This is a genomic window from Natrialba hulunbeirensis JCM 10989 (assembly GCF_000337575.1).
GTDB lineage: Archaea > Halobacteriota > Halobacteria > Halobacteriales > Natrialbaceae > Natrialba > Natrialba hulunbeirensis.
On the sequence record NZ_AOIM01000009.1, the window covers coordinates 1 to 57,013 of the forward strand.

General features: G+C 60.6%; 56 protein-coding genes, 1 tRNA gene and 4 pseudogenes (1 of these 61 cut by a window edge). 43 read left to right on the top strand and 18 right to left on the bottom strand.

Annotated features, from left to right (window positions below):
- The 12 genes and pseudogenes from C483_RS01260 to secY form a co-directional block, all read left to right on the top strand.
- Positions 1-312 (top strand): annotated as a pseudogene (locus C483_RS01260) (30S ribosomal protein S4e); the annotation flags it as partial.
- Positions 309-848, top strand: a complete 540-nt coding sequence (locus C483_RS01265; RefSeq protein ID WP_006651534.1) for a 50S ribosomal protein L5 — start codon at positions 309-311, stop codon at positions 846-848. The pseudogene C483_RS01260 and the gene C483_RS01265, both read left to right, overlap by 4 nt.
- On the top strand, positions 841-1,053 hold the full coding sequence (locus C483_RS01270; protein WP_004213682.1) for a 30S ribosomal protein S14: 213 nt from the start codon (positions 841-843) through the stop codon (positions 1,051-1,053). Before C483_RS01265 ends, C483_RS01270 begins: the two co-directional genes overlap by 8 nt.
- A gap of 1 nt (position 1,054) precedes the next feature.
- On the top strand, positions 1,055-1,447 hold the full coding sequence (locus C483_RS01275; protein WP_006651535.1) for a 30S ribosomal protein S8: 393 nt from the start codon (positions 1,055-1,057) through the stop codon (positions 1,445-1,447).
- A gap of 2 nt (positions 1,448-1,449) precedes the next feature.
- Positions 1,450-1,983, top strand: a complete 534-nt coding sequence (locus tag C483_RS01280; protein ID WP_006651536.1) for a 50S ribosomal protein L6 — start codon at positions 1,450-1,452, stop codon at positions 1,981-1,983.
- A gap of 3 nt (positions 1,984-1,986) precedes the next feature.
- Positions 1,987-2,709 carry a 50S ribosomal protein L32e gene (locus C483_RS01285; protein WP_006651537.1) on the top strand — a complete coding sequence of 241 codons (723 nt, stop codon included), beginning with the start codon at positions 1,987-1,989 and terminating at the stop codon, positions 2,707-2,709.
- Positions 2,702-3,151: a 50S ribosomal protein L19e gene (locus tag C483_RS01290; RefSeq protein ID WP_006651538.1), complete on the top strand. Its 450-nt coding sequence runs from the start codon at positions 2,702-2,704 to the stop codon at positions 3,149-3,151. Before C483_RS01285 ends, C483_RS01290 begins: the two co-directional genes overlap by 8 nt.
- Positions 3,151-3,699 (top strand): 50S ribosomal protein L18, encoded by a 549-nt coding sequence (locus tag C483_RS01295; RefSeq protein WP_006651539.1) that lies wholly within the window; start codon positions 3,151-3,153, stop codon positions 3,697-3,699. Before C483_RS01290 ends, C483_RS01295 begins: the two co-directional genes overlap by 1 nt.
- A complete protein-coding gene (locus tag C483_RS01300; protein ID WP_006651540.1) occupies positions 3,696-4,358 on the top strand; it encodes a 30S ribosomal protein S5 in 663 nt (220 codons plus the stop codon). The genes C483_RS01295 and C483_RS01300 overlap by 4 nt, the downstream gene beginning before the upstream one ends.
- Positions 4,355-4,822, top strand: coding sequence for a 50S ribosomal protein L30 (locus tag C483_RS01305; protein ID WP_006651541.1), 468 nt, complete (start codon positions 4,355-4,357; stop codon positions 4,820-4,822). The genes C483_RS01300 and C483_RS01305 overlap by 4 nt, the downstream gene beginning before the upstream one ends.
- A gap of 2 nt (positions 4,823-4,824) precedes the next feature.
- The gene (locus C483_RS01310; protein ID WP_006651542.1) at positions 4,825-5,334 is read left to right on the top strand and encodes an uL15m family ribosomal protein; all 510 of its coding nucleotides are present in this window, start codon (positions 4,825-4,827) and stop codon (positions 5,332-5,334) included.
- 3 nt (positions 5,335-5,337) lie between these two features.
- Positions 5,338-6,828 carry a preprotein translocase subunit SecY gene (gene secY / locus C483_RS01315; protein WP_006651543.1) on the top strand — a complete coding sequence of 497 codons (1,491 nt, stop codon included), beginning with the start codon at positions 5,338-5,340 and terminating at the stop codon, positions 6,826-6,828.
- 490 nt (positions 6,829-7,318) lie between these two features.
- Here secY and C483_RS01320 read toward each other — a convergent pair whose 3' ends face one another.
- The 4 genes from C483_RS01320 to coxB form a co-directional block, all read right to left on the bottom strand.
- The gene (locus tag C483_RS01320) at positions 7,319-9,454 is read right to left on the bottom strand and encodes a hypothetical protein (RefSeq protein ID WP_006651544.1); all 2,136 of its coding nucleotides are present in this window, start codon (positions 9,452-9,454) and stop codon (positions 7,319-7,321) included.
- Between the two features lie 299 nt (positions 9,455-9,753).
- Positions 9,754-10,014 carry a cytochrome C oxidase subunit IV family protein gene (locus tag C483_RS01325; protein ID WP_006651545.1) on the bottom strand — a complete coding sequence of 87 codons (261 nt, stop codon included), beginning with the start codon at positions 10,012-10,014 and terminating at the stop codon, positions 9,754-9,756.
- Between the two features lie 194 nt (positions 10,015-10,208).
- Positions 10,209-12,692, bottom strand: a complete 2,484-nt coding sequence (locus tag C483_RS01330) for a cbb3-type cytochrome c oxidase subunit I (RefSeq protein WP_006651546.1) — start codon at positions 12,690-12,692, stop codon at positions 10,209-10,211.
- Positions 12,692-13,732, bottom strand: a complete 1,041-nt coding sequence (gene coxB / locus C483_RS01335; protein ID WP_006651547.1) for a cytochrome c oxidase subunit II — start codon at positions 13,730-13,732, stop codon at positions 12,692-12,694. Before coxB ends, C483_RS01330 begins: the two co-directional genes overlap by 1 nt.
- A gap of 571 nt (positions 13,733-14,303) precedes the next feature.
- On the opposite strand from coxB, the gene C483_RS01340 reads away from it, so the two are divergent.
- Entirely contained in the window at positions 14,304-14,594 is a 291-nt protein-coding gene (locus C483_RS01340) for an amphi-Trp domain-containing protein (protein WP_006651548.1), read from the top strand.
- Positions 14,595-14,650: 56 nt separating this feature from the next.
- Here the strand turns inward: C483_RS01340 and C483_RS01345 are convergent, their stop codons facing one another.
- Positions 14,651-15,184 carry a hypothetical protein gene (locus tag C483_RS01345; protein ID WP_006651549.1) on the bottom strand — a complete coding sequence of 178 codons (534 nt, stop codon included), beginning with the start codon at positions 15,182-15,184 and terminating at the stop codon, positions 14,651-14,653.
- 59 nt (positions 15,185-15,243) lie between these two features.
- On the opposite strand from C483_RS01345, the gene C483_RS01350 reads away from it, so the two are divergent.
- Positions 15,244-15,879: an adenylate kinase gene (locus tag C483_RS01350; RefSeq protein ID WP_006651550.1), complete on the top strand. Its 636-nt coding sequence runs from the start codon at positions 15,244-15,246 to the stop codon at positions 15,877-15,879.
- A gap of 12 nt (positions 15,880-15,891) precedes the next feature.
- On the opposite strand, the gene C483_RS01355 is transcribed toward C483_RS01350, so the two are convergent.
- On the bottom strand, positions 15,892-17,376 hold the full coding sequence (locus C483_RS01355; RefSeq protein WP_049912366.1) for a DUF7289 family protein: 1,485 nt from the start codon (positions 17,374-17,376) through the stop codon (positions 15,892-15,894).
- 222 nt (positions 17,377-17,598) lie between these two features.
- On the bottom strand, positions 17,599-19,062 hold the full coding sequence (locus tag C483_RS01360) for a DUF7289 family protein (protein WP_006651552.1): 1,464 nt from the start codon (positions 19,060-19,062) through the stop codon (positions 17,599-17,601).
- A 287-nt stretch (positions 19,063-19,349) separates the two neighbouring features.
- On the opposite strand from C483_RS01360, the gene C483_RS01365 reads away from it, so the two are divergent.
- The 5 genes from C483_RS01365 to C483_RS20690 all read left to right on the top strand — a co-directional run bounded on the left by C483_RS01365 (position 19,350) and on the right by C483_RS20690 (position 22,655).
- Entirely contained in the window at positions 19,350-20,306 is a 957-nt protein-coding gene (locus C483_RS01365) for a DUF106 domain-containing protein (protein WP_006651553.1), read from the top strand.
- 225 nt (positions 20,307-20,531) lie between these two features.
- Positions 20,532-21,107, top strand: a complete 576-nt coding sequence (cmk, locus tag C483_RS01370) for a (d)CMP kinase (RefSeq protein WP_006651554.1) — start codon at positions 20,532-20,534, stop codon at positions 21,105-21,107.
- A gap of 1 nt (position 21,108) precedes the next feature.
- The gene (locus tag C483_RS01375) at positions 21,109-22,089 is read left to right on the top strand and encodes an RNA-guided pseudouridylation complex pseudouridine synthase subunit Cbf5 (protein ID WP_006651555.1); all 981 of its coding nucleotides are present in this window, start codon (positions 21,109-21,111) and stop codon (positions 22,087-22,089) included.
- A 147-nt stretch (positions 22,090-22,236) separates the two neighbouring features.
- Positions 22,237-22,307: transfer RNA gene (locus tag C483_RS01380), tRNA-Pro, on the top strand.
- A gap of 108 nt (positions 22,308-22,415) precedes the next feature.
- Complete coding sequence (locus C483_RS20690; protein ID WP_006651556.1) at positions 22,416-22,655, top strand: DUF7563 family protein; 240 nt, start codon at positions 22,416-22,418, stop codon at positions 22,653-22,655.
- A 275-nt stretch (positions 22,656-22,930) separates the two neighbouring features.
- Here C483_RS20690 and C483_RS19275 read toward each other — a convergent pair whose 3' ends face one another.
- Complete coding sequence (locus tag C483_RS19275; protein ID WP_083860376.1) at positions 22,931-23,194, bottom strand: hypothetical protein; 264 nt, start codon at positions 23,192-23,194, stop codon at positions 22,931-22,933.
- Between the two features lie 118 nt (positions 23,195-23,312).
- Between C483_RS19275 and C483_RS01395 the strand changes: the two are divergent.
- The 3 genes and pseudogenes from C483_RS01395 to C483_RS01405 all read left to right on the top strand — a co-directional run.
- Positions 23,313-23,711, top strand: a pseudogene (locus C483_RS01395) (hypothetical protein); the annotation flags it as partial.
- Entirely contained in the window at positions 23,708-24,694 is a 987-nt protein-coding gene (locus C483_RS01400) for a hypothetical protein (protein WP_049912367.1), read from the top strand. The pseudogene C483_RS01395 and the gene C483_RS01400, both read left to right, overlap by 4 nt.
- Before the next feature lie 173 nt (positions 24,695-24,867).
- Positions 24,868-25,131, top strand: coding sequence for a HalOD1 output domain-containing protein (locus tag C483_RS01405; protein WP_006651560.1), 264 nt, complete (start codon positions 24,868-24,870; stop codon positions 25,129-25,131).
- Between the two features lie 18 nt (positions 25,132-25,149).
- Here the strand turns inward: C483_RS01405 and C483_RS20310 are convergent, their stop codons facing one another.
- Positions 25,150-25,308, bottom strand: coding sequence for a hypothetical protein (locus tag C483_RS20310; protein WP_169331413.1), 159 nt, complete (start codon positions 25,306-25,308; stop codon positions 25,150-25,152).
- A 99-nt stretch (positions 25,309-25,407) separates the two neighbouring features.
- Between C483_RS20310 and C483_RS01410 the strand changes: the two genes are divergently transcribed.
- Both C483_RS01410 and C483_RS01415 read left to right on the top strand, forming a co-directional pair.
- Complete coding sequence (locus C483_RS01410; RefSeq protein ID WP_006651562.1) at positions 25,408-26,235, top strand: Nmad3 family putative nucleotide modification protein; 828 nt, start codon at positions 25,408-25,410, stop codon at positions 26,233-26,235.
- Positions 26,236-26,331: 96 nt separating this feature from the next.
- Complete coding sequence (locus C483_RS01415) at positions 26,332-26,898, top strand: acyltransferase (RefSeq protein ID WP_006651563.1); 567 nt, start codon at positions 26,332-26,334, stop codon at positions 26,896-26,898.
- A gap of 296 nt (positions 26,899-27,194) precedes the next feature.
- Here the strand turns inward: C483_RS01415 and C483_RS01420 are convergent, their stop codons facing one another.
- Positions 27,195-28,364: an NAD(P)/FAD-dependent oxidoreductase gene (locus tag C483_RS01420; protein WP_006651564.1), complete on the bottom strand. Its 1,170-nt coding sequence runs from the start codon at positions 28,362-28,364 to the stop codon at positions 27,195-27,197.
- 178 nt (positions 28,365-28,542) lie between these two features.
- Here C483_RS01420 and C483_RS01425 point away from each other — a divergent pair, with 178 nt between their 5' ends.
- The 3 genes from C483_RS01425 (at position 28,543) to C483_RS01435 (ending at position 31,147) form a co-directional block, all read left to right on the top strand.
- On the top strand, positions 28,543-29,223 hold the full coding sequence (locus tag C483_RS01425) for a metal-dependent transcriptional regulator (RefSeq protein WP_006651565.1): 681 nt from the start codon (positions 28,543-28,545) through the stop codon (positions 29,221-29,223).
- A 214-nt stretch (positions 29,224-29,437) separates the two neighbouring features.
- Positions 29,438-30,403: a ZIP family metal transporter gene (locus tag C483_RS01430; protein WP_006651566.1), complete on the top strand. Its 966-nt coding sequence runs from the start codon at positions 29,438-29,440 to the stop codon at positions 30,401-30,403.
- Between the two features lie 210 nt (positions 30,404-30,613).
- The gene (locus tag C483_RS01435) at positions 30,614-31,147 is read left to right on the top strand and encodes an Rrf2 family transcriptional regulator (protein ID WP_006651567.1); all 534 of its coding nucleotides are present in this window, start codon (positions 30,614-30,616) and stop codon (positions 31,145-31,147) included.
- A gap of 342 nt (positions 31,148-31,489) precedes the next feature.
- Here C483_RS01435 and gyrA read toward each other — a convergent pair whose 3' ends face one another.
- Positions 31,490-34,024, bottom strand: a complete 2,535-nt coding sequence (gyrA, locus tag C483_RS01440) for a DNA gyrase subunit A (RefSeq protein WP_006651568.1) — start codon at positions 34,022-34,024, stop codon at positions 31,490-31,492.
- 18 nt (positions 34,025-34,042) lie between these two features.
- Entirely contained in the window at positions 34,043-35,974 is a 1,932-nt protein-coding gene (gene gyrB, locus C483_RS01445; protein WP_006651569.1) for a DNA topoisomerase (ATP-hydrolyzing) subunit B, read from the bottom strand.
- A 268-nt stretch (positions 35,975-36,242) separates the two neighbouring features.
- On the opposite strand from gyrB, the gene C483_RS01450 reads away from it, so the two are divergent.
- The gene (locus C483_RS01450; RefSeq protein ID WP_006651570.1) at positions 36,243-36,773 is read left to right on the top strand and encodes an SPW repeat domain-containing protein; all 531 of its coding nucleotides are present in this window, start codon (positions 36,243-36,245) and stop codon (positions 36,771-36,773) included.
- A gap of 169 nt (positions 36,774-36,942) precedes the next feature.
- On the opposite strand, the gene C483_RS01455 is transcribed toward C483_RS01450, so the two are convergent.
- The gene (locus tag C483_RS01455) at positions 36,943-37,905 is read right to left on the bottom strand and encodes a transcription initiation factor IIB (RefSeq protein ID WP_004213785.1); all 963 of its coding nucleotides are present in this window, start codon (positions 37,903-37,905) and stop codon (positions 36,943-36,945) included.
- Between the two features lie 162 nt (positions 37,906-38,067).
- Between C483_RS01455 and rnhA the strand changes: the two genes are divergently transcribed.
- Together rnhA and C483_RS01465 are read left to right on the top strand one after the other, a co-directional pair.
- Positions 38,068-38,661 carry a ribonuclease HI gene (rnhA, locus tag C483_RS01460; protein WP_006651571.1) on the top strand — a complete coding sequence of 198 codons (594 nt, stop codon included), beginning with the start codon at positions 38,068-38,070 and terminating at the stop codon, positions 38,659-38,661.
- Between the two features lie 131 nt (positions 38,662-38,792).
- Positions 38,793-39,376, top strand: a pseudogene (locus C483_RS01465) (DUF7108 family protein).
- A gap of 183 nt (positions 39,377-39,559) precedes the next feature.
- On the opposite strand, the gene C483_RS01470 reads toward C483_RS01465, so the two are convergent.
- A complete protein-coding gene (locus C483_RS01470) occupies positions 39,560-39,919 on the bottom strand; it encodes a PadR family transcriptional regulator (RefSeq protein ID WP_006651572.1) in 360 nt (119 codons plus the stop codon).
- Between the two features lie 203 nt (positions 39,920-40,122).
- Between C483_RS01470 and C483_RS01475 the strand changes: the two genes are divergently transcribed.
- From C483_RS01475 to C483_RS01495, 5 genes are all read left to right on the top strand, one after another.
- Positions 40,123-40,656 (top strand): inorganic diphosphatase, encoded by a 534-nt coding sequence (locus C483_RS01475; RefSeq protein WP_006651573.1) that lies wholly within the window; start codon positions 40,123-40,125, stop codon positions 40,654-40,656.
- A gap of 198 nt (positions 40,657-40,854) precedes the next feature.
- A complete protein-coding gene (locus tag C483_RS01480; protein WP_006651574.1) occupies positions 40,855-41,040 on the top strand; it encodes a hypothetical protein in 186 nt (61 codons plus the stop codon).
- Positions 41,041-41,207: 167 nt separating this feature from the next.
- Positions 41,208-42,551 (top strand): alkaline phosphatase family protein, encoded by a 1,344-nt coding sequence (locus C483_RS01485; protein WP_006651575.1) that lies wholly within the window; start codon positions 41,208-41,210, stop codon positions 42,549-42,551.
- A 112-nt stretch (positions 42,552-42,663) separates the two neighbouring features.
- Entirely contained in the window at positions 42,664-43,077 is a 414-nt protein-coding gene (locus tag C483_RS01490; protein WP_006651576.1) for a DUF371 domain-containing protein, read from the top strand.
- A 117-nt stretch (positions 43,078-43,194) separates the two neighbouring features.
- Positions 43,195-43,374, top strand: coding sequence for a hypothetical protein (locus C483_RS01495; protein ID WP_006651577.1), 180 nt, complete (start codon positions 43,195-43,197; stop codon positions 43,372-43,374).
- 82 nt (positions 43,375-43,456) lie between these two features.
- Here C483_RS01495 and C483_RS21210 read toward each other — a convergent pair whose 3' ends face one another.
- Positions 43,457-43,798, bottom strand: a complete 342-nt coding sequence (locus tag C483_RS21210; RefSeq protein WP_006651578.1) for a hypothetical protein — start codon at positions 43,796-43,798, stop codon at positions 43,457-43,459.
- A 283-nt stretch (positions 43,799-44,081) separates the two neighbouring features.
- Between C483_RS21210 and C483_RS01505 the strand changes: the two genes are divergently transcribed.
- From C483_RS01505 to C483_RS01530, 6 genes are all read left to right on the top strand, one after another.
- The gene (locus C483_RS01505; RefSeq protein WP_006651579.1) at positions 44,082-44,918 is read left to right on the top strand and encodes an endonuclease III domain-containing protein; all 837 of its coding nucleotides are present in this window, start codon (positions 44,082-44,084) and stop codon (positions 44,916-44,918) included.
- A gap of 174 nt (positions 44,919-45,092) precedes the next feature.
- Positions 45,093-45,599 (top strand): methyltransferase family protein, encoded by a 507-nt coding sequence (locus C483_RS01510; RefSeq protein WP_006651580.1) that lies wholly within the window; start codon positions 45,093-45,095, stop codon positions 45,597-45,599.
- 240 nt (positions 45,600-45,839) lie between these two features.
- On the top strand, positions 45,840-46,982 hold the full coding sequence (locus tag C483_RS01515; RefSeq protein ID WP_006651581.1) for an ABC transporter substrate-binding protein: 1,143 nt from the start codon (positions 45,840-45,842) through the stop codon (positions 46,980-46,982).
- An 82-nt stretch (positions 46,983-47,064) separates the two neighbouring features.
- Entirely contained in the window at positions 47,065-48,210 is a 1,146-nt protein-coding gene (locus C483_RS01520) for an ABC transporter ATP-binding protein (RefSeq protein ID WP_006651582.1), read from the top strand.
- Positions 48,211-48,212: 2 nt separating this feature from the next.
- Positions 48,213-49,148, top strand: a complete 936-nt coding sequence (locus tag C483_RS01525; protein ID WP_006651583.1) for an ABC transporter permease — start codon at positions 48,213-48,215, stop codon at positions 49,146-49,148.
- Positions 49,141-49,947, top strand: a complete 807-nt coding sequence (locus C483_RS01530; protein WP_006651584.1) for an ABC transporter permease — start codon at positions 49,141-49,143, stop codon at positions 49,945-49,947. The genes C483_RS01525 and C483_RS01530 overlap by 8 nt, the downstream gene beginning before the upstream one ends.
- Before the next feature lie 160 nt (positions 49,948-50,107).
- On the opposite strand, the gene C483_RS01535 is transcribed toward C483_RS01530, so the two are convergent.
- From C483_RS01535 to C483_RS01545, 3 genes and pseudogenes are all read right to left on the bottom strand, one after another.
- Entirely contained in the window at positions 50,108-52,522 is a 2,415-nt protein-coding gene (locus C483_RS01535; RefSeq protein WP_006651585.1) for a PAS domain-containing sensor histidine kinase, read from the bottom strand.
- Between the two features lie 104 nt (positions 52,523-52,626).
- Positions 52,627-53,613, bottom strand: coding sequence for an EamA family transporter (locus C483_RS01540; RefSeq protein ID WP_006651586.1), 987 nt, complete (start codon positions 53,611-53,613; stop codon positions 52,627-52,629).
- A 305-nt stretch (positions 53,614-53,918) separates the two neighbouring features.
- Positions 53,919-55,947 (bottom strand): annotated as a pseudogene (locus C483_RS01545) (MBL fold metallo-hydrolase RNA specificity domain-containing protein).
- A 396-nt stretch (positions 55,948-56,343) separates the two neighbouring features.
- Between C483_RS01545 and C483_RS01550 the strand changes: the two are divergent.
- Positions 56,344-56,847: a hypothetical protein gene (locus C483_RS01550; protein WP_006651587.1), complete on the top strand. Its 504-nt coding sequence runs from the start codon at positions 56,344-56,346 to the stop codon at positions 56,845-56,847.
- Between the two features lie 111 nt (positions 56,848-56,958).
- Positions 56,959-57,013, top strand: the 5' end (the start) of a protein-coding gene (locus C483_RS01555; RefSeq protein ID WP_006651588.1) for a DUF7351 domain-containing protein. It continues 836 nt past the right edge of the window; 55 of the gene's 891 nt are visible here — the first part of the coding sequence; its start codon is at positions 56,959-56,961; its stop codon lies beyond the right edge, outside the window.

Below are 57,013 nucleotides of genomic sequence, written 5' to 3' on the forward strand. Positions count from 1 at the left end.
GGCGACACTCAGCTGACGCTGCACGACGGAACGAACGTCCTCATCGACGAGGACGACTACAACGCCAAGGACTCGATCGTCGTCGACAACGACGACAAGTCGATCGTCGCTCACTTCCCGTACGAAGAGGGCGCGCTCGTGACGGCCATCCGTGGTAACCACGGTGGCAAGATCGGCGAGATCGTCGAGATCGAGGTCGCTCAAAGCAGCGGATCGAACATCGTCACCGTGGAAACGGACGACGGTGCCTTCGAGACCGTCGAGGAGTACGTCGTCGTCATCGACGAGAACTTCACGGGTGATGACGAATGAGCGAAGCCGACAGCGGATTCCACGAGATGCGCGAACCGCGCGTCGAGAAGGTCGTCGTCCACATGGGCGTCGGTCAGGGTGGTCGCGAACTCGGCAAGGCAGAAGACATCATCGAAGAAGTCACCGAACAGCAGAGTGTCCGCACGCAGGCAAAGCGGACCGAGCCTGACTTCGGTATCCGCCAGGGCGACCCGATCGGGACGAAGGTCACCCTTCGCGGAACGGACGCATACGACTTCCTCGAGAAGGCACTGCCGCTCGCGACGCTGTCCGCGACGCAGTTCGACGACACGGGCAACTTTAGCTTCGGCGTCGAGGAACACACCGAGTTCCCGAGCCAGGAGTACGACCCGAACGTCGGGATTTACGGCATGGACGTCACCGTCAACCTGGTCCGCCCAGGCTACCGCGTCGCCAAGCGCGACAAGGCAAGCCGTTCGATCCCGTCGAGTCATCGACTCACCCCCGAGGACGCAATCGCGTTCATCGAGGCGAACTTCGACGCAGACGTCTCCACGGAGGACGACGATGAGTGAAAGCGAACAGGGACCGGAAACGGAATCGGAAGCGACTGACGCAGGTGACCGCACCGGAGAGCACGCCGCAAAGCGCACCGGACAGGAAGCGGCCTGTCAGCGCTGTGGCCGTAAACAGGGGCTCGTCGGCAAGTACGACATCAACCTCTGTCGCCAGTGCTTCCGCGAGATTGCCCGCGACATGGGATTCAAGAAGTATCGATAATATGACTGGAAACGATCCACTCAGCAACGCGCTCTCGGGACTCGACAACGCCGAGAGCGTGGGGCATCTCAGCCACGAGGTAACACCCGCCTCGAACGAGATCGGCAGCGTACTCGAGGTCTTCTACGACCGCGGGTACATCGACGGCTTCGAGTACGTCGACGACGGTAAAGCCGGTCAGTTCGAGGTCGAACTGAAAGGAGCGATCAACGAGTGTGGCCCCGTCAAGCCCCGCTACAGCGCCGGTGCTGAAGACTTCGAGAAGTGGGAGAAGCGATTCCTCCCGGCTCGAGACTTCGGCGCGCTGGTCGTCACGACGAGTGACGGCATCATGAGCCACTACGAGGCTCGTGAGAAGGGGATTGGTGGCCAGGTGATCGCATACGTCTACTAACCATGCGAGTTGAACTGGACATCCCCGACAACGTAACCGTCGAGATCGACCACCTCGACGTGACCGTCGACGGACCGGAAGGCAGCGTCACCCGCCGCCTCTGGTACCCCGACGTGACCGTCGATGTGGAGGACGACACCGTGGTCATCGAAAGCGACGCCGAGGACGCGAAGACGAACGCGACCGTCGGCACCTTCGAGAGCCACATTTCGAACGCCTTCCACGGCGTGACCTCCGGCTGGGAGTACAAGATGGAAGTCTTCTACTCTCACTTCCCGATGCAGGTCCGCGCCGAAGGCGACGAAGTCGTCATCGAGAACTTCCTCGGCGAAAAGGCAGCGCGACGTACGACTATCCACGGTGACACCAACGTCTCCGTCGACGACGAACGCCTCGTCCTCTCCGGTCCGAACAAGGAGGACGTCGGCCAGACGGCGGCAGACATCGAGCAATTGACGAAAGTCAAGGGCAAGGACACCCGCGTCTTCCAGGACGGGGTCTACATCACCGAAAAACCCGCCGCAGGAGGTGCCTGATAGATGGCAGACGAAGACGACAGCCCACAGGAACTCGAGGACATCAGCGGCGTCGGTGCCAGCAAGGCAGACGCCCTTCGTGAGGCCGGCTTCGAGTCCATCGAGGACGTCAAGGAAGCCGACCAGGACGAACTGGCAGAAGCCGACGGCGTCGGCAACGCGCTCGCAGCGCGTATCAAGGCTGACGTCGGCGATCTCGAGGTCTCCGAGGAGACCGAGGCCGAGATCGAAGACGAAGGCGTCGACGAAGCTGACGAAGAAGTCGACGACGACGTCGAAACCGAACTGCAGGCCCGCGGCCTGACCGAGAAGACGCCGGAGCTTTCCGACGAGGAAGCACGGCTCCTTCAGCGCCGCAAGAGCGAAGGCAAGCCGCAGTTCAACCGACAGGACTACCACAAGAAAAAGCGCACGCCGGAATCCTGGCGACGCCCACGCGGTCAGCTCTCGAAGCAACGCAAGGGCGTCAAGGGCAAGGGCCCCAAGGTCCAGGCCGGCTACCGCACCCCAGAACCCGTTCGGGGCAAGCACCCGAGCGGCTTCGAGGAAGTCTACGTCGAGAACGTCGACGACCTCGAAGGAGTCGACGGCGACACGGAAGCAGCCCGTATCTCCTCGTCCGTTGGCGCACGCAAGCGCGAGCGCATCGAGGAAGTCGCCGAAGACCAGGGCGTTCGCGTCCTGAACCCAACGTACGAAGAGGTCGAGGTGGAATCCGATGACTGATCTGTCCGCACAGAAACGACTCGCAGCCGACGTCTTAGACGTCGGTCAGAATCGTGTCTGGTTCGACCCTGACTCCCAGGCTGACATCGCCGAAGCGATCACCCGCGACGAGATCCGCGAACTCGTCCAGGACGGTCGCATTCAGGCGAAAGACGCCACGGGCAACTCCCGCGGTCGCGCACGCGAGCGTAACGCAAAGCGTGCCTACGGCCACAAGAAGGGGCCCGGCAAGCGCCGCGGTAAGAAGGGCGCACGCCAGAACGAGAAAGACGACTGGCAGAACAAGATCCGCGCACAGCGACGGAAGCTGCGCGAACTCCGCGACAAGGGCGAACTGACGCCCACGCAGTACCGCGAGCTCTACAAGAAGGCTGGCGGTGGGGAGTTCCGTAGCGTCCGGTACCTGTTGAACTACATCGACGAAAACTACGGTGACCAATAATGGCGACAGGACCACGATACAAAGTGCCGATGCGGCGTCGCCGTGAGGTCCGGACGGACTACCACCAGAGGTTGCGCCTGCTGAAATCGGGTAAGCCCCGCCTCGTTGCCCGCAAGAGCAACAAGCACACTACGGCGCAGCTGATCGTTCCCGGACCTCAGGGGGACGAGACGCTCGCAAGCGCACACTCGAGTGATCTCGAGGAGTACGGCTGGGACGCACCCACGAGTAACATTTCCGCGGCGTACCTGACCGGCCTGCTGGCCGGCCAGCGCGCCGTCGAGAACGGTGTCGAGGAGGCAGTCCTCGACATCGGCCTCAACACGGCGACGCCCGGTAACAAGGTGTTCGCAGTGCAGGAAGGTGCAATCGACGCCGGTCTCGAGATCCCGCACAACGACAGCGTGCTCGCAGACTGGTCGCGTACCCGCGGCGAACACATCGCCGAGTACGCAGAACAGCTCGATGAGCCGCTGTACAGCGGCGACTTCGACGCAACAGAACTGCCAGAACACTTCGACGAGGTACGAGAGGCGATTCTCGAATGAGCAACTACAACGACAGCGGATGGGAACCCGTTACCCGTCTCGGTCGGATGGTTCAGGAGGGCGAAATCGACACGATGGAGGACGCCCTCAACTCCGGACTCCCGCTCAAGGAGCCCGAACTCGTCGACCAGCTCCTCCCCGGACTGGACGACGAAGTGCTGGACATCAACATGGTCCAGCGCATGACCGACTCCGGACGACGCGTGAAGTTCCGCTGCGTCGTCGCCGTCGGCAACCGCGATGGCTACGTCGGCTACGCGGAAGGCCGAGACGACCAGGTCGGGTCTGCCATCCAGAAGGCAATCGGTATCGCGAAGCTGAACATCATCAAGGTCCCGCGTGGCTCCGGTTCGTGGGAGGACCGTTCGGACCGTCCACACTCGCTGACCCGCCAGACGACCGGCAAGGCCGGCTCCGTCGAGGTCGAGGTCATCCCAGCCCCCGAAGGGCTCGGACTCGCTGCGAGTGACACGGTTCACGCCGTCCTCGATCTCGCCGGCATCGAAAACGCCTGGACCAAGAGTCACGGCAACACCCGCACGACGGTGAACCTCGCGAAGGCGACGTTCAACGCACTCGAGAACGCCTCGCAGTCGCGCCAGCCACAGATGCGCGGTGCCAGCGGTGACAGCGACGAAGCCGAGGTGGCTGACCAATGAAGGCTGTCGTTCAGGTCCGCGGTGAGGTAAACCGCAACCAGGATATCCAGGACACCCTGGAGATGCTCAACATCCACGAGAACAACCACTGCGCGCTCGTTCCCGAGACCGACGCCTACGTCGGCATGGTCAACAAGGTCAACGACTTCGTTGCCCACGGGGAGCCTGACGCCGAGATACTCGAGACGCTGCTCGCCAAGCGAGCGGAGCCACTCGAGGGGCGCCAGTCTGACGTGGACGAGGAGTGGCTCGCCGAGAACACCGACTACGACGAGTTCGGTGCGCTCGCCGAGGCGCTCCTTGAGGAGGAAACGACCCTTCGCGAGCAGGGACTGTCGCCGACGCTGCGACTGCACCCACCGCGTGGCGGTCACGACGGGATCAAGAAGCCGACCGCGGAGGGCGGTCAACTCGGAAAGCATACAACCGAGGAAATTAACGTCCTGTTAGAATCGATGCGATAACAATGACGAGCAAAAAACGACGCCAGCGTGGATCGCGCACCCACAGCGGTGGCTCCCACAAGAATCGACGTGGAGCAGGCCATCGTGGTGGACGCGGACGCGCCGGGCGAAGCAAACACGAGTTCCACAACTACGAACCGAAGGGCAAACACGGCTTCAAGCGACCGCAGGGGATCCGCGAGAACGTCGCGGAGATCGACATCCAGAAGCTGGATGAAGATGCGATCCTCTATGTCGCCGAGGATGAAGCCGAAGAGACTGACGACGGCTACCGACTCGACGCACGCGATATCGTCGAGGATGGCCACGAGGTCGATGTCGTCAAGGTGCTTGGCTCCGGACAGGTCCGGAACGCACTCGAAGTGACGGCTGACGCATTCTCCGATGCAGCCCGCGAGAAGATCGAGGCTGCCGGTGGCGAAGCCGTCCTTTCCGAGCGTGCACAGGAAGCGGCCGAAGCAGAGGCGCAAGCCGACGCCGACGCTGAAGGCGACGAACAGGACGAGGAGTAACATATGGGATGGAAGGAAGCCGCTGAACCGGTCTTAACACGGATGCCCGCAGTGCGCCGTCCAGAGGGGCACGTCCCCTTCAAGCGCAAGCTGGCGTGGACGGCCGGCATCCTGATGTTGTACTTCTTCCTGACGAACATCCAGCTGCTCGGCATCGAAGCCGGGCAGGCAGACGACCTCTTCGGGGAGTTCCGTGCCGTCCTCGCGGGCGAGCACATGTCCCTGTTGCAGGTCGGTATCGGACCGATCGTCACGGCAAGCATCGTCTTGCAGTTGCTCGGTGGTGCAAACCTGTTGGGTCTCGATACGGACGACCCACGTGATCAGGTCCTCTACCAGGGACTGCAGAAACTGCTCGTCATCGTGATGACGGCGTTAACTGCGCTTCCGATGGTGTTCGCCGGCGGCTTCCTGCCAGCTCAGCAGTCGCTCACGCTCGGCGGATTCACCTTCGATAGCACCCAGATCCAGCTGCTGATGTTCACCCAGATCTTCATCGGCGGCGTCCTCATCCTCTACATGGACGAGGTCGTCAGCAAGTGGGGCGTCGGCAGCGGGATCGGCCTGTTCATCATCGCCGGCGTGAGCCAGCGCCTCGTAACCGGGTTCATCCAGCCCACTGAAGGTGGGTTCTTCTACAACTGGTACCTGATCCTCACGGGTCAGATGGAGGTCGGTTCGCTGGTCTCCGGTGACGGGTTGTACACCCTGTTGATGAGTGACGGCGGACAGATCATCGCGCTACTGACGACGCTGCTGATATTCGCGATCGTCGTCTACGCGGAGTCCGTGCGGGTGGAGATCCCACTCAGCCACGCCCGTGTGAAGGGTGCTCGTGGTCGCTTCCCAGTGAAGCTCATCTACGCGAGCGTCCTGCCGATGATCCTCGTTCGGGCGCTGCAGGCCAACATCCAGTTCATGGGCCAGATCCTCAACAGCCAGACCGGTGACTCGACCGTCATCTCGCTCTTTGGTCGAGAGCTGCCGTGGCTCGGAACCTACTCTGACGGCCAGCCCGTCGGTGGATTCTTCTACTACACGGCACCGATCTACGATACCACCGACTGGATGTGGTGGACTGGTGAAGTCGCCCAGGAAGCCTGGATGGTGATGATCCGCATCGGCGTCGACCTGACGTTCATGGTCATCGGCGGTGCCATCTTCGCCATCTTCTGGGTCGAAACCACCAACATGGGCCCCGAAGCGACCGCCCAGCAGATCCAGAACTCTGGCATGCAGATCCCCGGCTTCCGACAGAACGTCGGCGTCATCGAGAAGGTCATGGAGCGGTACATTCCGCAGGTGACCGTCATCGGTGGCGCACTCGTCGGCCTGCTCGCCGTCTGGGCGAACATGCTCGGGACGATCGGTGCAGTTACCGGGACCGGCCTGCTGCTGGCCGTCTCCATTACCTACAAGCTCTACGAGGAGATTGCCGAAGAGCAGATGATGGAGATGCACCCGATGATGCGCGAGATGTTCGGTAAAGAGTAGACTGTTCCCACGCAGTCTCTTGCGGTTCTTCGATTTCTCGTCTGACGCTGTTTTGCGGTCTATGGTCAGTTCACCTTCGCGCCATCTCGTCCCGTGAGACACGTCTCAGTAGATTCCGGCCAGTAGGTGTAGTCTCTTCCTCGTCTGTCGGGTGCCGTCCTCTTGTCCTGTGTCTCTCGGCTCTCATTGCTCACCACTCTACGCTTGTCCCTCATTACTCCCCACTCCGCTCTCGTCTCTCACCACTACCACTCACTACTCCGCTCTCGACTCGCAGCTCTCGCCTGCTGTGGCTGTGCCTTCTCGAACCCACACCCTGCTAGCTGTTCGTGTTGTTCTCCGCAAGCCACGACATAACGGTCCGCTCAGCAATCGCACCGTACTCGAGTCGCTACTGACTCGTGTTCGATTCAGAGCAGGAGCAGTGGACGACAGTAGGAGACCGAACGTCACACCGGGCCAGACAAAAGCACATTCGATGATTTCGAACTCATCCTCCCTCACTCTTGGTGCCCCGTTCGACGACGATTTCCTCGCCGTCCCAGCCCCCAACGCCGTGGAGCGTCGTCTTGTCGTCGACGACCGGAAGCGACTCGAGTTCCCGCCCGGGCGCATCCCGGTCCACCGTTTCGGAGAGACCGAGGTCGGCGACGTGAACGTATGTCCGCTCGGGCTGGTCTTCGACCGCCGTTCCGCCCGGAACGAGCTCGGCCGGTCCGACCTGATCGACCAGGGTTCCCAGATCCTCGACGGTTGCGCCACTGGTAATGCGGACAGTATCGTCACCCAGTTCAACGCTCGTTCGCGTGAGGTCGAGATTCCACTCCTCGAGAATGTCGACGAACTCCGACCCGGTCTGACCGCCGAGCGGGTCCGGACCGAGCGACTCCGTGATGAAGCCGAGGGTTCGGTCGGCAACCGTCGACTGCGGGAGTTCGAACTCGCCGTGTAGGTCGAGTTCCCCATCGACATCCGTGGCAGCGAGCGAGAACGAAACCGCTGCAGGGTCTTCGAACCCGCGGTCCGTGCGTTCCTCGACGTAGTCGCTCCAGTTATCGGTCGTCCCCGTCACTGTCGCGTCGACTGTCGCCTGCGGGACGGCTGCCGTCTGCTCGTGATCGCTGTCTCCTTCCTCGTCGACATCGACTACATCGATCGACGCGTTCCACTCGGTTGTCGTCCGGAGATTCGCTGCGGTCTGTGCAGCTAGCGTCTCCGCTACGCGTTCGTCGGACGTCAGGTTCGCTGCTGGCGTGTCGTCCGTCGTGTTGGCAGCCGTCCCGTTCTCGTCTCCAGAGACAGTCACACCCGCCAGTGCCCGCGCCGTTTCCTGATAGTTCCCGATCGCGACCTCCCAATCGATCACCGTTCGCGTCTCCGTCTCCGTGTGCGTCGTCGTCCGCGACACCGTGACCGTCTCGAGGTCGAGCGCCGTCACCCCGCTCGCGATTTCGGACGCCTCCTGTGTGGACACCTGGGAGTGCTCAGCCAGTTCGGTCGCCAACATCGCCTCGATTCCGTCGTCGATCCCCGTGTACGTCACGGTGTACTCGAGTTCGAGACGAGCCGTTTCGGTCCCATCTTCGCCCCCTCCGTTCTCCACGACCGCGTACTCGTGGTGGTGGAGTTCTACGTCGCTTTCGCCGTCGAACGCTGCAGCGATGGTGTCGTACTCTGCTTCGAGTGCGTTCGAGAGTGCTGTCTGGTCTGAGAGGACGGCGTCGTCTCCCGCGTCGCCAGTCGTGTTCACGTACTCGAGTTGACTGACGGAGAGCCGGTAGCCGTCGGAGAGTCCGTCGTCAGTGAGCGTGAGCTCGGTGGTCGCAGCGGGCGTCGTGTTTCCGACCGCTTCTGGATCCGAGACTGGTTCCTCCGACGCTCGCTCGTGAACGACAGCCCACTTCCCACTCGTGGTCACGGTTTCGGGCGTCATTTCCATCGTTCCGCTCGTCTCCGCGGATGTCGGCGGCTCCGAAACGGACTGCACCGGCGTTCCCTGTTGTGCTCGCGTCGTCTCCGTTGCCTCCGCACCCATTGGTCCCGGCATCTCGGTGAGCGGCATCGTACTCGAGAGCGAGGCGTCGAACTCGTTTGCGTCCGGTGAGTATTCGCCGTCGACGTCGATCGCCAACTCGGTCTCGCCGGTGGGCTGGGCGAACAATTGGTCGAGACTCTGCTCGAGGTCGAACGATCCCAGTGCGGTCGTTTCCGTCGGCTCGTCATCACCGGCAGAACTGTCGGAGTCGCCTGCTGCGAGTTCGCTTGCGGACCCGCCTGACAGCCCCAGCAAGAGCTCCGTGAGCTGTTGTGTGACGTCCGCACCGAGCTGGGTCGATCCGTCCGCCGAATCGGATTCGTAGACAAGTACGCCGCTGTCGTCAGCCAGGAGGTAGAGTTCGTCCGCGTGCCCCATCTCGTCTGCAGCCGCTTCTGGGGTGTCGTAGGTCGTCATGTGCGGTGGGGTGTCGGCGGTGAGCAGCGACTCCGCCGGAGCCTCGCCGTAGGTGTAGGTAAATCCGAGACTCAGGACGGCGATTCCAGCGAGGACGGCAATGCCGACGGCGATGAGGAGCTCTCGCCGGCTGGTCGAGCCGCGGTCGTCGTGCTGGAACCGCCGCTGTGTCATATGATGCAGTTGCGACCCGGTCGTTATAAAAACACGATATTACGTGTGATCGTCCACGAGCGTGGACTATCGCTCTTTCTGTTACGGATGGTGCAGAACGTGTGAGTACGCTGGCGCTGTCGTACGGTCAGGAGAGCGCCATTGTCACTGGATAAACGAAACGAATGGAGAGGAGGGGAACGAATACGTAACGAACGGATAGCTGAGGGATGAGCGGTGAGAGACAGAGCGCGAGAAAGAGGGTGAGAAATACGAGCAAAAACGAACCGGTCGTCGGCCGATACCCGCTGGGAGACCGATTACTGAATGGAGTATCCCGCTGCGATGGTGAGCAGGAACACCATGAACACGGCGGTCGCCATCATGTACGTGATGGACCGCGGCTCTTCGATCAGGTGCTGGTAGTAGGCAGCGATCAGTCCAATCTTGGCTACTGCGAGCAGTATCGTCCCGCCGATTGCGATCGAGTACGCGAAGTCGAACTCGAAGAAGACGAACTTCCCCGTACCCAGTACCAACAGCAGGACGTAAATGATGGTGTACGTTCGAAGGTCAGCCATTAGCGTAGAATTGTGAGCGTCGGTTACTTATACCTTCCTCATGCGCCCCGTCACACCGGTGTGGTGGCGATTATGTTCGTCTACGTGTTCGTGCTGGATCGTCGCTGTCGCTCATCGCGTATCAGTCATCCAAACTGGCGGCACGTTACTATCAAACCGAAACGCAAAATCGGAACCTGTGTAGCGAATCGGCGCTACATCAGGTAGAACAGTGGGAACAGCAGGACCCACACGATGTCGACGAAGTGCCAGTAGAGTCCGAAGAACTCCACCGGACGATGGTCCTCGAGGTATGCATCGACGCTGATGATCCGGTAGATCATGAACACGGCGATGAACAGCCCGAGAATCACGTGGAGTGCGTGCAGGCCGGTCGTGACGTAGTAGATCGAGTACTCGAGGCCGTACCACCAGTACTCGCCGTCAGCGAACTTCATGCTGTACTCGTAGGCCTTCACACCCATGAACGTCAGTCCAAGCAGGAGCGTCGCCGTCATGGCGCCGAGCAGCCCCTTCTTGTTCTTCCGTTCGGCCATCACGAGTGCGAGGATGACCGTGAAACTCGAGGTGAGCAACACGTAGGTGTTGAGCAGGCCGGGCCAGGAGGCAAACGGCACAGTCGTCCACTCGTGCCAGCCCATGTGGATGCGCATGAAGATATACGCACCAATGATGGCACCGAAGACGACGACGTCAGATGCCAGGAACACCCAGACACCGAACTTGGTGTTGCCGACACCGCCGAACGGCCAGCGCTCTGCAATCTTCATCTCCGGCACTTCGAAGCGCTCCATGCCGAATTTGTACAGCGTCACGCCCATGATACCGATCCCGACCAGTGTCAGGATTGGATACATGATATTCGGCTCAGCTGCGATGCCGGTCAGCCCTTCTGGCGGGTTCGGCGTTCCCTCAGCGAAGTCGATGATGTACGGCGTCAGCCCCGATAGACCGAGGAAGAACACGAACGTCCCAACACCGATACCGAACGGCCAGATGCTGGCGTGGTCGGCGTGTTCCTCTTCGTGCTCGATTGCGGCCTCGGCTTGGTTACCCTGTCCGTGTGCGACCCCGCCGTCCGTCGCGGCCGGCGAGTCCTCGACGAACTCGAGTCGGCCGCTGGCGTAGCTTGGTCGGCCGTCCCAATTCTCGAGCGGCGGTGGGGATGGAATCGCCCACTCGGCCGTTCGGGAGAACTCCCACGGGTTGTCGGGAGCGTCGGGGCCGGAGATCCAACTCTTTGCGAGTGTCAGGATCATGATCAGGAACGACGCGCCGAGGATGAACGCCCCGACGGTCGCAACCTGGTGGTAGATCTGGGCACCCTCGGCGAAGTGGAAGACACGGCGTGGCGTCTCCCAGGCGAGGAACATCGGGAAGTACAGCATGTTGAACCCGATGAAGTAGACCGCGAAGTTGAGTTTGCCCAGGGTCTCCGAGTACATCTTTCCGGAGATCTTCGGCCACCAGTAGTAGATCCCACCGACGAGTGCGGTGACCCCTGAAACCATCACGTAGTGGAAGTGGGCGACGACCCAGTAGGTGCCACGGAACTCGTAGTCCAGCACGACGGCACCGAGGAAGACCCCGGTAATACCGCCGAGGATGAACAGCACGAGCGCGCCGAGGCTGAACAGGAACGGGGTCGTAAAGCGCACACGTCCCTTGACCATCGTGTAGATCAGCGCGAAGACCATCAGGTCGAACGGCAGCGAGATCCCGATGGTCGTCGCCATCATCAGCGTCTTGATCTCGAGGTTGATGGTCGTCAGGAACATGTGGTGCATCCAGACGAGGAACGACTGGACGGCCACGAGGACCATCGCGATGATGACCCACTTGCGGCCGACGAGGCGTCGTCCGGTGAACGTCTGGAACGTCTCGAACATGATCCCCAGCGCGGGGAAGAAGACGATGTACACCTCTGGGTGACCGAAGAACCAGAACAGGTGCGCCCACAGCAGGCTCGAGCCCTGGTCGGTCGCGAAGTACTGCGTCAGTAAGACGCGGTCACTCACCAGCAACAGCAGCGCAGCGAGCAGTGCTGCGAAGGCGAACAGCATCATCCAGACGGTCAGGAGCCACGACCAGGTGAACAGCGGCATGTTCCAGAGGCCGAGGCCTTCCGCACGCGAGCGGTGAATCGTTACGAGGAAGTTCACCGTCCCGATCGTGATCGAAATCACGAACAGCATCAGCCCGAGGATGACGGCGTTGCCACCCGTCGTCGCTTCCATCGCGGGTGTGTACGTCGGCACGTTCAGTGGCGCGTACATCGTCCACCCGCCAGCGAAGGTGCCCTGCTGGAAGAACGAGATGATCAGCAGTACGCCCGAGAACAGGTAGAACCAGTAGCTCAGGGCGTTCATCCGCGGGAACGCGAGGTCCTTCGCACCGATCTGCAGCGGTACGAGGTAGTTTGCGAATCCGGAGGCGATCGGTGAGAGGAACCAGAACACCATCAACAGCCCGTGTGTCGTGACTGCCTGGTTGAACTCGTTCCCGCTCAGGATACCGACTCCGCCCGGCTCCCAGAGCTGGATCCGGAAGATCAGCGCCATCGCGCCGCCGAGCAGGAGGAAGAAGATGGCGGTAGCGATGTAGAGGATCCCGACGTCCTTGTGGTTCGTCGTGACGAGCCAGCGCTTGACCGTCGTCATTGGTGGGAGATCAGCCATTATTCGTCACCTCCCTCTTCGGTCTCGTCATCGGTTTCCTCGCCGTCACCGTCGTTCGTTTCGTCCGCTTCGTCGTCAGCTTCCTCTTCCTCATCCTCATCATCAGTTTCGTCGTCTTCAGCTCCCAACTCGACCGTGTAGGTCTCGTCAGTTGGGCCGGTGAAGTCGACAGTCTCCTCGATCGTCTCGAACTCGTCGTCAGTCGAGGTGATGGTCAGCTCGTACGGTCCACCCTGTTCGATCTCGCCGATCGTGATGGAGCCGTTCTCGAACTCATCGTCAGCGTACGTGAAGCTGAGGTCCTCCTCGAACTGATCGTTCTCCTCGTGGACGAGCTCGAGTTCGAAGCCGTCAGTGACGCGTTCTTCAGCTTCGTCCTCGAGTGTAATCTCCATGGTGAGCTGTTCGTCGACCCACTGTTCGAACTCCTCTTCGGAGCGAACATCGACGTCGGCAGTCATGCCGGAGTGGCCGAAGCCACACAGCTCGAAGCACTCGATCAGGTAGTCGCCGTCTTCTTCGGCGACGAACCAGGTTTCGTCAGTTTCGCCCGGGATCGCGTCAGCCTTTACTCGAAGGTCTGAGATCCCGAACGAGTGCCAGACGTCCCGTGATGTCACCTCTGTCCAGATCGGTGTATCAGCAGGGATGACGAGCTCACCGCCGGTCTCGATACCGTTCTCGTATTCGAAGTCCCAGCCGAAGGCCCAGCCTTCGACCTCGACCTCGAGTGTCTCTTCGTCAGGGGTGTCCGGTCCGTCCTCGACGACGAGGAGCATCCCGTAGGACCACACAACCAGCGAAATGACGATGATGGCACTCAGTCCGAACGAGAGGAATAGCTTCTTACCGCCCTGTCCGCCTGTCGGAAGTTCTCCGAGCGTCGGCAGATCCTCGTCGGCCTTCGAGTCGCCGTTATCACGGTACTTGTACGCGTTGTACAAGGTATACGCGATCACGACGACACCGACGAGCGTACCGAGGCCGAGAAACACGAGGAAAATCTCCTCGAAGATATCGACCCGGGTCTGCACCTGCATCGGAGTCGTGTATGCGTTGAAGATCGTATTCACCTCTATTGGAGCCGCCTATATGTCGGACGGTGGTTTCCGGGACCACTTATCTATTTGGAAACGGGCCGACGCGTTCAGAGTTGCCGAATGCTGTCTGTCGATGGCTCGCGTCAGCATAGTCTGCCCGTCGACATGGTCCTCGGGTTGCCTGTTGGAGTCTGTCCTCTTTGTTCTATCGTTGCCGGGGCACGATTTTCGTTAGAATCCTGGAGTATTTCCCCGTCACGAGGCGATCAATGCGAACAGGTTCGGCACAGCTGATTCACGTTGTGGCTGTGTACACATCGGGCTCCGTCTCTCGCGCCCAGTTACGCTCGCGCGCGGATACCTACTGAAATCAGAGAGTCGAGCGTGAAAGGGTATTTACATAGACACACACACTCTCATACACCCATACACACACGCAAAGCCCTACAACGCGCCCCAACGGGCCACTACCAGTCCTCGCAGCGACGTACCCACAGACCCCGATAACCACCTCTCTCAGCGCACTGGACAGAGCGCAACCCTCTATACTGTTGCTCTCTAACCACGACGTATGCCAGAAGACGTTCTCTTCAAATTCGAACAGCAACTGAGCCGCGACGAGATCGCCGCCTACCTCCGTGCCGCAGCCGACAACTTAGAACAGGGCGAGGACATCACCCTCTCTGCCGGCTCCGATTCCGTCACCATGTCACCACCAGCAAACCCAACGTTCGAGATCAAAGCCGAACACGAATACTCGAACGAGTCCGATCCCGGCGAACTCAGCATCGAGTTCGAACTCGAGTGGAAGAAGGGAGCTGACACCGACGACTCGGCGGACGGCTCGTTGCAGATCGAGTAATTGAGTGATCGAGACGCACGACGGCGCCGAAGACGACGCGAGCACACCGAACCGGCTCAGAGTTCGACGACCCACACCCGAAACGACGACGGTAACCCATACACCGTCTGGAACACGGCGTCGATGAACTGCCCGATTCGGTTCCGGTCTGCTTTCGCACTGACGTGAACGTTGACGCCGTCGGCGTCTTCGGGCCGAGCGATGTCCTCGATTTTGAACACCGGAAAGTCGTTCAGCAGTTGTTTCAACCGGTCGAGTTCCTCGTCCGTGCAGTCGAGGTTGATCGTACCATCGCCGAACTGGAGCCACGGGACGCCGAGTGACGGGTCCAGATCTAGTTCCATGTCGTCCTCGCCCTCACTGTCACTGTCACTGCCACTGCCACTGTCACTTCCACCTGCCGCCTCGCTTCCTCCGTCGCCAGCATCGTCGCTCTCGAGTGCCGTCTCATTGTCAGTCGTACTCGAGTCGAACACACGCTCGTCCGCTTCGAACGTGACGAATCCGCGTGCACGTGTTCGGTGTGCTGTGATGGCGTCGACGTACAGCTTTCGGCGATCTGCGGGCGCTTCGGCATCGAATCTGGTCATACAGCAGTAGATGTGCCCGTTTCTTTAAGCCTTTATGCGCTGGCGCTGAACGAGCAGATATGGCACAGCCACGAATCTTAATTCTCGGGGCTCCCGGGGCAGGCAAAGGGACACAGAGTGCAAATATCACCGACGAATTCGACGTCGAACACGTCACGACCGGTGATGCGCTCCGTTCGAACAAGCAGATGGATATCTCCGATATGGATACGGAGTACGACACCCCGGGCGAGTACATGGATCAGGGCGAACTCGTCCCCGACGAGGTCGTCAACGCTATCGTCGACGAGGCGCTTTCCCAGGCCGACGGCTTCGTTCTCGACGGTTACCCCCGGAACTTAGAGCAGGCAGAGGAACTCGAGGGGATGACCGATCTCGACGTTGTGCTCTACCTCGATGTTAGCGAGGAGGAACTCGTCCATCGCCTTACCGGCCGGCGGATGGATCCCGAGACCGGTGAGATCTACCACGTCGAGTACAACCCGCCAGAAGATCCCGAGATCGAGGAACGCCTCGAGCAGCGCGAGGACGACACCGAGGAGACAGTTCGCGAACGACTTCGTGTCTATCGAGAGAACACAGAACCGGTCGTGGAGTACTACGACGACCAGGGGACACTCGAGCGCGTCGACGGTGAGCAGGCACCCGACGACGTTTGGGAGTCAGTGAAAGAGACGATCGAATCGACGGCGTAGACGAACTACGGACTATCTCCCACGGTTATCGATGTTCACTTCGTGATGAGCGACGTTGAGGTAGGTTAGCTGCGGCGGCAGTGTGTAGGTTTCTGGGTAGAGATCGATTTCGTTGTTCTCGAGTTCGTCATCGTATTTGAAGGAAACTGAGGCAGAGTGGACGTTTGTCGACGATGCAACGAGCGCACCAGTGAAGTCGATGTCCGACTGCATACAGACCTGTTCCGAACACTGTCCTTGGTGGAACACTTCGTTCTCTGTGTCATCCCAGGGTTCATCACGCGGGGCATAGATCGTTCCGTGGAAGGAAGATTCTCCTGGCCCAATGCCAACGTGAGTATTCGACGTCCCGTACAACTGCAACTGACCCGCGTTCCCGTCCGTTACGGAAACGTTTCCACCTTCGATATCGAGATGGCCCGTCGTATAGATTCGCAGTTCGTGATCCGAACCGTCAGGATCCGCGACAAGCTGCCCTTCGATACTCGTGTTTCCATCGACGATGATCGTCGTATTCCCGGTTGACGTATCGACGACCAGTTGCTCTTCACCGCCGATCGTAATTTCGTCCTCGAAGTACGTTTTGTTGCCGGCGATGGTTCCATTCGTCGTCGGAAGTGAATCGTCGTCTTCGTGGTCGTCGATCATCTCCTCGATGACTGGATCAAGTTCGGGCATCGATCCCTCTCTGACTGTCCCGTTCTCTACGTCGGCGTTTTCGAAGTCATCGAAATTTTCGGAGACAACCATACCGTCTTCGAACGCCTCATCAACGCTCAGGTAGCCAACCTGGACTTCGACGGTCCGATTATCGTGATCGACGTTTCGGACAACCGTGTCACCCGCTTGCTGCTCGAAGTAGGACTCCCAGCCGCGATAGTATTCGCTCTCGACGGTGATCGTTACGCTCTCGTTCTCGACGACGGCAGATTCACGAAACGTCGTCGTCTCCTCGTGGCTGATGCCGATACCCCCGGTACCGAGGTTCTGTTCGCCGCTCACCGTGACCACTGGCAACGTCAGTGTTTCAGTGGTCTTTTCGTAATAGATTGGTGGGGAAGAGATAACTCGCGTTTCGTTGCCAGTTTCGCGGAAAACGCTTCCCGCTTGATATGCTAGAATCGTCCCATCCTCTCCTTCGTACTCAATCGTTCCGATGGTGAGGTCGATGTCCTCATCGAGCGCCTCCGAGGAAACAGTGATGTTTCCAGTATCTTTCTTCACGATTGCGCCGTCGTTGCCGACCTCGAGATCCATCGACTGAAGGACATCAGTATTTGACGAGGCAGTACTCATCTGTTGACTCAGTTCCACGAACGCGGTTTCGACGCGCTCCTGCTCGGAACTCTGCTCGAGACTGGTGACGGTTTCACCGGCGACGAGAAAAATACCTGTGCTAACTGCTGCAACCATTCCGATCAGTATCACGAACCCGAGCATAGCGGACTGGGCTCGTGATTTCCGTCCGGTTGTGATACCTACATTCCGTCTACCCATTATTGTGTCCGCTCATACGTCAGTATATGAATCGCGTCGTTTGATCATACCATTCAGAACAGTTTACTTTCGTTTCTTTTGTTCTATTACGGCTGGTTAGAACCATCCGCCTCGGACAAAGCACACGATCAGTCCGTACGAGTAGTGATTGGGTGTACCGATTTACTCGAGACACTGTTCGATAGTGATGATCGTACTAGTGCGGGGAAAGAAGAGCAGTACTCAATCGGATTTAATTTCAATATCGTGTTGGGCAACGTTGAGATACGTCAGGTCTGGTGGCAACTGATAGACACCATCTTCAGGGAAGAAATCCACATCCAAATCCTTGAGATTCTCTTCATCGTATTCGAAGCCGAGTCCACCCTGTCCTCCTTGTAGCTCAATAGACTCAACAACTATCGAGCCATAAAAGTCTGGATTCGAGTGAAAGCATGCTTGAACAGAACTACACCGGTCAGTCCACTGGCCGTCTCGGGCTGGCGCATAAATAACTCCCTCGTAGAAGGGACTTCCTCCAGGGCCAAAGTCAATCTCCATCGTGTCTTTCCCATACAACTGGATTACCGATGCATCCTGTCGCTCTGGTTCATCATAATAAACGACATCACCAGAGTCGGCTTCGAAGTTTCCAGTCGCATATATTTTGAGTACATTATCACCAGTCCGACTTGGAACAGTAATTGCATCCTCGCCTGCTGTAATGTCCCCATCGACAACAAGGGTCGCGTTCCCATCAGTTAGAGTAAAGCTATATTGATCTCCTGGCTCGATATCATCTGTATAGTACAATCCATCTTGACGATCTCTGTCGCTCGTTTCATTCAGGAATACTGTATCCTCGTTCGATACTGTTTGATTCACAATTTGGTCGATTTCGTCGCTAATGTCATCTCGGACACCCCATCGCCGTTCGTCAGTCACGTTTGGATTTCCGCCTGTGCTAAACCCATCAGGGTCGGTGAACGTGATGCCCGAGTCGAAGGACTCGTCTACATCAAAATATCCCATCCGGACGACGACCGTCTGATCGTCACTACACTCCTCCAACACTGCCCCACTGCCGACTTCCTGGACGAAGTAGTTTTGCCAACCGACGCAGTACTCGCTCTCTACTGTCACTGTGACGTTTTCGTTCTCGATGATCGATGATTCAGATCGAGTCGATGCATCGAGCTGGCTCACTGTGATATCGCCCTGCCCGAGTTCCTCCTCACCGCTCACGTTCACGACCGGGAAGTTGAGAGTCGTTGTACTGTGATCATAGTCGAACTGCGGTGCCGAGACAAGTCGTGTTTCATTCCCAGTTTCGCGGAATACTGCGCCACCCTCTGATGCAATCTTCGTTCCGTCATTGCCCACCCATTCGACGGTCCCAATCGTGGTCTCAATCGTCTCGTCTAATCCCTCAGATTCAATAACAACGCTACCGGTGTTTTCGCGGGTTACTGCCCCGTACTCGTTGAGGTCGATGTCCGTTCCACGTGTCGTCTCACCGTGTTGTGTAACAACGTGCATCTGCGTGTTGAGCTCGACCATCGCCTGTTCAACCCGCTCTTGTTCTGTCGTCTCTGAGACTGTGTTAATCATCGGCCCCGCACTCAAGAGTAAGACGATTGCGCCGATCGATACTAACCCAAAAAGAAGGACGACACCGACGAGTGATGTCGCACCACGAGTGTTCATGCATCTACTCTATATTTCTTACATATAATAATATTCAAAAGACTACGACAGTTCATAGTATCTGAATCAATGATATTCTGTCCGAATAATTTCCAGGGATGTCAACTCTGTTTTTCTGTGTTAGAAACAACGTAACTACGAGATCAATCACTTCGATCTGAAATCCTGGTTTGCAGAGTTCTGTTACAACGGGTGGCGACTTCTATTATCAGATAGTGCTTGGCTTCCAGGGACAGTCGAAGATAAACACTTGTATACCGAACCTGCCCTAGCCCTAACATACCCAGATGACACGGACAGCCGAAAAGATCAATGCACTCGTTCGGGAGGACTCCTCGATGACCGAGGCACTCGAGTCCATCCGGGCGACAGCCGACGAAAACGGCGGCGAAGTCCAGTGGGGCGACGTCAGTGACGACCTGACGAGCGGCCAGTGGGGGCGTCTGATCGAGAAGGGCGTATTGGTCGACGGCGATGAGGGCTTCGAGATCGCCGACCGCGAAGCCTACGACGAGGCGCTCGACGGCGACGGAACTGGTTCGGCCTTCCCCGACGCCGACGTCGAAATCGACGCAGAAGCATCCAAGTGGTCCCAGTGGGACAAACTCGCCGGAGTTGGATCGCTCTTGCTGATGTTCGGCTACTGGCTTGACCCGGTCCGCGACACGGTCGGTGGGACACTGAATCTCCTACTTGGCCCGCTCGACGCCGCGTTGCCGTTCTACGCCGTCATCCTCTCTGTTGCACTCCTGACGGGGCTCTACTCGACGCTCTTACAGGCGAATCTGATGAACCCCGAGGTGCTCGGCAAGTACCAAAAGCGGATGAAGGCGATGCAGGACAAACAGCAGGACGTTCGTGACCGCAAGCAGGAGGCCGAAGAACGCGGTGCGAGCGAGGCCGAACTCGAACAACTCGAGAACGAACTCGAACAGGTCCGCGAAGAGCAGATGGAGGCGATGGCCGAGAACATGGGGATGTTCAAAGAACAGATCCGTCCGATGGTCTGGATCATGCTGTTTACGATCCCAATCTTCCTATGGATGTACTGGAAGATCCACGACGGAAACGTCGCCGGTGCTGAGTGGACCGTCGTGATGCCGATCGTTGGAGTCGTTGACTGGACGGACGGCGTTATCGGTCCGATGCCGGCCTGGATCCTCTGGTACTTCCTGTGCTCGATGGGCTTTACCCAGCTGCTCCGGAAGTCGCTCAACATCGATATGACGCCGTCGACGACCTAACGTCGGGACCCACCCCGATTCGGTGATTGCAACTGGTGGGTACCGCGCCCACCCCGTATCTATTCTGTCTTCAGACCCTGTGCTCTCGGATCGCGTACTCTCGGGTCACGTACTCCCTGTTCACTCAGACCGAGACCGCATCTCCGCTGTCGAACAGTGTCTGGCAGTGTCCACACGGCTCCACCGATTCAAAACCCATTTTACCCGGCACGTCGCAGATTGCATATGTTACTGACCGTCTCTGGCCCGCCAGGCAGCGGGAAGAGCACCACTGCCGAATTGCTTGCCGACGCGTTCGATCTCGACCACGTCAGCGGCGGCGACATCTTCCGCCAGCTCGCGGACGAACGCGGCTACACCCCACTCGAGTTCAACAAACTCGCAGAGGAGAACGACCAGATTGACCGCGACCTTGACCGGCGGCTCCGTGAAATCGCCGTCGAGGAAGATGACCTGGTACTCGAGTCCCGGCTGGCTGGCTGGCTCGCCGGCGACCAAGCGGACTTCCGCTTCTGGCTCGATGCGCCGCCGGCGGTTCGTGGCGAGCGAATCGGCGAGCGTGAGGACAAGGATCCCGACCGTGCCACGGAGGAAACCCAGGCTCGTGAAGCGAGCGAGGCCCAGCGCTACGAGGAGTACTACGGGATCGACATTCGTGACCTGACTATCTACGACCTCTCGGTCAATACGGCTCGCTGGGAACCCGACGCCGTTCTCGACATGCTCGTCACGGCCGTCGAGGAGTACGATGCCACAGGTGATGAGGGCCAGGCTGCCGTCCCACTCGAGTACGATATCTAGCATGACACAACGCCAGCGCCTCCGCCCTGCTCCGGGCGACCGCACACCAGCCGAACTCTTACAGTTCGGTGTCGTCAACCTCGATAAGCCACCGGGACCGTCCTCACACCAGGTTAGCGGCTGGCTTCGCGACGCCGTTGTCGATGCGCTGGCGGAGGCTGATTCCGATGGGGACGGCGACAGCGACAGCAACAGCGACAGTGACAGTGACGATGACACCACCCCAACAATCGATCAGGCCGCCCACGCCGGCACGCTCGATCCCAAAGTCACCGGCTGTCTCCCGACCATGCTCGGTGATGCAACCCGTCTCGCACAGGTCTTCCTCGAGGGACACAAGGAGTACGTCGCGGTACTCGAGTGCCACGGCTCGATTCCGGCGGATGCCGCATCGACGGTCGCCGAATTTGAGGGACCGATCTATCAGAAGCCACCGAGAAAGAGTGCGGTCTCGCGCCGGCTTCGAGTCCGCGAGATGTACGATCTGGAGGTTCTCGAAGCGGGCGATCGCCAACTGCTGTTACGGATTCGCTGTGAGAGCGGTACCTACGTCCGAAAGCTCTGTCACGATCTTGGACTGGCACTCGGGACTGGCGGGCACATGGGACACCTCCGCCGAACAGCGACCTCGCCGTTCGACGATACGGATCTCTACACCGCGACGGAGTTTCTCGATGCACTGTCGTTCTGGCTTGAGGACGACGATCCAAGCCTGCTGTACGACATCGTCGAACCCGCCGAGCGGATTCTCGAGGACGTTCCGCGCGTCATAATCGACTCGACGGCTGCACGAGAAGTCGCAACGGGTGCCCCGGTCTACGCACCAGGGGTACAGGAGGTCGACGCTGAGACTGTACTCGAGCGCGGTGATCTCGTGGCCTGCTATACCCAGGTTGGCTCGGCGGTCTGTCTTGGCGAACTCGTTGGTGATCCTGATGCGGAATCGGGTGTGGTCGTAGACCTCGAGCGCGTGCTCGTCTGAGTTGCAGTTGTTCGCTCCGGTGCCGTCGTGGCACATACCGCAGGTCACTGTTTTCTGTTCGGATTCGCTGTCCCACCGTGGTCAGCATGCCTCGAACGGAGCCTGAAACGACACGCTTAAACAGCAGACACTCATCGTATCACGTGCGGGACCGTGGGGTAGTGGTATCCTCTGCGGATGGGGTCCGTAGGACCCGAGTTCAATTCTCGGCGGTCCCACTCGAACTTATCTAAGTGTTCAACTTGTAGCGGCTCGTACCCCGAGGCGACCGAAAATCCAATCTTCGCTTTCGGTATATTACCACATAGCCGACAGCACAACGGGAGGTGGTCGGCGTGACGGTCGCACCGTGGCCGTCGGTCAACCATTCGACCTGCGAACATTGCGGTGCCCACGTCACCGATCGGTTCCGCCGTGTCTTCGGTGACGATCGGGACCGAGCCCACCGCTGCGGAGAGTGCGATTCGTACGCTCGACTGAGCCGTGGCTCCGCTGCTGGCGTCGACGTGCCGGTGCCAGATCCAGAAACGTCCGCCGGTCGGCACGGAGGTGAGGCTGATACCTAAACGGGTCGACCCGCGAAACCTCCCGTCTGGCTACTCGCCTGCATTCATCCAACTCTCTGACGGCCTGGTGTGCGTACCGGACGCCACTGTCCGTGACTCGGGCTGGCTTGAGTTCACCGAGTGGTCCGGTACGACCGGTCTGGTGCCGCCGCGAGAGTGTGGCCGGGTAAAGTTCATTGCGACGGAACTCGTCGAAGACACGCTACGGCGACGTATCACGAACGCCGATATTCGCGTAGAGCATCATCCAGAAGGCGAGGTGGGTCGGTGAGCGGTCAGCTTACGAGAGATACTGAGGGAACTAAGTTAAGCATATCTAAGGCCATAATAAATAGGAGAATTCCGAGAACGGTAAACGCAATTGGGAGATTCTCGTTTACCCACCCATTTGCTGGTTCTGAAACCAGTTGTAGAGCGCTAAAGACGACTAATAGCATACAGATAAATGCTGCAATCAGATTTTGCTGGAGATACATCGTAATTCCGGCTAATGAAAGCCCGATTCCGGCTAGTGCTGTACCCGGCTTGGAATCGTTCATTAGGTCAACTAATTTATTGCTACCCCATGTAACTTTTCTTCGACAGGATCGATCACTACAGCGAGGCGCTGACCGGATTCGCGACGGTCGGTTCTGCCAGCAGCGCCTCTACACGTGCGGGTTCAACGAGAGCATCTACTACCCGTACACGAGCTTGAAGTACCACACGCTGCTCGTAGCGTCGCTCTTGGACAACTACCGCGCCGGTCACGAGTTCCCCGATCTCCTCCTGGTTGTGGACGATTCCGAGGAGATCGTGCCCCATCGGACGGTCTACGCGGGCGACCGCTTCGCGCTTCGAATCGACGAGGACGCGGACGCGCAACCGTGGGCGCGCTTTGGAAGCCGCCCGTGGCAGTCGTGGGCGTCGGCGTGGAAGCGCCTCACCGCGCACCCGCTCGACGTCAATCACGACAAGCACGACATGGCTCTCGATGCGAACCTTCGTCGGATCTGGAGTTGGAGTACCGCACTCCAGTACATCGAAGATCTTGAAACCCGGAGGGAGAACGCGTGACCCGCATCCAGCAGGTTCATTGGGAACTCGACATGGACTACCTCGGGCATCCGTACTACGTCTCGGGGAACGCGATTTACCACGCGTTCGGGATGCAGCTGGAGCACGATGTCCACCAGCACATCACCGCCAGCCACGGGATGTTCGTGCCGGGGCAGTTCGGGACGTTCCCCGAGGAACACTCGCAGAGCGGGATTCGCCCGTACATGGGGTCGTCGCTCCCCGACGTGGAGAGATACGACGACCTGTTCCTCTTCCGGCACCCCGACCATCCGTGGCTGCTCGATACCCGACCCCGCGACGGGCTGAACGCCCACGACATCCGATTCCAGAGCGGGATGCCCGCGCTGGCTCACGAGACGATCATGGGCCGGCCCGACGACGCTCGGAAACAGCAGCAGACCACGCGTTGGTACGTGAACGCCTACTTGCACGCCGATGACCCGGACGTTCTGCCCCTCGGCGAGGACAGCGTGGCGGCCTCGCCGCCACGGAATAGGTGGTCGGTTAATGCCGACCACCCGCTTGACGGCCTCCAGTTCGGAGGCAAACGGAACTACGGCTACGGGACGACCATGCTGAAAGACACGCAGGTCGTTGACCTGGAGGCACTGGACTACTCGCGTCTCGAAGACGGCGAGGCGTTCATCCTCGAACTCGTGACGCCGTTCGTCCTCCGGTCGGAGTACCCGAAGGCGAACAACGTGGACGTGCCGTGGTGGTGGAGCGTAGACGACGAAGCGCAGCTGCGCTACCGCCTGGAGAAGGTCATCGAGGGCGGCGACGTATACGAGTTGGAGACCGTCGATCACGGCGTGGTCGTCGGCTACGATGGCGACCGTCCGGTGGAGACCGCGATGTCCGGACTCACCCGCGTCGGGAACCACTCGAAGTACGGCTTCGGAGAGCTTCGAGTGAAGCCCGTCACTCCAGATGAAACGAACGTCAATAAACAGATAGAAAAGCCGAAGTCGGAGCACTGACAAACGAACAATGATCGGCAAGGATTCCGCAGTGTCCAGGTCGGTCAGACTGAATAAAGTAGATCACATTGCCAACAACTGTTACCGGAAATAGACCGCATCTACCGATTCCAGTACGATCCGCTGCGAATACTTGGACTACGCTTATCCGGCGCAATCCACTCATACGAACGATGGCAACCGCTCCTGAATCGCAGTCCTCTATCACCACGGATGAGCTATGCCGTCGAATTGTCGAGGCGGTCGCAGCACACGAACAGTGCGGTGTAACCGAGCTCCCGCCGCTGTACGATGCCGTTGAACCGGACGCTGTCTGTAATCTCTTTGCAGCGACTGCAACACACAATCGGTCGACTGGCCAGGTGACGTTCACCTACTGCGAGCATCGTGTTACCGTCGATGCAACCGGTTCAGTTTCGGTCGAGGCGACGGGCTGAGGTCGCGTCTCCGCCGCTTCACTCCGAGATGTCGCCCTCGGTTCGTGCCGTCGTTTCCGAAACCACAAACCGTGCGAGCTTTCGCTTCGTGTGGGATTCGACGAGATGGTCCTCGAGTCGCATCTCCTGTGGCGGCTCCCGACAGAGAGGACATTCGATGGGTGCTCTAGACGCCATATGCGTTGCACGCGAGTGAGCACGAAAAGAGTTGGCCGGCCACCGGATACCCGGACCGAGTGGTTTAACCTGCCGCCCTCGAACCACTCGAACGAATCGATGACTGTCGTCCTCGCCGGTGTCGGTGCCGATAGCACGAACCTCGGAACGCTCGGGCCGCTGTACGACGACGGCCGTTTCGAGTATATTCCGATCCCAGAGAAAACGAGCGAGACTACGGAATCCGAAACACTCGGTTCCTGGTCTCTCCAGCACGACGACCGCAGTGCTGCGGACCTCACAACCCGAATCGAACCCCAGCCGGTCCGTGGCGGCGTCGAAACCGTCTCCGGTGATGCACTCGAGAACTGGCCGTTTCACTACGATCCGAACTTCGGAGCGCTGACGTATGGCGAACACCGAACCAGTGGGTACCTGTCGCGACTCAGTGCACTCGAGTCCGGTGACGTCGTCGGCTTCTACGCTGGGCTTCGTCGACCGGACGGTGATCGTGCCCATCGCTATCTGATCGGCTACTTCACAGTCGACCGGGTTGATGTGGTAACTCCAGACACGCCCGCTGGCGAACGGGCAGACATTCTCGCGGCGCATGCAGAGAACGCACACGCAAAGCGAGCGCGGGGGGATGAGCTCTATCTGGCAGACAAGGAAGTTGTCTTTATCGACGGCCGCGAACCGGGTGGGCTGTTCGACCGACACCCGATTCGACTCAGTGAGTACGAAGTGAAACCGGGGAACGAGCGGGCACAGTACTACCTTCGCGACGAGATCGCAGCGGAGTGGGCCGTTACGGAGGGTGGCAAGAACATGATGTACAAACCGGCCTACTGCTGTGACTGCACGCGCGAGGAGTTCAGACGGCTGGTTGGGCCGCTCGAGAACCGATCTGAAACCGATGCCGCAGTTGGGCGCTCACCGGCTCCCTAACACGGTGTTTGCGTTTCCCTGCTGTGCTTCCTGACTCCATACGCCCGATGAGAGAATCGGTCAGTTTCTTGTAGCGATCCCCCGAAGACCACGCAAGTGACCGACGACACCGCCGACAGTTCGGGACCGTCCCGCCACGACCGCATTCGCCGTCACCCGACGCCGGGCGCACGAAACTCCCTCGCCCACTGGACGTCGGCGAAACATCCGCTTCGCGTCGCGATCAACTACATTTTCGTCTGGCTGGCTCGCATCTCGCCAAGCCTCCGCCTCCGTCGTTGGTGTCTGCGTCGGATCGGTGTCACCGTCGGTACCGGCGTTTCCTGGGGGCTTGAGGCGACGCCGGACACGTTCTGGCCGGAGCTGATCACACTCGAGGACCACGCAATCGTCGGCTACGATGCGACGTTGCTCTGCCACGAGTTCTTGCAGGACGAGTACCGGACGGGCGGGGTCGTCGTCGGCGAGCGGGCGATGATCGGGGCGGGTGCGATCGTTCTGCCCGGTGTCGAAATCGGTGCGGATGCGAGCGTGGCGGCGAACTCGCTGGTGACCCAGGATGTCCCCCCGGGGACCACCGTCGCGGGTGTACCCGCACGGCCGATGGGCGGGCACTCGAGTGACCAGCCGGACGGGGACGACGAGGCTGTGGGATCGGAGTGAGACGGTTTCTGATGGTGGTTTGGTGTGGGTTGTCGGGTGGCGTTTTGGTGCGCTGTCGTCGGTGTAGCACACCGAGGTAGCATGTCGATGTACTGTGCCGGATACCGATGTGCCGTGCTGGATACCGATGGACCGTGCTGGAGGCCGTAGACGAAACTGGAACGGACTCGCTGACAGAGATCTCACTCTTTGGCAGTGAGTCAGACGAAAAAGCGGTGTCGAGTCCGTACTCGGTTCCGGTCCGGGATCTGTCTGATTTGGACCGTGGTGTCCGCTCTATCCGTGTTCCTGCGCGTCTACAGCGACGACCAGGACTTGCGGGCCTCGTTCCAGGAGGTGACGCTGGCGATCCACTTGGCGGCGATCATCTTCTTCAGGTTCTTTGCGGGAATACCGCCGAAGGTGTCGACGGGCAGCGAGACGCCGAAAGCCGGCTTGACCTCGTGGGCCACTGCCTTGTCGCCGACGGAGACGACGGTCCCCTTGTCGTCGTACTCCCAGGTCTTGAGTGGGCGGTTCTCGATGGCGCGGGCGATGTTTTCGCCGACGACTTCAGCAGCCTGCCAGGCAGCCTGTGCCGTTGGCGGTGCCGGACGGTCGCCCTGGTCGATCAGTGCCGAGTCGCCGATAGCGAACACGTTCTCCTCGGTTGTCTGGAAGTTCGCCTCGACGTTGACACGGTTGTGTTCCTTCTCGAGTTCGGCGTCGTCGAGCGCGTCGCGGCCGGTGATGCCACCGGTCCAGATGAGCACGTCGTGCTCGAGTGGTTCGCCCTCGTCGAACTCGATGACGTCGTCTTTGGCCTCCGTGATCGGGTCGTCCGTGTGGATGCGGACGCCGGCGTCCTCAAGGAGGTCGCGCAGGGCCTGCTGGATTTCAGGGTCGTTACCGGGGAAGATTTCGTCGAGTGCTTCGACGAGGTGGATCTCGATCGGGGCGCGGTGATTGTCGCGGAATTCGGCGATTTCACCGGCGGTCTGGATACCGGAGAGACCGGCGCCGCCGACGACGACCTGCGCGGGCTCGCCGCGGGTCGCGTCCTGGCTGGCCTGGGTGATCTCGTCGTGGATTTCCATGGCGTCGTCGAGACTCTTCAGGGTGAGCGAGTGCTCTTCGAGGCCGGGAATGCCGTAGTAGGCGGTCTGACTACCCAGTGCGACGAGCACGTAGTCGTAGTCGACATCGTCGCCCTCGGCGAGTTCGACGACCTGTTCGTCGACGTCGAGACCGACGACATCGTCCTGGATGAAGCGGGTTGACGGATCGGCGATCTGATCGACTGGGAACGTGATGTCCGAGCGGACGTCCGGGTCGCGGACGACGCGGTGGGCCTCGTGGAGAACGAGATGGTAGTCTACGTCAGCGATCCAGGTTAGTCGCGCGCTGCCACCGAGTTCCGACTGCAGCTTTGAGATCGCACCGGTACCGGCGTATCCAGCACCGAGCACGACGACGTTATCAGTCATACGTCACACTCTGAAACACTACGATACAAAGGTGTTGGAACTCGTGTCTGTATGTTCTGTGATGACACACCACCAGTGGTGGTCGTTACTGCCACACTGGACGTCCCCCACACTACCCTCGGACCCACCGTCGTCGCGTCGACAGGTTTAGGGTTAGATGGGTCTAAACCCGAATAGGATGATGCTGAGCGACGTGATGGAAGACTACCTCAAGGCGATCTATCAGCTCCAGCGCGACCACGACGAACGGATCAAAACGTCCGAAATCGCAGAGGCACTGGATGTCACGTCGCCGACCGTCACCAGCATGCTCGAGAAGCTAGAAGACCGCGGGCTCGTCGACCGCGAAAAGTACCGCGGGGTCACGCTCACCGACGAAGGTGAGACGGTCGCACTCGAGGTCGTTCGCCACCATCGACTGCTCGAGGCGTACCTCACCGAGCACCTCGATTACGACTGGTCCGAAGTCCACGCCGAGGCAGACCGCCTCGAACACCACATCAGCGAGGACTTCGAACAGCGCGTTGCGGACGCCCTGGGCGAACCGACAGTCGACCCACACGGGTCGCCGATCCCGAGTGCGGACCTCGAACCACCGGAGCGACCCGACGGCAAATCCGTCACCGAGTTCTCGGAAGGGGACGTCGTCGTCGTCGAGGAGGTCGCCGACCGTGATCCGGAGGTCCTCTCCTACCTCGCAAACCACGGCGTCGAACCCGGTGTCGAACTCGAGATACTCGAGGTTGCACCCTTCGGCATGGTGACCGCGCGCTCGAGTGCAGGCGAGGAGGATGTGTCGCTTCCAGAGGGCGTTGCCCACCACGTTCGAGTTAGCCCACCCACCGAAGTCGAGTCGTAATTCCTTAACGCGGTCCGTGCCGTCCCGATCAGCAGGGCTTTGCTCTCTCGCCTGTTCCATCACTGTCTTGCCTGATCGTCCTCGCACTCGAGTTGGTCTATTTCTGCGGATTAGATCGTATCTAACGGTAGATTCCGTGGGTAAACTATAAGTTTAGAGCCGTCTAAACATCTGCCAATGAGATGCCAATCGATGCTGTGGGGGCGGATCGCTCGTGAGTGACTATATTTACGATCGCGTCCCACGGTGGGTCCTCGCTATCGGTCCCGTTGCAATCCTCATCGCGGTTTTCGGAGTACTGTATCTGACATCGCCGTTCGGTGACCTCTCTGGGGTCGAGGAAGCAAGCACACTCGAGATTCTCTGGATGCTGACGATCATCGGTGCGATCGCGGGAATTATTCCGGTCGCCATCGGAATGCTCTGGTTCCCGTTCATCCGTGATCTCGATCCACGATATCTGCACGCCTTCCTGGCGCTCGCTGGCGGTGTGCTCGCGTTCATCGCCGTCGAGATGACGGAGGATCTGATCTTCGACTACAGCACCGAAGTCACTGATACAACGGTAGCTGGTCTCTCTGTCGGCGGGTCGACGCTTGCTGCAGTGACTGCAGTCGTCGGCGTCGGCGGGACGTTCGCCGTCATGTACGCTGCGAGCGAGTGGCGTCAGCGCAAGGCAACCGAAAGCGAAAAGAGCGGCCTCGAAATCGCCTATCTCGTTGCGCTCGCACTCGGACTCCACAGCATCGGCGAAGGGCTGGGCATTGGCGTTGCTTACATTCAGGGTGATGCGACGCTACTCATGTTGCTCGTGCTGGCGTTCGTCATGCACAACGTGATGGAGGGGCCAACCGTCGTCGCTGCGGTCGCCCGAGACAGAGCGACGCCGCCGCTGCGACACTTCGCTGCAATGGGCGTCATCGCGGGCGGGCCGGTCATCATCGGCGGCTGGCTCGGCAGCTTCGCGCAGTCGAATATCCTCGCCGTCCTCTGTTTCGCGATCGCGATCGGCGCGATCCTCCAGGTGCTCATCGAGGTCGCAGACCTCATCCGATTCGACGCCGAGGACGTGTTCACCCGAACTAATACGGCGACGTTCTGTCTCGGTTTCGCCCTCATGTTCCTGCTCGAGGACGTTCTCGTCGACGCACTCCTCGAGGGCTGGCTGATCCCGGTCTGAGTCGGTTTCGTTTCTCCTGTCTTTCGCGTAGCACCTCCCGTTTTCCGCAGTGGGCATGGGGTGTCCTACCCGACCTCGTACCGACTGTAGTCGCTACTGACAGTGGTCCATCGCGACGCCACGCCGTTGTCGCTCGGTCCCACGTCAAAACCCTGCCACTGCCCGACCGTACCCGTCGGGTTTAAGGAATCCAATTACGAATAATTCACCATGTCATCAATCGAACTGACCCCCAGTCAGAAGAAAATCCTTCGCGCGCTTACAAACCTCCACAAAGAGTCCGAAGACGCCATTAAAGGCGAAGACATCGCCGAACAGGTAGACCGCAATCCCGGCACCATCCGCAACCAGATGCAGAGTCTCAAAGCCCTCCAGCTCGTCGAGGGCGTCCCCGGCCCAAAGGGCGGCTACAAGCCAACCGCCGCCGCCTTCGAGGCACTCGAGATCCAGCAGATGGACGACCCCGCCTCGGTCCCACTCGAGCACGAGGGCGAACCGGTCACCGACGTGATCGTCGAAGAGATCGACCTCTCGAGTGTCCATCATCCAGAGCTCTGCCGCGCGGAGATTCACATGCAGGGTGCGATCAGCGGGATTCACGAGGACGACGAGGTAACCGTCGGCCCGACGCCGCTCTCGAAGCTCGTTATCGACGGCCGCGTCGACGGGAAGGACGATACGAACAATATCCTCATCCTGCGTATCGAGGATATGCTTGCGCCGGCAGAGGAACCTGAGCACTGAGGGGTCACAGCCGCATCTGTTCTCTCATCTACTGCTGTCTCGTTTCAGCTAGCAGTGCCACTGCTTTGATTGCGGGCCATTTTCGATGATGGGCCGTGTTTGGGTGCACTGCGCTGTTGGTGACTGGAAACGAACTGCTGTCGTCATGTTGTCGGCCTACTACCGTCCTGTTGTCGTCGTGTTGTCGTCTACTCTCGTCTCACTGTCGTCACCAGACAACGTTGTCGCTCGAACCGTCCCAAAAGCAGCGATTCAGACCGGTTTGTGGATTGGAAGTGGTTAAAAACACTGAAAGCGACCGATTCAGCTGCGTCTGCCCGCCCTGCCTGAACGCAGACTGAGTTAGTTTGCTGCGTCCGCTTCGACTGTCTCAGCTTCTTCGTTCTCGCTCTCGTCCTCGTCCTCGTCTTCACCGTCCGCCTCGCTCACCGCAGCCGGAATCACGTCGACGCTGGCGACCGCATCGCCGTCCTCGGCGTCCATCACGATCACGCCCATGGTGTTGCGCCCAACCGTCGAAATCTCGTCGACGCGGGTGCGCACGATCTGGCCGCGTTCGCTCATCATCACCAGCTGGTCGTCCGCCGACACCGCCTTTGCGGTCGTGACGGGACCGTTTCGCTCGCCGGTTTTGATGTCGATCAGGCCCTTCCCGTAGCGGGACTGGGTGCGGTACTCAGAGAGCGGCGTCCGCTTGCCGTAGCCGTTCTGCGTTACGGTCAGCAGATCCTGTTCGTCGCCCTCGTCGGTGGCGACCAGCCCGGCCACGGCGTCCTCGCCCTGGAGGTCGATGCCGTTGACCCCGCGAGCGTTGCGCCCCATCGCCCGGACTTCGTCCTCGTCGAACCGAATGGTCATGCCGTTCTCGCTGGCGATGACGAGGTCTTTGGTGCCGTCGGTAACCTCGACGTCGACGAGTTCGTCGCCATCCTGCAGGTCGGCGGCGATGATCCCGGTCGAACGGATGTTGTCGAACTCCGAGCCGGCGGTTCGCTTGACGTAGCCGTGTCGAGTCGCCATCGTGACGAACTCCTCGTCACCGAAGGCGTCTGTGTCGACGATCGCCGTGATATCCTCGCCGGGGTCGAGGTCAAGGATGTTGACTGCGGATTTCCCGCGGGCCGTGCGGCCCATCTCGGGTATTTCGTAGGTCTTGAGCTGGTAGACTTTGCCCTGATTCGTAAAGCAGAGCAGGTAGTCGTGGGTGTTCGCTCGGAAGACCGTCGCGACACGGTCGTCTTCCTTGACGTCTACGCCGATGATCCCCTTGCCGCCTCGACCCTGGGGGTCGAACTGGCTGATCGGCATCCGCTTGACGTAGTCGTCTTCGGTCATGACGACGAACACCTCTTCCTCCGGGATGAGGTCCTCGTGGGTGACCGTCCCCTGGTCCTCGATGATGGAGGTTCGGCGGTCGTCGTCGTACTCGTCTTTGATCTCGCGGAGTTCGTCTTTGATCACCGAGAGCAGTTCTTGCTCGCTTTCGAGAATCGTCGTCAGGCGCTCGATCTCGGCCTGGACGTCCTCGTACTCGTCCTCGATTTCGGCGGCTTCCATCGAGGTGAGGCTGCCGAGTTGCATTCGGACGATGTGCGTCGACTGCTCCTCGGAGAAGTCGTACGCTTCCTGCAGCGCCGCCTTCGCGTCGTCGCGGGTTTCGCTGTTGCGGATCAGATCGACGACATCCTCCGCGTTCTCGACGGCCTTCAACCGGCCTTCGAGGATGTGTGCACGGTCTTCTGCCTCCTCGAGATCGTACTCGCTTCGCCGGCGAACGACCTCTCGGCGGTGGGCGATGTACTCCTCTAAGGTCTCCTTTAGCGAGAGCACCTGCGGCTGGCCGTCGACCAGCGCGAGATTGATGACGCCGAAGGTCTTCTCGAGGTGGTTCTCGAGTAGCTTGTTCTTCACGACCTCGACGTTCGCACCGCGCTTGCACTCGACGACGATCCGGACGCCGTCGCGGTCGGACTCGTCGCGCAGGTCCGAGATGCCCTCGATATCGCCCTCGGTGACGTCCTCGGCGATGCGCTCGACGAGGCGGGCCTTGTTCTCCTGGTAGGGGAGTTCGGTGATGACGATGCGCTCGCGCCCGTTTTTCCACTCCTCGACCTCGAACTCGGCGCGGACGCGAATGCGCCCGCGGCCGGTCTTGTACGCCGAGTAGATGGCGTCGCGGCCGACGATGTTCGCGCCGGTCGGGAAGTCCGGCCCCTTGACGTGCTCCATCAGGTCCTCGACCGTCGCGTCGGGGTCGTCGATCAGTTCGATCGTCGCGTCGATGATCTCACCGAGGTTGTGCGGCGGGATGTTCGTCGACATGCCGACGGCAATCCCTGAGGAGCCGTTGACCAGCAGGTTCGGGAACGCCGACGGAAGGACGTCCGGTTCCTGCAGACGGTCGTCGTAGTTCGACGAGAAGTCGACCGTGTCCTTGTCGATGTCCTCGAGTAGTTCCTCGGAGACGGCGGCCATTCGAGCCTCAGTGTACCGGGGTGCTGCGGCCGGGTCGCCGTCCATGGAGCCGAAGTTCCCCTGCCCGTCCACGAGCGGGTAGCGCATCGAGAAGTCCTGGGCCATGCGGACCAGGGTGTCGTAGATCGCGCTGTCGCCGTGGGGGTGGTAGTCACCCATCGTCTCGCCGACGATCGAGGAGGACTTGCGGTGGGACGACCGCGAGGTGACGCCCATCTCGTGCATCGCATACAGGATGCGCCGATGGACGGGTTTCAGGCCGTCCCGGACGTCCGGGAGGGCACGACCCGCGATGACGGACATCGCGTAGTCGATGTAGCTCTGTTCCATCTCGTCTTCGATGCGGACGTTTTCGACCGCACGAGCCTCTACGTCTGTCGGATCGGGTACGTCTGAACTCATGTAGTTACCTCACCACTGTTAGATGTCGATCCACTCTGCCTCCGGCGCGTTCTCCTTGATGAACTGCTTTCGCGGCTCGACGGCGTCGCCCATCAGCACCGAGAACATCTTGTCCGCGGCGGCCGCATCCTCGACCGTGATCTGCTTGAGAATGCGGTTCTCCGGGTTCATCGTCGTCTCCCAGAGCTGTTCGGGGTTCATCTCGCCGAGACCCTTGAACCGCTGGACCTGCGAGGGGTTCCCGTCGCACTTCTCCTCGACGATTTCGTCTCGCTCTGCGTCGGTCATCGCGTCGTAGGTCTCGCCGCGATACCGGATGCGGTACAGCGGCGGCTGGGTTGCATAGACGTAGCCGCCCTCGAGTAGCGGCCGCATGTGCCGGTAGAAGAACGTGAGCATGAGCGTCCGGATGTGCGCCCCGTCGACGTCAGCGTCCGTCGCCATGATGATCTTCTTGTATCGGACGTCCTCGACGTCGAACTCGTCCCCGATCCCCGCGCCGATCCCGGTGATCATGTTCCGGATCTCGTCGTTCTCCAAAATGCGGTCGAGGCGGTGTTTCTCGACGTTCAGAATCTTCCCCTTGATCGGCAACACGGCCTGGAACTCCGGATTCCGGGCCTGCTTTGCACTGCCACCTGCGGAGTCACCCTCCGCGATGAACAGCTCTGCCTCCTCGGGATCTTTGGTCTGACAGTCCGCGAGCTTCCCTGGCAGCGAGGTGGACTCGAGTGCGGACTTGCGGCGGGTCAGCTCTTCTGCCTTCTGGGCGGCTTTGCGTGCCTTTGCCGCCTCGACGGCTTTCATGACGATGGCCTGGGCGGTGTCAGGGTGTTCCTCGAAGTACGTGCCGAGGCAGTCGTGCATGGCACCCTCGACGATTCCACGGACCTCCGAGTTGCCGAGTTTGGTCTTCGTCTGGCCCTCGAACTGCGGGTCGGGGTGTTTGACGGAGACGACGGCGGTGAGACCCTCGCGAATGTCCTCGCCTTTGAGGTTTTCCTCGATATCCGAGAGCAGATTGTTCTCGTTGCCGTAGTCGTTGACGACGCGCGTCAGTGCCGTCTTGAATCCGGTGAGGTGGGTCCCACCCTCGCGGGTGTTGATGTTGTTCGCGAAGGCGTGGATCGAGCCCTGGAGCTCCTGGGTGGCCTGCATCGCCACCTCGACGCGGACGTTCTGGTCCTCGTCCTCGAAGTAGATGATGTCCTCGTGCATCGCCGAGCGCGTCTCGTTCAGGTACTCGACGAATTCGCGGATGCCACCTTCGTACTCGTAGGTCTCTGCGACGGCCTCGCCGTCCTCGGTGCGCTCGCGCTCGTCACGGAGCGTGATACGGACGCCCGAGTTCAGGAAGGCCAGTTCCCGAAGCCGGTTCGACAGCGTCGAGAACGACATATCGGTCGTCTCGAAGATATCGTCGTCCGGCCAGAACTGAATCTCGGTGCCGGTCTCCTCGTCCGGCTCCATGTCGCGGACGCGCTCCATGTCGCCGATGGGTTCGCCGATTTCGAAGGCGTGCTCGTAGACACCCCCGTCGCGTTTGACGGTCGTCTCGAGTCGACTCGAGAGGGCGTTGACGACGCTCACACCCACACCGTGGAGGCCGCCGGAGACCTGGTAGGACTTGTTGTCGAACTTGCCACCCGCGTGGAGGACGGTCAGAATGACCTCGAGTGCGGGGCGGTCGTACTCTTCGTGTGTGTCGACGGGGATTCCCCGGCCGTCGTCTGCGACGCTGATCGAGTCGTCTTCGTTGATGGAGACGGTGATCTCGTCGCAGTGTCCGGCCAGTGCCTCGTCGATCGAGTTGTCCACCACTTCGTAGACGAGATGGTGGAGGCCTCGAGAGTCGGTAGAACCGATGTACATCGCCGGCCGTTTGCGCACGGCTTCCAGGCCTTCCAAGACCTGAATCTGACCGGCTCCGTACTCGCTTTCCTGGGACATATAACTCTAAAACCTGTTTTCGGGTAGTGGCCGACCCCTAATAAAACTCACGTACGCGCGCGAGCGCGAACAGCAGCGACGCGCCGCCTCTCGCCCGCACAGCGTCGCTCTCAGAGTACACATGTGGGCTGTCCTCACCGCGTCTCCCACCTGTTCCGAGCGTGAAGCTGTGCAGTGGACAGGCGGTCGGGTGCAGGCGCTCTTGCGTTGTCCCTGCAGGGGTGAGCACCAGACTCTTTTTGACCGGGAGTTGAGCGCCGCATATCCGATGACCAGACCGAACTGGGACGCAGACGAGCACGAATCGAGCGCGAAACACGACGATCGCGCCCGGTCCGACGACGGTGCGACTGCGCGGGATATCATTGTGCATAATCCAAACCCGGACCGACGCGGGCGGTGGCTCCCGGCGAGTATCGTCGTCCTCGGTGCTATCGCAATGGTCCAAGCGGTCGCCTTCGATATCGTCGCGGGGCTACGCTGGAACGCGCTTCTCGTCGGCGCAGCGCTGATCGCGACTGGAGCGTACAACTACGTCAGGAGAACGGATGCGGCGTTGGGGAGCGTCGGTGTCGCGACACTCACTGCGATCCTCGGTCTCTGGCTCGTGGCATCGCCGTTCGTCATCGGTCCCGAGACGGCCACCGTCGCAGCGGCGAACGAACTCAGCGCGACGATTACCGTCGTCGTCGGTCTCCTGGTGGTCGGGATCGGAAGCTACAGCGCCGTCACAGCACGGGCGCGGCGAGGAGACGCTGACGCTCGTGAAACTGCGGTTTACGATCGACGTGGGCAGTGATCCGTGACACGTGACTCGTGACACGTGACTCGTCACCGGTCGTCTTCACTTCCCATCCATAACCCATCACCTGTCACGTATGTCTCACCACACCAGTCGGTCACCGATCAGCGGGAGCAGCGTCAAAAAAGGACTGTGACTGCTGAATCGCAACCGCGAGCGAACGGTGTTAGCCGTGGATTCCCATCGCTTCGATCTGTTCTTGATACCGGTTCCGGATGGTGACTTCGGTCACCTGGGCTACGTCTGCGACCTCGCGCTGAGTCTTCTTCTCGTTGCAGAGAAGCGACGCAGCGTAGATCGCAGCGGCGGCGTACCCGGTCGGCGACTTGCCCGAGAGGAGCCCTTCCTCGGCCGTCTTCTCGATGATTTCGTTGGCCTTGGTCTGGACTTCTTCGGACAACTCGAGTTCAGAACAGAAGCGGGGAACGTACTTTTTCGGGTCGACGGGGCGCATCTCGAGGCCGAGTTCCTGCGAGATATACCGATACGTTCGACCGATCTCCTTGCGTTCGACGCGTGAGACTTCCGAGATCTCTTCGAGACTGCGTGGAATGCCTTCCTTGCGACAGGCAGCGTACAGCGCAGACGTTGCGACACCTTCGATCGAACGGCCGCGAATGAGGTCTTCTTTGAGCGCGCGGCGGTAGATCACCGACGCGACTTCGCGGACCGAGCGCGGGACACCGAGTGCCGATGCCATCCGGTCGATTTCACTGAGTGCGAACTGCAGGTTGCGTTCGCCGGCGTCCTTCGTTCGAATACGCTCTTGCCACTTGCGCAGTCGGTGCATCTGACTGCGCTTTTTCGAGGAAATAGAGCGTCCGTAGGCGTCTTTGTCTTTCCAGTCGATCGTCGTCGTCAGCCCCTTGTCGTGCATCGTCTGTGTCGTTGGGGCACCGACACGGGACTTCTCCTGCCGTTCCTGGTGGTTAAACGCCCGCCACTCAGGGCCTGGGTCGATTTTTTCTTCCTCCACGACGAGCCCACAGTCCTCACAGATGAGCTCACCCCGGTCGGAGTCCTTTACGAGATTGTCCGATTCACACTCGGGGCAGGCACGTACCCCCTCCTGGTCCTCGGTCTCGTCCTTCTCACGCGTTCGCTCCCGCTGGCGGGTGGACCGTGTCATCGCACTTTTATAGTAGTATCACCAGCATACATAAACCTTTGGTAACCTGTTTCGACTATTGACGGAAGACGCCCGAAATCGATGCTTCTGAGGGCTGAGATCCATGGTTTACCATTTGAAACCGGAAAACCTTTATCCGAAACTGGCCGACCACAGCATCGAATGCCGGTTATCGAGTGTGACGTCGACGACGCGCGTGAACGCCTCACAGACGCCGGTGTCCCCGTCGAATCCGGGAACACGGACCACGAGCGCTGGCGTGCGAGCCGCGACGGCGCAACCGCCGTCGCCTATGACGACAAGATCGTTATCCAGGGCAGCGAGCCCCGGGTACTCGAGTCCATCCTTCGCGAGGGCGGGGGTCGCGCACACGTCTACTTCGACGGTGGCGCGCGCGGGAATCCTGGCCCGGCCGGAATCGGCTGGGTGATCGTCACGAGCGAGGGTATCGTCGCGGAAGGCAGCAACCGTATCGGGCGCGCGACGAACAATCAGGCGGAGTACGAGGCGCTGATCGCTGCACTCGAGGCCGCGCGCGACTACGGCTACGACGAGATTCACGTCCGCGGGGATTCGGAACTCATCGTCAAGCAGGTGCGCGGAGAGTACAACACGAACAATCCGGAACTGCGGGAGCGGCGCGTGACGGTCCACGAACTGTTGCGCGCGTTCGACGAGTGGACGCTGGAGCACGTTCCCCGCGAGGTCAACAGTCGGGCGGACGAGCTCGCGAACGAAGCGATGGATCAGTCCTGAGCGCTCACGCACGGATTCTGTGCAGAGTGTGCAGACGCGGTTTGGTTTCAATCTCCAAGTCACAGCCCGATCGCCCAGCCAGCCGAACCTGGATCAGCAAGCCACAAACCCTCGCGCACGAACACTCACATATGACTGCCGACCTTCCCGACGACGTCATCGCGGAAGCCGAACGCCTCACTCGTCTCGCACGACGGACACCTGACGAAAACGAGGCCGCAGCCTACGAGGACCGCCGGGACGACCTGCTCGCCACCCACGAGTACCGCGCGCGTATCCGCGACGACGGCGATGCCGTTCTCGTGCTCCACCCCGCCGAGTGGCACGACAGCGAGGCTGTCTCTTATACACATNCCTCGCGCCATCAGAGATGTGTATAAGAGACAGCTGGGAGGCCATCGACGCTGCCAACCGAGAACTCGTCGCGGCGGTCCGCACGGAACACGGTGACGTTCACGGCGAGAACGCGCGCCTGCTCGCAGACTTCGCTGGCAACCACTACGCGAAGCCAATCGCATCGCTGACCGCCGCGGAACTCGCGGAGTTCCGCTCCGAGTACGTCGTCCGAAACGCGTGGCCGACCGACAAACAGGTGGCTGCACTCGAGGAGTCACTCGAGTTGGTGTTCGATGTCGCTGACGAACCGTACCCGGTGATCGAGGGAGAGACGGAGCCGTCGGCACTGGATGACGCCGTTGCTGAGGATCGAGCGTAGAGAGCTGGTGCGAACGCGAATTCTGTTGCGGACGAGTCCGAGGGAGGGGAGTCGGTCGTGCTGGAGAGTAACTGGCGTGCTGTTAGCTATCGTGTTGCTTGCTATCGTACCGGCGTACCGTCCGCTATCTATTGTTATACTGACACGCTGATCGCAAAACGGAGTACCGAACTGCCCGACAGTTCAGTAGCTGTTCTCGATGATCTCGCTGATCTCGTCCGCGCGGTCGTCGCCCGTGACGACCTTCGAGAGAGTCCAGCTGAGGCCGTCGAGGACGGCGTCGTAGCCGTCGTCGGTCAGCGAGTACTGGTTCGTTCGCTTGTCGAGTTCACTCTTTTCGACCAGTCCGAGCTCGACGAGTTCGTCGAGGTTGGGGTAGAGACGCCCGTGGTTGACTTCGGTTCCGTAGTAGTCCTCGAGTTCGCGCTTGATCGCCAGGCCGTACATCGGTTCCTTGGCGAGGATGACGAGGATGTTGTTCTGGAACGCTGTAAGTTCTCGTGCAATACTCTGTTCGCCGGTGATTGATTGTGCCTCTGACATACCTGTGCAAATGTCACCAGACTATTTAAGACTTGCCAACCATTCGGTAATATCGTCGGGTTAGATCGCAGCTAACCGCTGACGATGAGTACAGGCGGCCCTGTACTCGGTGCCCGTGTGTGTCGGCTGTCTGGCAACCGTCACGTAGAACGTGAAACGTGATTAGGAAAGTACTTTTTGATCCACCGTGGAGAGTGCGGTGCATGGTCAATCTCTGGGAAGATATCGAGACCGGACCGAATCCGCCCGAAGAGATCTACGCTGTCGTCGAGTGTCTCAAGGGCGAACGGAACAAGTACGAGTACGATAAGGACGTCCCGGGCGTCGTCCTCGACCGCGTACTCCACAGCAACGTCCATTACCCCAGTGACTACGGGTTTATCCCGCAGTCGTACTACGACGACGAGGACCCCTTTGACGTGCTTGTCCTCGTCGAAGATCAGACGTTCCCCGGCTGTGTCATCGAAGCCCGCCCCGTCGCCCTGATGAAGATGGACGACGACGGCGAACAGGACGACAAGGTCATCGCCGTCCCGACCGAGGACCCACGCTACGATCACATCGAGGACCTCGAGGACATCCCACAGCAGCAACTCGACGAGATCGACGAGTTCTTCGCGACCTACAAGAACTTAGAGGAAGGCAAGGAAGTCGAGACGCTGGGCTGGGAGGACCGACAGGCTGCCTACGACGCGATCGAGCACGCCCAGGACCTCTACGAAGAAAACTTCGAGTAACGACGCCGCTCTCTTTGCGTCGTTTCTCACCGTTTCTCGCCGTTTCTTACGATTTCTCAGCATTTCTGCTTCGACCGACGCACGCCAGTCTCGACACCGCTCGGCGAGTCGATTCACCGTGGTTATCCAGTCACGGGTGGCTCATGCATTATGAGCATGGGTAATTTTAACCCCGTGTAGGTGGTATACTGATCCGTCATGGCAGTAACCAACCCGTCCTCGCGTGAATCGGTGCCGGCCGACGAGCAGGAAGCCGGTGTCGGAATGCGCCACGTGACGGTCGTCCCGACCAACTTCGAGGCCACTGAAGACGACGCAGCCCTCGAGTCAACCACCAGTTCCGACCACACCACTGACGCCGCCGCTGATGGTCAGGACGACTGAGCCAGCGTATTAGCGCCTTCTCCTCGCGTCTCGCACCGCAGTCCTCTCTGTTCTCTCGGTCACATCGTTCCCGTCTCGAGGGCCCCGTCCGCTGAGAACGGTTTCGTCCTTCTCAAAAGAGTGTCCCGAAACGAACCTTCTTGTATACGGTTGAACTACGTCCGTCCATGGGTCTATTCGACCGGTTGCGGGGCGATGATGCCCCCCGCGTCGCATTTATCGGGGTCGACGGCGTGCCGTACAGTCTGCTCTCGGAGAACGAAGACCTGTTCCCGAACTTTGCAACACTCGCCGACGAGGGGACGGCGAGCGAAATCTCGAGTATCGTTCCGCCGGAATCGAGCGCCTGCTGGCCGTCACTGACGACCGGTGTCAATCCCGGCGAAACCGGCGTCTACGGCTTCCAGGACCGCGAGGTCGGCACCTACGATACCTACGTCCCGATGGGAAACGAGGTCCAGGCCGACCGCGTCTGGGACCGCGTCCAGGAGGAGGGCCGGCGGGCCACCGTGATGAACGTCCCCGTCACCTTCCCACCGCAGCGCAACGTCCAGCGGATGGTCTCGGGCTTCCTCTCGCCAGGTCTCGAGAAGGCTGCCTATCCGGACGACGTTCGCGACTACCTCGACACGCTCGACTATCGGATCGACGTCAATCCGAAGCTGGGTCACGAAAAGAACAAGGAGGAGTTCATCGAGGACGCCCACGAGACCATCGACGCCCGATTCGAGGCGTTCGAACACTACATCGAGGAGGACGACTGGGACCTCTTCTTCGGCGTCTTCATGACGACCGACCGGGTCAACCACTTCCTGTTCAAGGACTACGAACAGGACGGGGAGTACAAGGACGAGTTCATCGAGTTCTACCAGAAGGTCGACGACTACATCGGGCGCCTGCGCGAGGCGCTGCCCGACGACGTGACTCTGATCGTCGCCTCCGACCACGGCTTCACCAGCCTGGACTACGAGGTCCACTTCAACGAGTGGCTTCGGGAGGAGGGCTGGCTCTCCTTCCAGGACGACAGCCCCGAAGAACTGGGCGACATCGCAACAGAGACGAAAGCCTACTCATTCATCCCCGGCCGCTTCTACATCAATCTCGAGGGCCGCGAACCTCGTGGCTCCGTTCCCGAAGACGAGTACGACGACGTCCGAGACGAACTCAAGGAAGCTCTCGAGGCACTCGAGGGCCCGGACGGAAACAAGGTGGTCGAACGCGTGGTCGAAAAGGAAGATGCGTTCCGTGGTGACCACGACGACATCGCGCCCGATCTGGTCGCGATTCCGAACAAGGGCTTCGACCTCAAGTCCGGTTTCAAGGCCGACTCCGACATCTTCACGACCGGTCCCCGAAACGGGATGCACAGCTTCGACGATACGGCACTGTACATCGACGAGCCGAGCGCATCGATCGGTGACGCCGACCTCTTAGACATTACGCCGACGATTCTCGATTTACTGGACATCGAGTACAGCCGCGGCGAGTTCGACGGCGCGAGTCTGGTCTGAGTCGGTGGGACTTGCGGACGTTTCCTGTTGTCGCTCTCTCACGATTGCCGTTTCCCGCTCGTCGATTCGAGTCCGTTTTCCGCCCGGCGACATACCGCCTACCAGAGACCGCATGCAAGAGATTATCCACGCCCAGGGCCACGAGCACGTCAGTGCCGAACACGCGAGCACGTTCGAGGTAACTACCGACGACTATCTCACACCAGCAGGCGACTGCATCCTCGCCATCAACGCGGATCGAGCACCCGCCGACTTCGACCCCGACTTCATCGACGCCTGCCAGAACGCCGACGCCACAATTACTGTGACCATCGAAGCCGACGGCCACACCGAAACGGTAACCGGTCGTGGCGATCCGGCACTCGAGTACACGAACGAGCGAAGCGCGGTCGGCCGGACCAGTGAGTACGTCGACGACCGGACGATTATGGTAGGGGCTGAGTTTGCCGCGGAGGGGTTCGACCGCGATCTTGTCGAGGCGCTTTCAGGGGGTGCGGACGTGACGGTGACGTTCAGAGTCGAGTAGCGTGCTGTAGTCGCAGTGTGTGGCAGGTGGGTCGTCGTGCTGTTGGCCCAAGTGCTGTTGGGCCAAGACGACCCGAACGGCCACAACACAAATGGCAGAGAGCGAGAATCGGTCAGTATGTCACAACGCGTTATCTGTCCGCACTGCTCGACGAAGACTGCTGTCGATATCGACCGAACGGTACTCAGGACGCGCGAACGAACTGGGTCGCTTCGGGACGGCTACGATCGGTCGGCGACGTGCGACGAGTGTTCGGAGACGTTCGCGTGTAAGATCGAGGATCCGCTGAGTCACTGATACAGACGGTGCTGTAGCGTTGCTCATCGATGCTGGCGTTATTTTCCGTTCTACTATTGACCTAGCTGCTCGTGAGACAACGTCAGTCCGGTGCTGCCGCGACCGCGTCTGCAGCCGTCGTTCCGACCTGTTCGTAGAACTGCCCGCGGAGGCTATCAGCGTGTTGTGACATCTGGGTCAGGACCACAATGTGGTCAGACTCAACGATGAACACGACGTCGAGGTCGATGTCGAAGAATGTGCATCGGATAATAAACTTCGTTTCGTCGTACAGCCCTTCATGGTTCGGTGAGACTTTCCTGCAGACGTAGCCAGATCGGTCTCGGAGGGTGGTCTTCAGTTCTGCTGGCGTGAGATAGCGGTCGCATTTCTTGCGTGCTGTCGTAGTAATACGAATCGTGTCGAGTGGCGACTCAGCGGGCACACGCGAATACTACCGCCAGACGAACTTAAAACGATACGGGCGATGTCGTGCGCTGCCGCGGGTCTCCAGTTCGGTCTGGAATCGGGTGAGCAGTGCCGAGGCGTGTTCCGCGGAGTCAAACACTACGACAGCGGCGTCCGTGATGGGGGCGACCAACTCTGTGGTGTGCTGTGGTGTGGGCGAGACGAGACACCGGACAGTGGACACAATTACTGAGACTATCGGTCGACCAAATCAGGATCGCAGAGAAAAACCGATACGCATGCCGCCCTGACAGGGCCGTATGAGCGACGAGTCGGACCAACCGGCGGATCCCGAACCCGACCGTAACATCAGCGGTGGGACGACGGGTGGCGGTACTGCAGCTACGTTCGATCCCGCAACCGCCGACACGCGGGCCGAACGCGTCGTCGACCGCCTCGGGGAGCGCTACTGGCAGAAGACCTACGGCGGACGGGACGCCTTTACGTGTCTCGTCAGAACGATTCTGAGCCAGAACACGAGCGACAAGGCGAGCCAACCGGCACACGATGCACTGATCGACCGCTACGGGGACTCAAGTTCGCGTGCGGACCTCGCTGACGCACTCGCACACGCCGAGCAGTCACAACTCGCAGAGACCATCAGCTCTGCGGGACTCTACAACCAGAAGTCCGGGATGCTCATCGACGCGGCCGAGTGGGTCTGTGACGAGTTCGGCTCCGCGGCCGAGTTCGACCGCTTCGTCACGGATGAAGCCCCCGACACTGTGCGCGAGACGCTCCTCGACGTGCGCGGAGTCGGTCCGAAGACAGCCGACTGCGTCCTCCTCTTTGCGGGCGGTCGAAACGGCGTCTTCCCGGTTGACACGCACGTCCACCGAATCTACCGGCGCATGGGCATCGCACCCCCTGAGGCGGACCACGAGGAAGTCCGCGCGGTGCTCGAAGCCGAGGTGCCAGCCGCGAAGTGCGGTTTCGGACACACGGCTACAATCCAGTTCGGGCGGGAGTTCTGTACTGCACGAAAACCGGCCTGTCTCGAGGACCCGGAGGCGTGCCCGATGGCCGACCTCTGCGAGCAGGTCGGTGTTTATCCCGAGACGGGCGAGGTCGTCGACCCCGCTGACGCGCCAACGTAACTGTCTCCGGATTTGTTGCGGTCACTGCCAATCACGACACAGTCGGTCTCACGACTGCTGTGCGATCACTGTCGCTGTCTCCAGCAGTGTCGTCCTATCTCCAGCAGTATCGTACTGTTTACAGCAGTGTCGTTGCCACAAGGGCTATTTCCGTATTCGAGTATCACACTTGCTATGGCACAACCACTGGCACTCCTGAAGACCGCCGTCTTCACCGTCCTCGTTCCCGGAACCGTCGCCGGACTGATCCCGTGGCTGCTCGGGCGGGGTGATCTCGAGTACAACGTACTCGAGTCGCCGGCGGTCCAGCGCCTCGGACAGGTTTCCTTGATTGGTGGTGGGTTCCTGTATCTACACACCGCGTTCCAGTTTGCAGACAGTGATGGGACACCCTCACCGAGTGACGAACCGGACGAACTCGTCACCGATGGTGTCTACGCCTACAGCCGGAACCCGATGTATATCGGCGTCGTACTGGTCGTTGTTGGACAGGCAGTCCGATACCGGTCGGCACTCGTCGGCTGGTGGGCGGTCGGCTGTCTGCTCGGTTTTCACAGGCGCGTCGTGAGTTACGAGGAGCCGCATCTGGCGGCCGAACACGGGGAGGCGTTCGACGCGTACGTAGAACACGTACCGCGCTGGCTTCCTCTGCCGCGGGTTCTTCGTCGAGTCGTCGACTAAGCGAGCCGCTCGCTTCTGTATCGTCCGTTCATGATTGGGGCCTATCAGTCCAAATTACAGTTCAATTTCTGATCTGGTCTTGTGGGCTGGGCGACGATGGGACAGACGACCCGGCGTCAGCATTGACGTCCAGTAGTGAGTGACCGTCGCTTCCTGTGGTGTGTATGGTCACGAGTCACAAGATGTAGTTCGAACATCACAACGGTTTTATGTTGCAATCGGGGTAGAACCGGGGCACCAATGGCTGCAGGCCCAGAACGGGATGCAGAGGTTGACGAGACGAAGTCCGCGATCGATGCTTCAACTACCGCGTCCGCCGGAACGACCTCGAGACGGCGGTTACTCTCCGCGACGGCGGTCGGTTCTGTGACCGCTCTCGCTGGCTGTGCCGAACTGCTCGGCAGCGAGGACCCACTGCGCGTGAGTATCTGGAGCGGCAATTACGCAGATCGCTTCGAGGACGGTGTCGTCGAACGATACGAGGCTGACCACGACACCGAGATCGAGATCCACCGCGGGTGGGACGAAATTCTGGCCGACATCCAGTCGGCACCCGAGGACAACCCGCCGTTCGACGTCACTGTCGCTGAAGGAAACTTCTACTACTACGGCCGTCAGCAGGACCTCTTCGAGCCGATTCGGGAAGAGAACATTCCGAATACCGACGGTATCATCGACTTCTACAGCGAGATGCGCGACACGGAGTACGGGCTTCCCGTCGACGGCGCGCCGTGTACCATCATCCACCGCGAGGACGCAGACGTTGACCCCGAACAGTGGGGCGACCTCTCCTCGTCGGCCGTCGCCGATAGCACAGGGATCGGCGTCGACACCGGCTTCTGGTGGTATCCGCTCTACGCCGCCGCGATCGGCATGGACGAGGAAAACGGCGCCGGCGAAATGCACGACGAGGCCTACCACGACGACGTGCTCGACCAGGTCGAGGAGTGGAACGTCCAGAGCTGGGCGAGCTCCGGCGAGGATATCTGGCGAGCCTTCGAGAACGGCGTCATCGACGTCGCCCAGTGGTACTACGACCAGACGGCCTACGACATCGACGACTACGACGGACTGACGCACACGATGCCCGAAGAGACGACTGGCTGGCTCAACAACTGGTGTGTCGTCCGCGGCACCGACAAGCGCGACGAGGCAGAGGAGTTCATCAACTTCCTGCTCGACGCCGACGTGCAGTCCGAGTGGTCCGAACACGCGCCGATGGTGTTCAGCAACGAGGACATCGAGTACGCCGAGGGACTCGAGGACGACCTTCCGACGACGACCGAGGAGGCACAAGACATCGCGTTCCCGGACTGGGAGTACCTCGCGAGCCACGACGACCACCTGTCCGACGAGTTCTCGACGATCCAACAGCAGTCCTGAGCAGCGCCAACGACGACCACTACCACCACTCCACAGTTTCACCCACCTGTCACTGAGCGCACTCCATACCAACTTCAGACTAATGTCAGAAATCACACTGCACGAGTTAGAAAAGCAATACGGCGAGACGACCGCCGTCGAAGACGTCTCCGTCGAGATCGAAGACGGCGAGCTACTGTGTCTGCTCGGCCCGAGCGGCAGCGGCAAGTCGACGACCCTGCGCATGATCGCCGGCCTCGAGACGCCCACGGGCGGCGAGATCTCGATCGATGGCGACGACGTGACCGACGATCCGGCGTACGAACGAACCACCTCGACGGTGTTCCAGGACTGGGCGCTGTTCCCACACAAAACCGTCCGCGAGAACGTCGAGTTCGGCCTCAAGATGCGCGGCGTCCCGGCCGACGAGCGCGAGCAACGGGCCGAGTCGATGCTGGAGCGCGTCCAGATGACGGGCTACGGAGAGGACGATCCGACGAACCTGAGCGGCGGTCAGAAACAGCGCGTCGCACTCGCCCGCTCGCTCGCGGTCAACCCCGACGTCCTCTTGCTCGACGAACCGCTGTCGAATCTCGACAAGCGCCTGCGCGAGGACATGCAGATCGAACTGCGCGAGATCCACGAGGATCTAGACGAGACCTTCGTCCACGTCACCCACGACCAGGACGAGGCGTTCACCCTCGCCGACCGTATCGGCATCATGGATCAGGGCGAACTCGTCCAGATCGGCGACCCCGACGAAGTCTACGAGAACCCGACGAACCAGTTCATCGAGTCGTTCCTCGGCGACACCAACTTCGTCGACGCCCGCGTCACGCGAACGACCGGCGACGCCGTCTACGTTGACACCGAACTCGGCACCGAACTCGTGTTACCGACGGACGCCGAGCCGGCCGTCGACGAGGGAACGGCGCTCACGCTCTCGTTGCGCCCCGAAATTCTCTCGATCGACCAGCCCTCGGCCGACGGCGGCACGGCCGCTGATGACACCGGCGAACAGCTCGCCACCGACGGCAGCTCGCGAACCGCCGTCACCGGCACCGTCGAGAACGTCATCTATCGCGGCTCGACCGTCCGCTACTCCGCCGATGTCGACGGCACGTCCATGTTCGCCGAGCGAACCGACGCGAGCACCGGCGCGCTGTCGGCCGGCGACCGGATCCGACTCGAGTGGAACGGCGCAGACGTACTGGCCTTCCGCGAGGATGGAACGCGGGTCTCCCTCTAAGAATGTCTGAGACGACATCACTGCCACAGATCCCGACCTCGCTCGCCTCGCTCCGGGAGTCGTTCGCCGGGCAGTCGAGTTCGACACGGGCGCTGCTGTTGATGGCCCCGCTGATCGCGTTCGAACTGCTGGTGTTCGTGATTCCGTTCCTGATCTTGCTTCGGATCAGCTTCGCAGAACCCTCAAGCGATCTGATCTACGAACCAGGTTCGTGGTCGGTCGAGGCCTACGCCGCCGTCGTCGACAACATCCTGGCGTTCGAGTTGCTGTGGAGCGTCGTCAGCTACTCGTTCCTGTTGGGGGTTGCCGTGACCGCCGTGACGGTCGTGCTCGCGCTGTTTTACGCGTACGCCATCTGGCGTGCGACCGGGCTCGTCAAGACACTCTTGCTGTTCTCGGTCGTCTTGCCGTTGCTCACGACGCTGGTGATCCGGACGTACGCGTTCACGCCGCTGCTGTCGCCGTCGGGAACGGTCAATGACATTCTGCTCTCGACGGGACTGCTCTCGGAGTCCGTCCAGTTCGTTCCGAGTATGGCTGGTGCCGTGATCGGCCAGGTGTACATCGTTCTGCCGTACGCCGTGCTGGCGATCTACAGCGTGCTGGCGACGATGGACTGGCACGTCGTCGAGGCGGCTCGCGACCTCGGTGCGAGCCGACCGCGCTCCGTTGCGGAGGTCGTCGTGCCACAGGCGATGCCCGGCATTATCGTCGCGGCGGTCATCTCCTTCGCCTGGAGCGTCGGTGCGTACGCCGCACCGGGGCTACTCTCGGAGAACATTACGTTCGCACTCCACGTCGAAGAGTTGCTCCTGGGCGACCTTCGCTACCCGACTGCTGCTGCACTGTCGGTCATCATGCTCCTCCTGATGCTCGTCTCGGTTTCGATCATGTTCGCTGTTCTCAACCGCTTCGGAGGTGACTTCGACCTTGCATAGAGAGCAACTCGAGAACGCCGCGTTCCGCGCCGGCTACGGCGCGTTGCTGGTGTTCATGCTGTTGCCGCTGCTCGTCGTCGTCGTGACGTCGTTCTCGGCATCGGGGCGGATCGCGTTCCCGCCGGACAGTTACTCGCTCGTCTGGTACGCCGACTTCTTCGAGAGCACGCGCTGGCTAGACGCCTTCACGAACAGTCTCATCATCGGCGTCGGAACGGCGCTGCTCGCAACACTGCTCGGTGTGCTGGGTGCGTTCGGGCAGGAACTCGAAACTGACAGCGTGGTCGGCTCGGTTGTGGCACCGGTCGTGTTGATCCCGCTGTTGATCCCACCAGTGATCCTCGGCATCACGCTGTTGATGTACTTCAACGAGGTCGGACTGCGAGGATCCTACGCGAGTATCATCCTGGCGCACACGCTGTGGGCGACGCCGCTCGTCTACTTCGTGATGCGCTCGGTGTTCAGCCGGTTCGACTGGCAACAGCTCGATGCGGCCCACGACCTCGGCGCGGGGCCGGTTCGTTCGTTCGTCCACGTCGTCCTGCCGAACGTGAAACACGGCATCTTCGTGGGCGGACTGCTGGCGTTCATCATCAGTCTGCAGGAGTTCGTGATGGCGCTGTTCCTCTCGACGCCGGGCACCGAGACGATTCCGGTGCTCGCCTGGACGGAGATCCGCCAGGCGCTCGATCCGATGGTGAGCGTCGTCTCGACGTTCCTCATCCTGATCTCGGTCGGTGCGATCATCGTCGCCGCGATCGCGACGAATCTCGAGTGGGTCTCGAAACAGCTCTCCTGACTCGCCGTCGCCGAGGCAGGGGTTCTCCGGTTTCCGTCTCTGCTCCCCTTCGTGCGGAGGTTGGTTGGCAGAAGAGGAAAAGCGGGACAGGCAGCCGAAGTGGCTACGATATGCTGTGTATGGCTCAACCTGTCTGCTGCAGATAGAGAGAGTCAGAAACTCACGTCTCGTCATCGCTTGCAGCAGGGAGTGTAAACGAGAACATCGCACCCTCGCCCGGTTCAGACTCGACCCAGATATCGCCACCGTGGCGCTCGACGATGCGCTTACAGAGCGCGAGGCCGATTCCCGTCCCCGACTCGTCCTGGGCGTGCAGGCTCTGGAATACCTCGAAGACGCGCTCTTTGTCGTCCGGATCAATACCGACTCCCTCGTCGGCGACTGAGACGACCACCTCCGAACCGCTCCGCACGGCCGAGATAGCAACCCGTGGCGGGTCGTCGCTGTACTCGATTGCGTTCGACAACAGGTTCTGGAACACCTGACGTAACTGCCCTGGATCTCCCTCGACGCGGGGCAACGACTCGGCCGTAATCTCGGCCTCGCTCTCCTCGATGCTCATCTGGAGGTCCTGGCGCACATCTGCGAGCACGGCATCCAGCTCGACCGGTTCGAACGGATCGCCGCGCGTCTCGATCCGCGAGTACTCGAGTAGCCCTTCGATCATGGCGCGCATCCGCTCGGCGCCGTCGATGGCGAACTGGATGAACTCCTTGGCGTCCTCGTCGAGGTCGTCGGCGTAGCGGCGTTCGAGTAACTGGAGGTAGCTCGTGACCATCCGGAGGGGCTCCTGCAGGTCGTGTGAGGCGGCGTAGGCGAACTGTTCGAGTCGCTTGTTGGATTCCTCGAGTTGCTGCTCGAACTGCTTTCGCTCGGTGATATCGGCCAGTGCACCGGGGAACGTTACTGGATTCCCGTCATCGTCGTACTCGACGTGACCGCGCGCAACGACCCACCGGAGTTCGTTGTTATTGTCCCAGACGCGGTACTCCTCTTCGTATCCTTCTCCCGATTCGATGGCGTCCTCGAGCCTCCGTTTGACTCGCTCACGATCGTCGTCGTGGATGGCCGAGACGAACTGGTCGAGCGAGACGCCCTCGATGGCGGCGTCGGGATCGATCCCGAACTTCTTGGCGAACGACGCACCTGTGACCATCTGGTCCTCGGGAATATTCCACTCCCAGGTCCCAACAGCGCCGGCTTCTGTCGCTGCTTCAAGCCGCTCTTTTGCATCCTCGAGATAGCGCTCGCGTTCGACCCGTTCGGTTACGTCGTTTGCCGCTCCCAACCACTGAGTGATTTCGCCGTTCTCGTCCAGCAGCGGTGTGGCACGCGAGACGATCCAGGCTACTGTGCCGTCTTCACGAACGACTCGGTGTTCCAGCTCAAAGCTGCTTTTTGTCCGAGTGGCTTCGTCAATGGCCTCCTGAACGCGCGGCTGGTCTTCGGCCGGAACGTACTTTTCAATCCACGTTGTCCCTTGCTTGTCGGTGTCAGCGAAGAAATCCACCCCCTCTAAACTACGCATTTCGCTCCAGTCTGCGTTCGTACTGAAGACCACGTCTGACGTGGTTGTGACCAACGCACGAAAGCGCTCTTCGCTCTCGCGCAGTTGTCTGTACGCCTCTTGTTTTGCCTGTCGGAGCAACTCCTGTCCGCGCAGCACGACGTCCGATGCGAGCTGTGTATCCAACGTGTCTGTCTCCCGTAGCAGCTCCTGCTCGCCGTCTGCCTGGAGTTCCTGGACGATCGGCGTGATGTCCTCGACACTATGGACGATGTAGTCGAGTTCGCCAGTCGTGTCAAACACCGGCGAGTTAATCGGATTCCACCAGCGCTCTTCGAACTCGTCACCACCGGACTCGCGGTCGGGGATCGGATAGTGTGTCACCGGCATGGTGTCTGCTTCCCCGGTTTCCGCCACTCTATCGAGCGATTCGCGCAGGTTCCCGGCGCCATCGGCTGGATCGTTGGGGTTGTTCGGAAAAATATCGAACAGCGTCTTCCCGAGCATCTCCGCTCGCTCGGTCATCGTCGCGTCCAGATATGCATCGCTTACGGCCACGATTTCGTAGTCTCCGGGCTGGACGATGAGGTAGTTGCCGGGTACGTTCTCGAACAGTCGCCGAAACGTTGCTTCGGTGGCCTCTGATTCCGTCTGTTTGCGGCCCTCACGCTCGCGAACGGTTCCGACTGTTCCCGGGACGGACTCAGTCGTGTCGAGTACGTTTAGCCGGAGTTCACAGCGAATCTGGTCTCCCGCTGCGGTCTCTATGGTTCGATTGAGCACCTCGCTTCCGTCGGACTCGGGTGCACGGAGCCGGTCGATCTCGTGTTCGATCGGGACAGCATCGCCACCGAAGAGCACGGAGACGTGCTCACCAAGCAGTTCATCGCGTGTGTATCCAGTTATCTCGACGATTGCGTCGTTGACCGAGACCAGGCGGCCGTCGGCATCGAGTCGATAGATTCCAGCGTCTACCGTGTTGATGAGCGCCCGATAGTGCTCGAGGGCCTCAGTGTCGTCTGTCTCTCCCCAGAACCCCAGTTCAGACGACCGGTCCCGTTCACTCATATACATATTGAGAACTTCGACCCGGATAAGTTCCGTGCCGGACTGCTCGCTGTCGTCTTCGGCTCTGTACAGGCGATTTTCTCACGAATCCCGTCCGGTCTCACTCAGACGTAGCCTACCTGTATCAACACGCAGCCAGCCACCACCAGCATCGACGCCGTCCCCTTCTGGACCAGCGTGAACGGATCGAACTCCTCCTCGAGTACCGCCGGTACCAGCTTCGACAGCGAGAGCGCGCCGACGAACACCAGCAACACGTCCAGTTTTGTCACCGCCGTCGCGAGCGAAACCGGACCGAACTCGAGTGCCCGGATGAACGTGAAGAGGCCGATGGCGTTGAGCAGGCCGCCGACGAGCAGCAGGCGGGGTCCGGTCGCGAGCTGGTCCGGATGCTGGATGGCCTGCAGAGGGTCGAGTGCAGCGCCGAACCGCGCTCCGGCGCGAAACGGGGCGATCGCGAGCACCGACAGGAGGCCGCCGAGACTGATCCAGAACAGTAGCTCGACGGTGCCGAAGCTGTCTGTCAGCACCTTCATCCCGGTGTTGAACACGGCGAACGCGAACGCGGCGATGACGGCGACGCCGACCGTCGAAAAGCGCAGACTCGAGCGCAGCGAGCCACTCTCTCGCTCGTAGGAGATCGTCAGCGCGCCGAGGACGACCAACCCGACGCCGACGTAGACGCCCGCGGGAAACGCCTCGCCGAGCACCAGAAAACCGAGACCGAGCACGAACACCGTCTCGAGCGAGAGCGTCGGCACGAACCGGGAGACGTCGCCGTTGACGAGTCCCCAGTAGTAGACGCCGTAGGCGGCCGTCGAGATGACGCCGAAGGCGAGTGCGAGGGTGATTGCTTCCGCCTCCCCGCCGGCCCCGCTCGCGCCACCCGGCATGAAACTGGCCTCGCTGATCGCCGGCCACTCGAGTACCACGCCGGCGACGATGTACACCGTGTAGAAGGGCACACAGGAGTACACCGCGAGCGTGAGCGGGTCGTCGATCGACGCGCCGCTGACGACTTTTGCGAGCAGCGCGATGGCTGCGTAGACGACGGCAGTAAGCAGTGCGTAGCCGAACCAGACTGAGATCATGGGTGTCGTACTCGCCTCCGTTCGTCGATACTCACAGCCACTGTTCGCATGTCACGTCCCCGTCGAGGAGCGCTGTTCGTCGCCCGGGACAGTCGACACTGGTACACAGTTCTAGCTGTGGATCGAGGCGGAAAACTCGGTTGCCGGCGTGCGTTAGACGAGCGCGATCGGTGACGTGCGGTACACGAGTGCGATCGGTGGCATGCGTTAGACGAGCGCAATGTCGTCACGATCAAAAAGCAGGCAAGAGCCGGCACGCGCCGGCGAGCACTCCAGAGAAGCACAGCGTCAGTCGACGACGCAGCCTACAGGAACCGGAACGTCTCCAGGTTCTTCGGTGCGAACGTGCGCATGTTGTAGTCGTGATAGAGCGCACTCGAGAGGTCCTGCGTCGAGCGCTCGTCGCCGTGGACACAGAGTACCTTCTCGGGGCGCGGATTCATCGTCTTCACGAAGTTTTCGAGCCCCGCGCGGTCGGCGTGGCCGGAGAAGCCGTCGACGGTTTCGACGTCCATGTTGAGCGAGAGGGTGCCGCGGCCGTTGTCGCCGCCCATTGCACCGACTTCGCTCGTCGGAATCTCGTCCCAGCCGTTCTGGATGCGGCGGCCGAGGGTCCCCTGTGCCTGGTAGCCGACGAAGACGAGCCGCGAGTCTGGATCGGGACCGATGTGGCTGAGCCAGGACATGATCGGACCGCCGGTGACCATACCCGAGGTCGAGAGGATGATACACTGGTCGCCGTCGGCGACGTCCTGGCGCTCCTCTTCGCCGCCGTCGATGTGGTTGAACTCCTCGGCGAGGAACGGGTTCTCGTCCTCGTGGAAGATCCGGTCGCGCAGGTCGTCTCGTAGGTACTCCGGATAGGTGGTGTGGATCGCCGTCGCCTCCCAGATCATGCCGTCAAGATGGACGGGCATCGACGGAATGTCACCGCTGCGCATCGCCTCCTCGATGACGAGCATAATCTCCTGGGAGCGACCGACGGCGAACGCCGGGATGACGACCTTGCCACCCTTCTCGTAGGTCTTGTTGATGACCTCCTTGAGCTTCTCCTCGGAGTCTTCCTGGTCCGTCTGGTAGTCGTTCCGTCCACCGTAGGTGGATTCGAGAACGAGCGTCTCGACGCGCGGGAAGTCGTTGACCGCGCCGTTGAACAGGCGTGTATCGTCGTAGTGAATGTCCCCGGAGAAACAGACGTTGTAGAGGCCGTCGCCGATGTGGAAGTGCGAGACGGCCGAGCCGAGAATGTGCCCCGCGTTGTGGAAGGTGAGCTTCACGTCCGGCGCGATGTCCGTCACGTCGCCGTACTCGAGTGGGATGCAGTGTTTGATCGCTTCGCGGACCATCTCGGAGTCGTACGGCGGGGTGCGTCCCTCCTTGGCGGCGACGTCGAGGTAGTCGAGGGTGAGCAGACCCATCAGGTCCCGCGTGGGTTCGGTACAGTAGATCGGGCCGTCGTAGCCGTACTTGAACAGCAGCGGGATGAATGCGGAGTGGTCNGAGCAGACCCATCAGGTCCCGCGTGGGTTCGGTACAGTAGATCGGGCCGTCGTAGCCGTACTTGAACAGCAGCGGGATGAATGCGGAGTGGTCGAGGTGGGCGTGGGTGAGGACGACTGCGTCGATCGTTTCCGGACCGGCACCGAACGCCTCGGGGGCGTGGAGGTACGGCACTTCGCCCTCCGCGCCGGGTTTGTCCCCACAGTCGACGAGGATGCGTGTCTCCGGTGTCGAGAGGATAAAGGAGGCGCGCCCGACCTCGCGACAGCAGCCGAGTGTCGAGATGCGGACGTACTCGTCGTCGGACATCTCCTCGCGGTGGATCTGTCGGCCGACCTTCTCCAGAATATCGCGGCGCTCGTCGCGCTCTTGCTTGAGGAAGCTCCGAACGTTCGAGACCGTCGAGGACTCGATCGGTGGCGTGCGGACGACTTCCGGTGTCCAGCCGACGCTCTTCGTGATGTCACGAAGCGTCGAGCCGTGGCGGCCGATGACCATGCCCGGCTTTTCGGCCTCGATGACGACCTCGCCGGTGTCGGCGTGGAAGTCGAGGTCCGTGACGCCGGCCTCGTCGGGGATGACGTTCATGATCTCCTCGCGAGCCTCGTTCGGCCGGGAGAGGACGCTCGGGTCCGGCCGAACGGTGATGCGCTTTCGAAGCTTGCTCGCGAGCTTCCGGATGAGATCGCCCTGCTGGGCGAACTCCTTCGGATCGCGCGTGTAGACGACCAGCTCTGGTCCTTCGTATTTCACCGAGGAGACCGAGATATCACTCGGTAACTCGCTCGTGATCTCTGCTTGCAAATCGTCGAGTTGCTGCTCTACAGTGCTCATAATCGCCAGATGTGGCTTGCGTGAACTCGCCGCCGGAGAGTACGTCCCGGGACGCTATCGCGAGAGAGACGTCGACGCTGTGGTCGATTTCGATGCCGAGGTCGGTCCCGACAGAACTGCCTGCCGTGATACGGTCCGTTGTAGTTCGGTACCAGTGATCGCCGCCCCGTTGGGGTGATCTCCGGTAAAACACTACAACGATCCGTCTGAAACAACGCAGACTGCGTCGTATCTCGGATCATTCTGTGTGACACCGTCCCATACGAACATACTCCCAGGTCGGTTATCCTGGTCACTGCGGGAAGATTCCAGGGAGAACCCGCTTACCCGAGGCTATTCTTTGCGTGGTATAAAAGCCTTCGCAAAATCCAGGATGGTGGCCCGCGAAGCCGTCCTATGGACCTCACACCGGCCCGCGTCGCCGCCGAACGAGACTGGGTTCGCGAGCGCGCCGACACCATCGTCCCGCTGATCAACGACGTTCGCGGCGATCTCGGCGAACGTTTTGAGACTGACGTCGATGCCATCACCGAACAGCAGTACCGCGAGGAGGTAGACGTGGTCTTCGCAGACGGTGACCTCGCTGTCAACGTCGCCGCGATGGTCGGACTGCTCCGCGGACTCGATGTCGAGGGTGACTACCCCGGCTTCGTCGTCGACGAACTCCTCGGACGCGAACTCGCCGCGACGATCGCCGGCACCCAGCCGCTCCGAACGCTCGGCGAGGCGACCTTCCACTACACGGACATCCACGTCCACGGCGACGAAGACGAAAACGCTGGCGTCGACGACCTCGAAGCTGCCCTCGCCGCCGGCTTTCAGGAACGAATTCCTGGCTGGGACTGGACCGAACGCGAGAGTCCGTTCAGCGTCCCTCCCGTCGACGACGCCGATTCGTAGTCACCTCCAAGACGGATTCACAGGTATCAGTGACGTGCACTCGCGACAGCTGCACCGCTGACTCGAAATCGACCGCCCACACCTATACCATCCCCCTCCGTACGGCCCGCTATGCCCGTCCGCGACGACACGTCCGACGACCGCGAGCCGTTCGCCCTCCTCGCGG

Bases quoted from the DNA above. Each gene is read 5' to 3' on its own strand.
- C483_RS01265 (WP_006651534.1), top strand. From the start codon at position 309: ATGAGCGAAGCCGACAGCGGATTCCACGAGATGCGCGAACCGCGCGTC.
- C483_RS01270 (WP_004213682.1), top strand. From the start codon at position 841: ATGAGTGAAAGCGAACAGGGACCGGAAACGGAATCGGAAGCGACTGAC.
- C483_RS01275 (WP_006651535.1), top strand. From the start codon at position 1,055: ATGACTGGAAACGATCCACTCAGCAACGCGCTCTCGGGACTCGACAAC.
- C483_RS01280 (WP_006651536.1), top strand. From the start codon at position 1,450: ATGCGAGTTGAACTGGACATCCCCGACAACGTAACCGTCGAGATCGAC.
- C483_RS01285 (WP_006651537.1), top strand. From the start codon at position 1,987: ATGGCAGACGAAGACGACAGCCCACAGGAACTCGAGGACATCAGCGGC.
- C483_RS01290 (WP_006651538.1), top strand. From the start codon at position 2,702: ATGACTGATCTGTCCGCACAGAAACGACTCGCAGCCGACGTCTTAGAC.
- C483_RS01295 (WP_006651539.1), top strand. From the start codon at position 3,151: ATGGCGACAGGACCACGATACAAAGTGCCGATGCGGCGTCGCCGTGAG.
- C483_RS01300 (WP_006651540.1), top strand. From the start codon at position 3,696: ATGAGCAACTACAACGACAGCGGATGGGAACCCGTTACCCGTCTCGGT.
- C483_RS01305 (WP_006651541.1), top strand. From the start codon at position 4,355: ATGAAGGCTGTCGTTCAGGTCCGCGGTGAGGTAAACCGCAACCAGGAT.
- C483_RS01310 (WP_006651542.1), top strand. From the start codon at position 4,825: ATGACGAGCAAAAAACGACGCCAGCGTGGATCGCGCACCCACAGCGGT.
- secY (WP_006651543.1), top strand. From the start codon at position 5,338: ATGGGATGGAAGGAAGCCGCTGAACCGGTCTTAACACGGATGCCCGCA.
- C483_RS01320 (WP_006651544.1), bottom strand. From the start codon at position 9,454: ATGACACAGCGGCGGTTCCAGCACGACGACCGCGGCTCGACCAGCCGG.
- C483_RS01325 (WP_006651545.1), bottom strand. From the start codon at position 10,014: ATGGCTGACCTTCGAACGTACACCATCATTTACGTCCTGCTGTTGGTA.
- C483_RS01330 (WP_006651546.1), bottom strand. From the start codon at position 12,692: ATGGCTGATCTCCCACCAATGACGACGGTCAAGCGCTGGCTCGTCACG.
- coxB (WP_006651547.1), bottom strand. From the start codon at position 13,732: ATGCAGGTGCAGACCCGGGTCGATATCTTCGAGGAGATTTTCCTCGTG.
- C483_RS01340 (WP_006651548.1), top strand. From the start codon at position 14,304: ATGCCAGAAGACGTTCTCTTCAAATTCGAACAGCAACTGAGCCGCGAC.
- C483_RS01345 (WP_006651549.1), bottom strand. From the start codon at position 15,184: ATGACCAGATTCGATGCCGAAGCGCCCGCAGATCGCCGAAAGCTGTAC.
- C483_RS01350 (WP_006651550.1), top strand. From the start codon at position 15,244: ATGGCACAGCCACGAATCTTAATTCTCGGGGCTCCCGGGGCAGGCAAA.
- C483_RS01355 (WP_049912366.1), bottom strand. From the start codon at position 17,376: ATGGGTAGACGGAATGTAGGTATCACAACCGGACGGAAATCACGAGCC.
- C483_RS01360 (WP_006651552.1), bottom strand. From the start codon at position 19,062: ATGAACACTCGTGGTGCGACATCACTCGTCGGTGTCGTCCTTCTTTTT.
- C483_RS01365 (WP_006651553.1), top strand. From the start codon at position 19,350: ATGACACGGACAGCCGAAAAGATCAATGCACTCGTTCGGGAGGACTCC.
- cmk (WP_006651554.1), top strand. From the start codon at position 20,532: ATGTTACTGACCGTCTCTGGCCCGCCAGGCAGCGGGAAGAGCACCACT.
- C483_RS01375 (WP_006651555.1), top strand. From the start codon at position 21,109: ATGACACAACGCCAGCGCCTCCGCCCTGCTCCGGGCGACCGCACACCA.
- C483_RS19275 (WP_083860376.1), bottom strand. From the start codon at position 23,194: ATGAACGATTCCAAGCCGGGTACAGCACTAGCCGGAATCGGGCTTTCA.
- C483_RS01405 (WP_006651560.1), top strand. From the start codon at position 24,868: ATGGCAACCGCTCCTGAATCGCAGTCCTCTATCACCACGGATGAGCTA.
- C483_RS20310 (WP_169331413.1), bottom strand. From the start codon at position 25,308: ATGGCGTCTAGAGCACCCATCGAATGTCCTCTCTGTCGGGAGCCGCCA.
- C483_RS01410 (WP_006651562.1), top strand. From the start codon at position 25,408: ATGACTGTCGTCCTCGCCGGTGTCGGTGCCGATAGCACGAACCTCGGA.
- C483_RS01420 (WP_006651564.1), bottom strand. From the start codon at position 28,364: ATGACTGATAACGTCGTCGTGCTCGGTGCTGGATACGCCGGTACCGGT.
- C483_RS01425 (WP_006651565.1), top strand. From the start codon at position 28,543: ATGATGCTGAGCGACGTGATGGAAGACTACCTCAAGGCGATCTATCAG.
- C483_RS01435 (WP_006651567.1), top strand. From the start codon at position 30,614: ATGTCATCAATCGAACTGACCCCCAGTCAGAAGAAAATCCTTCGCGCG.
- gyrA (WP_006651568.1), bottom strand. From the start codon at position 34,024: ATGAGTTCAGACGTACCCGATCCGACAGACGTAGAGGCTCGTGCGGTC.
- gyrB (WP_006651569.1), bottom strand. From the start codon at position 35,974: ATGTCCCAGGAAAGCGAGTACGGAGCCGGTCAGATTCAGGTCTTGGAA.
- C483_RS01450 (WP_006651570.1), top strand. From the start codon at position 36,243: ATGACCAGACCGAACTGGGACGCAGACGAGCACGAATCGAGCGCGAAA.
- C483_RS01455 (WP_004213785.1), bottom strand. From the start codon at position 37,905: ATGACACGGTCCACCCGCCAGCGGGAGCGAACGCGTGAGAAGGACGAG.
- rnhA (WP_006651571.1), top strand. From the start codon at position 38,068: ATGCCGGTTATCGAGTGTGACGTCGACGACGCGCGTGAACGCCTCACA.
- C483_RS01470 (WP_006651572.1), bottom strand. From the start codon at position 39,919: ATGTCAGAGGCACAATCAATCACCGGCGAACAGAGTATTGCACGAGAA.
- C483_RS01475 (WP_006651573.1), top strand. From the start codon at position 40,123: ATGGTCAATCTCTGGGAAGATATCGAGACCGGACCGAATCCGCCCGAA.
- C483_RS01480 (WP_006651574.1), top strand. From the start codon at position 40,855: ATGGCAGTAACCAACCCGTCCTCGCGTGAATCGGTGCCGGCCGACGAG.
- C483_RS01485 (WP_006651575.1), top strand. From the start codon at position 41,208: ATGGGTCTATTCGACCGGTTGCGGGGCGATGATGCCCCCCGCGTCGCA.
- C483_RS01490 (WP_006651576.1), top strand. From the start codon at position 42,664: ATGCAAGAGATTATCCACGCCCAGGGCCACGAGCACGTCAGTGCCGAA.
- C483_RS01495 (WP_006651577.1), top strand. From the start codon at position 43,195: ATGTCACAACGCGTTATCTGTCCGCACTGCTCGACGAAGACTGCTGTC.
- C483_RS01505 (WP_006651579.1), top strand. From the start codon at position 44,082: ATGAGCGACGAGTCGGACCAACCGGCGGATCCCGAACCCGACCGTAAC.
- C483_RS01510 (WP_006651580.1), top strand. From the start codon at position 45,093: ATGGCACAACCACTGGCACTCCTGAAGACCGCCGTCTTCACCGTCCTC.
- C483_RS01515 (WP_006651581.1), top strand. From the start codon at position 45,840: ATGGCTGCAGGCCCAGAACGGGATGCAGAGGTTGACGAGACGAAGTCC.
- C483_RS01520 (WP_006651582.1), top strand. From the start codon at position 47,065: ATGTCAGAAATCACACTGCACGAGTTAGAAAAGCAATACGGCGAGACG.
- C483_RS01525 (WP_006651583.1), top strand. From the start codon at position 48,213: ATGTCTGAGACGACATCACTGCCACAGATCCCGACCTCGCTCGCCTCG.
- C483_RS01535 (WP_006651585.1), bottom strand. From the start codon at position 52,522: ATGAGTGAACGGGACCGGTCGTCTGAACTGGGGTTCTGGGGAGAGACA.
- C483_RS01540 (WP_006651586.1), bottom strand. From the start codon at position 53,613: ATGATCTCAGTCTGGTTCGGCTACGCACTGCTTACTGCCGTCGTCTAC.
- C483_RS01550 (WP_006651587.1), top strand. From the start codon at position 56,344: ATGGACCTCACACCGGCCCGCGTCGCCGCCGAACGAGACTGGGTTCGC.